The sequence below is a fragment of the Kitasatospora sp. NPDC002551 genome, assembly GCF_040296005.1.
Lineage (GTDB): Bacteria > Actinomycetota > Actinomycetes > Streptomycetales > Streptomycetaceae > Kitasatospora.
In genome coordinates, this window is record NZ_JBEOWI010000002.1 from 287631 (window position 1) to 344086 (window position 56456).

Annotated in this window: 51 protein-coding genes and 1 pseudogene (1 of these 52 only partly in view); 31 read left to right on the forward strand and 21 right to left on the reverse strand. The window is 72.8% G+C overall.

The window, feature by feature from the left end; all coding sequences use genetic code 11:
* Nucleotides 1-986, reverse strand: partial view of a response regulator gene (locus ABT093_RS03650; RefSeq protein ID WP_350560064.1) — the 5' portion only. 202 nt of this gene lie to the left of the window's left edge; only the first 986 of its 1188 coding nucleotides appear in the window; it begins with the start codon at nt 984-986; the stop codon falls past the left edge of the window.
* Between the two features lie 102 nt (nt 987-1088).
* Nucleotides 1089-1304, reverse strand: coding sequence for a hypothetical protein (locus ABT093_RS03655; RefSeq protein WP_350559916.1), 216 nt, complete (start codon nt 1302-1304; stop codon nt 1089-1091).
* 484 nt (nt 1305-1788) lie between these two features.
* On the opposite strand from ABT093_RS03655, the gene ABT093_RS03660 reads away from it, so the two are divergent.
* The 5 genes from ABT093_RS03660 to ABT093_RS03680 all read left to right on the forward strand — a co-directional run bounded on the left by ABT093_RS03660 (nt 1789) and on the right by ABT093_RS03680 (nt 8300).
* Entirely contained in the window at nt 1789-2145 is a 357-nt protein-coding gene (locus ABT093_RS03660; protein ID WP_350559919.1) for a hypothetical protein, read from the forward strand.
* A gap of 359 nt (nt 2146-2504) precedes the next feature.
* The gene (locus tag ABT093_RS03665) at nt 2505-2849 is read left to right on the forward strand and encodes a helix-turn-helix domain-containing protein (protein WP_350559922.1); all 345 of its coding nucleotides are present in this window, start codon (nt 2505-2507) and stop codon (nt 2847-2849) included.
* A gap of 7 nt (nt 2850-2856) precedes the next feature.
* Complete coding sequence (locus ABT093_RS03670; protein WP_350559924.1) at nt 2857-5109, forward strand: hypothetical protein; 2253 nt, start codon at nt 2857-2859, stop codon at nt 5107-5109.
* Nucleotides 5106-5837 carry a helix-turn-helix domain containing protein gene (locus ABT093_RS03675; RefSeq protein WP_350559927.1) on the forward strand — a complete coding sequence of 244 codons (732 nt, stop codon included), beginning with the start codon at nt 5106-5108 and terminating at the stop codon, nt 5835-5837. Before ABT093_RS03670 ends, ABT093_RS03675 begins: the two co-directional genes overlap by 4 nt.
* Nucleotides 5838-5933: 96 nt before the next feature.
* Nucleotides 5934-8300 (forward strand): DEAD/DEAH box helicase, encoded by a 2367-nt coding sequence (locus ABT093_RS03680; RefSeq protein WP_350559930.1) that lies wholly within the window; start codon nt 5934-5936, stop codon nt 8298-8300.
* A gap of 109 nt (nt 8301-8409) precedes the next feature.
* Here ABT093_RS03680 and ABT093_RS03685 read toward each other — a convergent pair whose 3' ends face one another.
* From ABT093_RS03685 to ABT093_RS03695, 3 genes are all read right to left on the reverse strand, one after another.
* The gene (locus tag ABT093_RS03685) at nt 8410-9174 is read right to left on the reverse strand and encodes an aminoglycoside adenylyltransferase domain-containing protein (protein WP_350559933.1); all 765 of its coding nucleotides are present in this window, start codon (nt 9172-9174) and stop codon (nt 8410-8412) included.
* Nucleotides 9175-9506: 332 nt separating this feature from the next.
* Nucleotides 9507-10952: a purine-cytosine permease family protein gene (locus ABT093_RS03690; protein ID WP_350559936.1), complete on the reverse strand. Its 1446-nt coding sequence runs from the start codon at nt 10950-10952 to the stop codon at nt 9507-9509.
* A 186-nt stretch (nt 10953-11138) separates the two neighbouring features.
* The gene (locus tag ABT093_RS03695; RefSeq protein WP_350559939.1) at nt 11139-12485 is read right to left on the reverse strand and encodes a M20 family metallopeptidase; all 1347 of its coding nucleotides are present in this window, start codon (nt 12483-12485) and stop codon (nt 11139-11141) included.
* Nucleotides 12486-12850: 365 nt separating this feature from the next.
* Between ABT093_RS03695 and rocD the strand changes: the two genes are divergently transcribed.
* Both rocD and ABT093_RS03705 read left to right on the forward strand, forming a co-directional pair.
* The gene (gene rocD / locus ABT093_RS03700) at nt 12851-14128 is read left to right on the forward strand and encodes an ornithine--oxo-acid transaminase (protein ID WP_350559942.1); all 1278 of its coding nucleotides are present in this window, start codon (nt 12851-12853) and stop codon (nt 14126-14128) included.
* Between the two features lie 193 nt (nt 14129-14321).
* Nucleotides 14322-15179 (forward strand): MurR/RpiR family transcriptional regulator, encoded by an 858-nt coding sequence (locus ABT093_RS03705; RefSeq protein ID WP_350559945.1) that lies wholly within the window; start codon nt 14322-14324, stop codon nt 15177-15179.
* A 66-nt stretch (nt 15180-15245) separates the two neighbouring features.
* Here ABT093_RS03705 and ABT093_RS03710 read toward each other — a convergent pair whose 3' ends face one another.
* The 3 genes from ABT093_RS03710 to ABT093_RS03720 are packed head-to-tail and all read right to left on the reverse strand — an operon-like array spanning nt 15246 to nt 18904.
* Nucleotides 15246-16442, reverse strand: a complete 1197-nt coding sequence (locus tag ABT093_RS03710; protein WP_350559948.1) for a M20 metallopeptidase family protein — start codon at nt 16440-16442, stop codon at nt 15246-15248.
* Nucleotides 16435-17604, reverse strand: a complete 1170-nt coding sequence (locus tag ABT093_RS03715; RefSeq protein WP_350559951.1) for an amidohydrolase family protein — start codon at nt 17602-17604, stop codon at nt 16435-16437. Before ABT093_RS03715 ends, ABT093_RS03710 begins: the two co-directional genes overlap by 8 nt.
* A 4-nt stretch (nt 17605-17608) precedes the next feature.
* Nucleotides 17609-18904, reverse strand: coding sequence for a type I glutamate--ammonia ligase (locus ABT093_RS03720; protein ID WP_350559954.1), 1296 nt, complete (start codon nt 18902-18904; stop codon nt 17609-17611).
* Nucleotides 18905-19451: 547 nt separating this feature from the next.
* Between ABT093_RS03720 and ABT093_RS03725 the strand changes: the two genes are divergently transcribed.
* A complete protein-coding gene (locus ABT093_RS03725) occupies nt 19452-19610 on the forward strand; it encodes a hypothetical protein (RefSeq protein WP_350559957.1) in 159 nt (52 codons plus the stop codon).
* A 65-nt stretch (nt 19611-19675) separates the two neighbouring features.
* Here the strand turns inward: ABT093_RS03725 and ABT093_RS03730 are convergent, their stop codons facing one another.
* Nucleotides 19676-20833 (reverse strand): methyltransferase domain-containing protein, encoded by a 1158-nt coding sequence (locus ABT093_RS03730; protein WP_350559960.1) that lies wholly within the window; start codon nt 20831-20833, stop codon nt 19676-19678.
* Nucleotides 20834-21536: 703 nt separating this feature from the next.
* On the opposite strand from ABT093_RS03730, the gene ABT093_RS03735 reads away from it, so the two are divergent.
* From ABT093_RS03735 to ABT093_RS03750, 4 genes are all read left to right on the forward strand, one after another.
* Nucleotides 21537-22547, forward strand: a complete 1011-nt coding sequence (locus ABT093_RS03735) for an ArsR/SmtB family transcription factor (protein WP_350559963.1) — start codon at nt 21537-21539, stop codon at nt 22545-22547.
* Nucleotides 22548-22672: 125 nt separating this feature from the next.
* The gene (locus ABT093_RS03740; protein WP_350559966.1) at nt 22673-23056 is read left to right on the forward strand and encodes a hypothetical protein; all 384 of its coding nucleotides are present in this window, start codon (nt 22673-22675) and stop codon (nt 23054-23056) included.
* Nucleotides 23057-23375: 319 nt separating this feature from the next.
* Nucleotides 23376-23981: a dihydrofolate reductase family protein gene (locus tag ABT093_RS03745; protein ID WP_350559969.1), complete on the forward strand. Its 606-nt coding sequence runs from the start codon at nt 23376-23378 to the stop codon at nt 23979-23981.
* Nucleotides 23978-24139, forward strand: a complete 162-nt coding sequence (locus ABT093_RS03750; RefSeq protein ID WP_350559972.1) for a hypothetical protein — start codon at nt 23978-23980, stop codon at nt 24137-24139. The genes ABT093_RS03745 and ABT093_RS03750 overlap by 4 nt, the downstream gene beginning before the upstream one ends.
* Before the next feature lie 271 nt (nt 24140-24410).
* Here ABT093_RS03750 and ABT093_RS03755 read toward each other — a convergent pair whose 3' ends face one another.
* The 3 genes from ABT093_RS03755 to ABT093_RS03765 all read right to left on the reverse strand — a co-directional run bounded on the left by ABT093_RS03755 (nt 24411) and on the right by ABT093_RS03765 (nt 29465).
* Complete coding sequence (locus tag ABT093_RS03755; RefSeq protein ID WP_350559975.1) at nt 24411-25730, reverse strand: MFS transporter; 1320 nt, start codon at nt 25728-25730, stop codon at nt 24411-24413.
* A 166-nt stretch (nt 25731-25896) separates the two neighbouring features.
* Nucleotides 25897-27255 (reverse strand): dihydrolipoamide acetyltransferase family protein, encoded by a 1359-nt coding sequence (locus ABT093_RS03760; protein ID WP_350559978.1) that lies wholly within the window; start codon nt 27253-27255, stop codon nt 25897-25899.
* A gap of 32 nt (nt 27256-27287) precedes the next feature.
* A complete protein-coding gene (locus ABT093_RS03765; protein ID WP_350559981.1) occupies nt 27288-29465 on the reverse strand; it encodes an alpha-ketoacid dehydrogenase subunit alpha/beta in 2178 nt (725 codons plus the stop codon).
* Nucleotides 29466-29602: 137 nt separating this feature from the next.
* On the opposite strand from ABT093_RS03765, the gene ABT093_RS03770 reads away from it, so the two are divergent.
* From ABT093_RS03770 to ABT093_RS03780, 3 genes are read left to right on the forward strand one after another with little or no spacing between them, the layout of a single operon-like run.
* Nucleotides 29603-30169 carry a VOC family protein gene (locus tag ABT093_RS03770; protein ID WP_350559984.1) on the forward strand — a complete coding sequence of 189 codons (567 nt, stop codon included), beginning with the start codon at nt 29603-29605 and terminating at the stop codon, nt 30167-30169.
* A 37-nt stretch (nt 30170-30206) separates the two neighbouring features.
* On the forward strand, nt 30207-30902 hold the full coding sequence (locus ABT093_RS03775) for a GntR family transcriptional regulator (protein WP_350559987.1): 696 nt from the start codon (nt 30207-30209) through the stop codon (nt 30900-30902).
* Entirely contained in the window at nt 30886-31641 is a 756-nt protein-coding gene (locus tag ABT093_RS03780) for an SDR family NAD(P)-dependent oxidoreductase (RefSeq protein WP_350559990.1), read from the forward strand. The genes ABT093_RS03775 and ABT093_RS03780 overlap by 17 nt, the downstream gene beginning before the upstream one ends.
* Nucleotides 31642-32133: 492 nt before the next feature.
* Here ABT093_RS03780 and ABT093_RS03785 read toward each other — a convergent pair whose 3' ends face one another.
* Together ABT093_RS03785 and ABT093_RS03790 are read right to left on the reverse strand one after the other, a co-directional pair.
* Nucleotides 32134-34761 carry an excinuclease ABC subunit UvrA gene (locus ABT093_RS03785; RefSeq protein ID WP_350559993.1) on the reverse strand — a complete coding sequence of 876 codons (2628 nt, stop codon included), beginning with the start codon at nt 34759-34761 and terminating at the stop codon, nt 32134-32136.
* 168 nt (nt 34762-34929) lie between these two features.
* On the reverse strand, nt 34930-35289 hold the full coding sequence (locus ABT093_RS03790) for a winged helix-turn-helix transcriptional regulator (protein ID WP_350560066.1): 360 nt from the start codon (nt 35287-35289) through the stop codon (nt 34930-34932).
* Between ABT093_RS03790 and ABT093_RS03795 the strand changes: the two genes are divergently transcribed.
* Nucleotides 35230-35361, forward strand: coding sequence for a hypothetical protein (locus ABT093_RS03795; protein WP_350560072.1), 132 nt, complete (start codon nt 35230-35232; stop codon nt 35359-35361). The two genes, ABT093_RS03790 and ABT093_RS03795, sit on opposite strands and share 60 nt — an antisense overlap.
* 106 nt (nt 35362-35467) lie before the next feature.
* Nucleotides 35468-35878 (forward strand): RidA family protein, encoded by a 411-nt coding sequence (locus tag ABT093_RS03800; protein ID WP_350559996.1) that lies wholly within the window; start codon nt 35468-35470, stop codon nt 35876-35878.
* A 45-nt stretch (nt 35879-35923) separates the two neighbouring features.
* Here ABT093_RS03800 and ABT093_RS03805 read toward each other — a convergent pair.
* Nucleotides 35924-36690 (reverse strand): annotated as a pseudogene (locus tag ABT093_RS03805) (MmyB family transcriptional regulator); the annotation flags it as partial.
* On the opposite strand from ABT093_RS03805, the gene ABT093_RS03810 reads away from it, so the two are divergent.
* On the forward strand, nt 36640-37791 hold the full coding sequence (locus ABT093_RS03810) for a hypothetical protein (protein ID WP_502884116.1): 1152 nt from the start codon (nt 36640-36642) through the stop codon (nt 37789-37791). The pseudogene ABT093_RS03805 and the gene ABT093_RS03810 sit on opposite strands and share 51 nt — an antisense overlap.
* 265 nt (nt 37792-38056) lie before the next feature.
* Here the strand turns inward: ABT093_RS03810 and ABT093_RS03815 are convergent, their stop codons facing one another.
* Nucleotides 38057-38236, reverse strand: a complete 180-nt coding sequence (locus ABT093_RS03815; RefSeq protein ID WP_350560002.1) for a hypothetical protein — start codon at nt 38234-38236, stop codon at nt 38057-38059.
* A gap of 351 nt (nt 38237-38587) precedes the next feature.
* Between ABT093_RS03815 and ABT093_RS03820 the strand changes: the two genes are divergently transcribed.
* The 4 genes from ABT093_RS03820 (at nt 38588) to ABT093_RS03835 (ending at nt 43025) form a co-directional block, all read left to right on the forward strand.
* Entirely contained in the window at nt 38588-39652 is a 1065-nt protein-coding gene (locus tag ABT093_RS03820) for a D-alanyl-D-alanine carboxypeptidase family protein (protein WP_350560005.1), read from the forward strand.
* A gap of 284 nt (nt 39653-39936) precedes the next feature.
* Nucleotides 39937-40797 (forward strand): endonuclease/exonuclease/phosphatase family protein, encoded by an 861-nt coding sequence (locus ABT093_RS03825; RefSeq protein WP_350560008.1) that lies wholly within the window; start codon nt 39937-39939, stop codon nt 40795-40797.
* A 160-nt stretch (nt 40798-40957) separates the two neighbouring features.
* Complete coding sequence (gene cseB, locus ABT093_RS03830; protein ID WP_350560011.1) at nt 40958-41743, forward strand: two-component system response regulator CseB; 786 nt, start codon at nt 40958-40960, stop codon at nt 41741-41743.
* A gap of 4 nt (nt 41744-41747) precedes the next feature.
* Nucleotides 41748-43025: a sensor histidine kinase gene (locus ABT093_RS03835; RefSeq protein WP_350560014.1), complete on the forward strand. Its 1278-nt coding sequence runs from the start codon at nt 41748-41750 to the stop codon at nt 43023-43025.
* 413 nt (nt 43026-43438) lie between these two features.
* On the opposite strand, the gene ABT093_RS03840 is transcribed toward ABT093_RS03835, so the two are convergent.
* Nucleotides 43439-43786 carry a PRC-barrel domain containing protein gene (locus ABT093_RS03840; protein WP_350560017.1) on the reverse strand — a complete coding sequence of 116 codons (348 nt, stop codon included), beginning with the start codon at nt 43784-43786 and terminating at the stop codon, nt 43439-43441.
* 210 nt (nt 43787-43996) lie between these two features.
* Here ABT093_RS03840 and ABT093_RS03845 point away from each other — a divergent pair, with 210 nt between their 5' ends.
* A complete protein-coding gene (locus tag ABT093_RS03845) occupies nt 43997-44272 on the forward strand; it encodes a GlsB/YeaQ/YmgE family stress response membrane protein (RefSeq protein ID WP_350560020.1) in 276 nt (91 codons plus the stop codon).
* A gap of 1018 nt (nt 44273-45290) precedes the next feature.
* A complete protein-coding gene (locus tag ABT093_RS03850; RefSeq protein WP_350560023.1) occupies nt 45291-45833 on the forward strand; it encodes a GNAT family N-acetyltransferase in 543 nt (180 codons plus the stop codon).
* Here ABT093_RS03850 and ABT093_RS03855 read toward each other — a convergent pair.
* The 3 genes from ABT093_RS03855 to ABT093_RS03865 form a co-directional block, all read right to left on the reverse strand.
* Nucleotides 45803-46384: a VOC family protein gene (locus ABT093_RS03855; protein ID WP_350560068.1), complete on the reverse strand. Its 582-nt coding sequence runs from the start codon at nt 46382-46384 to the stop codon at nt 45803-45805. The genes ABT093_RS03850 and ABT093_RS03855 overlap by 31 nt on opposite strands.
* A 132-nt stretch (nt 46385-46516) precedes the next feature.
* Complete coding sequence (locus tag ABT093_RS03860; RefSeq protein WP_350560026.1) at nt 46517-47545, reverse strand: LLM class flavin-dependent oxidoreductase; 1029 nt, start codon at nt 47543-47545, stop codon at nt 46517-46519.
* Between the two features lie 93 nt (nt 47546-47638).
* Nucleotides 47639-48148 carry a MarR family winged helix-turn-helix transcriptional regulator gene (locus tag ABT093_RS03865; protein WP_350560029.1) on the reverse strand — a complete coding sequence of 170 codons (510 nt, stop codon included), beginning with the start codon at nt 48146-48148 and terminating at the stop codon, nt 47639-47641.
* A gap of 776 nt (nt 48149-48924) precedes the next feature.
* Between ABT093_RS03865 and ABT093_RS03870 the strand changes: the two genes are divergently transcribed.
* From ABT093_RS03870 to ABT093_RS03895, 6 genes are all read left to right on the forward strand, one after another.
* The gene (locus tag ABT093_RS03870) at nt 48925-49134 is read left to right on the forward strand and encodes a hypothetical protein (RefSeq protein WP_350560032.1); all 210 of its coding nucleotides are present in this window, start codon (nt 48925-48927) and stop codon (nt 49132-49134) included.
* A gap of 630 nt (nt 49135-49764) precedes the next feature.
* Nucleotides 49765-49968 (forward strand): cold-shock protein, encoded by a 204-nt coding sequence (locus ABT093_RS03875; protein ID WP_030918248.1) that lies wholly within the window; start codon nt 49765-49767, stop codon nt 49966-49968.
* Nucleotides 49969-50334: 366 nt separating this feature from the next.
* On the forward strand, nt 50335-51876 hold the full coding sequence (locus tag ABT093_RS03880) for a DEAD/DEAH box helicase (RefSeq protein ID WP_350560034.1): 1542 nt from the start codon (nt 50335-50337) through the stop codon (nt 51874-51876).
* 135 nt (nt 51877-52011) lie between these two features.
* Nucleotides 52012-52389: a CBS domain-containing protein gene (locus tag ABT093_RS03885; RefSeq protein WP_350560036.1), complete on the forward strand. Its 378-nt coding sequence runs from the start codon at nt 52012-52014 to the stop codon at nt 52387-52389.
* Between the two features lie 22 nt (nt 52390-52411).
* Complete coding sequence (locus tag ABT093_RS03890; protein WP_350560038.1) at nt 52412-52783, forward strand: hypothetical protein; 372 nt, start codon at nt 52412-52414, stop codon at nt 52781-52783.
* A 218-nt stretch (nt 52784-53001) separates the two neighbouring features.
* Nucleotides 53002-53819, forward strand: a protein-coding gene (locus ABT093_RS03895) for an IS5 family transposase (protein WP_350560040.1) whose coding sequence is annotated in 2 segments (ribosomal slippage) — nt 53002-53359 and nt 53359-53819 — 819 coding nt in all. Because the reading frame shifts where the segments join, the coding sequence is not laid out codon by codon here.
* A 408-nt stretch (nt 53820-54227) separates the two neighbouring features.
* On the opposite strand, the gene ABT093_RS03900 is transcribed toward ABT093_RS03895, so the two are convergent.
* Nucleotides 54228-55250 carry an ArsR/SmtB family transcription factor gene (locus ABT093_RS03900; RefSeq protein WP_350560042.1) on the reverse strand — a complete coding sequence of 341 codons (1023 nt, stop codon included), beginning with the start codon at nt 55248-55250 and terminating at the stop codon, nt 54228-54230.
* A gap of 250 nt (nt 55251-55500) precedes the next feature.
* Between ABT093_RS03900 and ABT093_RS03905 the strand changes: the two genes are divergently transcribed.
* The gene (locus ABT093_RS03905) at nt 55501-55767 is read left to right on the forward strand and encodes a hypothetical protein (protein WP_350560044.1); all 267 of its coding nucleotides are present in this window, start codon (nt 55501-55503) and stop codon (nt 55765-55767) included.
* Nucleotides 55768-56456 lie beyond the last annotated feature (689 nt).

Consider the following 56456-nt stretch of genomic DNA (forward strand, 5'->3'; position numbering starts at 1 on the left):
TTCTCGGGGCCGTCGCCGATCGCGGTGACGAAGATGATCGGGATGTCGCGGGTCTGCGCGCGGTTCTTGATCTGGACGGCGGTCTCGTAGCCGTCCATCCCCGGCATCTGCACGTCCAGGATGATCACGGCGATGTCGCTGTGCTGGAGGAGCGCCTTCAGGGCGTCGGGGCCGGACGCGACGGGCAGCACGTCCCAGTCGGCGGCCGCGAGAACGGCCTCGAGCGCCACCAGGTTCGCCGGCTCGTCGTCGACGACGAGGACCCTGGGCCTGCCGGCGGCGGTCGCGGCGGGGACAGCGGGCTCGATCCGGGGCGGGTCCTCACCGGCCTGCTGCTCGGCCACGACCAGCTGGCGCTCCAGCAGTTCGCAGCGCGCCTCGGCGGCGAGCTGACGGCGAAGCGCCTCCGCCAGCTCGCTCTCGAGGCGGGCGACCTCCTTCTCCAGTGTCCGTCGCTCCCGCAGCAGACCGTCGCGGCCGCCGGCGTACAGGGTGACCTCGTCCGCGCGGGCGCGTTCCCGCGCCCAGTCGCTCTCCAGCTGGTTGAGGCGCAGCTCCAGGTCGGCGATGCGGTGGTTCTTGTCGAGCAGGGCCTCGCCGAGGACGTCGCTGTGGGCGGCGGACCGCCGGGACAGGCGGTCGGCTTCGGCCAGCTGGAACTGCAGCTGCTGCACAGCGTGGCTGACGGAGGCGTTGGTCCGCTGCGCGGCCGCGTGCAGGGAGCGCAGCAGCTCGATCGTCTCGGTGGTCGCGACACTGCCGCGGTCGGCACCGACGTCGGTGAGCAGGTCCTGGACGAACTGCCAGGGCGGGATTCGCTGCCCGGACAGGTAGCGGGAGAGTGCTCCTGGGCTCAGGTGCCGGCGGGCGCTGTAGCGGCGCATCGACACGGCGGGCCGCAGCCCTGCGAACAAGCTGCGCAGGGCCTCGGCGAAGGCGCGGCACTCCTCGTTCAGATCCGGGCTCAACGGCTGGAGGCTTCCCACCCGGTTGCCCTCCGGTGTCTCACGGGTCTCCACAACGTCACCATCCTCGCAGTGTCGGACGGGCGGTGGCCCGGGAACCGCAGGACCCGGGCCGCGCCGGGTTCAGGACGCGGACGTCGTGTCCGTGGGCTCCTTCTCGGGGCCGGCGATGAGCTGGTTGACGACCGGAACGCTGACGCCGAAGGCGCCGACGCCGTACAGGACGCACTGAGCCGGGTGCACTCCTCCTACGGCGGCCAGGATTCCCGCGCCGATACCCGCGAGCAAGCCGATCAGCAGCACCAGAGCTGCCCTGGGCGACAGCAGCGCACGCTGCACCTTGAACCTCCTCGATCGGTGGCGACCTGCGTCGGCCACGACCCGCGCGTCAGCCCGTTCGGTCTGACGGTGCGCCACAGCATCGCGCGCCCGGGTGCCGTTGCGCCGCCGTTTCCGGGCCGGAAACGCCAGATGGCAACAGCGGTTCGACCGCACCCGGTCCGCCTGCACCTTCGGCTCCCGCGCCGGAGCGGGGGGCGGAGCAGTTGGCCGGAGCGCAATCACGGGGCAGCCCGTTCCTCGGCCGTCTCACGGCGTTCCTCCAGCCGTTCCGGCCCACCGGCGCGGGAGTGCGATACGGGCCGGGGCGCGCTGCCGTGATCCCGGCCTGGGCTTCCACCTCCCGCTCGTGGCCGAGTGCTTGTCACCCTGAAGAGTGCGTGTGTGCCCGGGGGCCGTGTGGGGGTGGACGGTTCCGGCCTGGGCCTGAACCGTCCAGGTCCGTCCTCTGCTCGGGAATTGCCCGGTTCGGCACGATCGTTCCATGTACCTGGTTCATGTGTTCCTGGACGCCCCCGCAGGTTGCGACGGGCTGTCCCACGGTGTCCGCGAGCTGTTGCTGGCCGTCGCGGTCGTGGAGGAGGGGGTCGAGCACGTCTGTGTCCATGCGGGTGCCGTGCGGTCTCCCGTGGTGGGGGTGTTCGTGGTGGCGGATCGTCTGGAGGACGCGGAGGAAAGCGCGCTGGCGTTCTGCCGGCGTGCGGTGGCCGCGGTGCCGGAGCTCGCGGGGTGGCGGGTGCGGAGCGGGCGTGTGCCGCTGGTCGGCGCGTTCTACGAGGGGCTGCTGGCCGCTCCGGGCCCTGCCGGCCGGAACGGCCCTGGGACGATTCCGTCCATCTGACTGCTCTGCCGGCCGGCTGAACATCGCGCTGACGTTTCGTGCCGCTGCCGGGCGCCTATGAGGACTCCCAGAAGAAGCGGCCTTCGCGGTGGTCGGGGCTGACGAAGCCGAAGCCGTAGCCGCCCGGCTGCTGGCCGGTTCGCTCTCCTGGCGGCCGGGTCCTCGCCCAGCCGGCAGCGCGAAAGCTCCAGTCAAGATCGTTTGGCAAATGGTCAAGATCACCTGACACGGGACACCTGTCAGAGGACAAGTGCCACCGCGGGTCGAGGACTGTGCTGCTATTGAGGTGCTTGTGCGACTATTTAAGTGGCTCTCAATGAGGCACTCTGTGCTACCTTCCTCGTCGGGAGGTATGTGTGATGTCCGAGATCTTCGCTGCGGTGGACGCGTTGCTGGCCAAGGCCCGGGACGGTGGGGACCTGCCGGAGCCGGCCGAGCGGGAGCGGCTGCGCAAGGCCGCGGGTCTGACCCAGGTCGAGGTGGCCGAGGCCTTGAAGACCCGGCGGGAGACCTTCGCGAAGTGGGAGTCCGGCACCGCCCAGCCCCGCGCGCCGAAGCGCGGCGCTTACGCCTTCCTGCTCGCGGGCCTGGCCGACATTCACGGCACCCGGGGACCGGACGGCTGGCTCGCCCTCGCCCGCCGGGCCCGCCCGCTCGACACCGCCGCCACCGCCGCCACTGCCACCGCCGACGAGGGGGAGTGAGGCCCTGATGGACCGCAAGACGTACACCGCCGAACTCGCCGCCCTGCGCGAGCTGCGCGCCGGGATCACGGCCGCCGAGAAGGCCGTCGCCGCCGCGCAGAAGGAGCTGGACAAGCTGGCCGCCCAGCGTGCGCGCCGGGTGGCGGGGCTCGCGGGGTACGAGGGTGCCCAGGCGCCGGCCATCGCGAAGGCCTCGGGGCTTTCGGTCGGCGACGTGGTGCGGATCGCCCCGCTGCTGGACCCGACCCCGGCCGCCGTCCGCGCCGCCGAGGCCGACGACCGGGCCGACGCTGCGCCCGCCCCGCTGCCGGTGGCCGAGCCCGCGCCGGTCGCCGAGCCCGCCGTCGCGGTGGCCCCGGCGCTGACCCGCCCCGCCGCCGTACCCGAGCAGCCGGTCCCGGCCGTCCCCGTCCCCGCCGTCGAGGTGCCGGCCGCGGCCGAGGACCAGGTCGTCGTCGAGCAGCCCGCCCCCGCCGCTGCCGCGCCGGTCGTCCCGGCGGCTTCGGCCGCTACGGTCGCTGCCGCGCCGCGTCCGGTGGACGAGGCCAGGCCGCGCGAGCTGCCCACCCTTCCCGAAGGCCCGGCCGGCGCGCGGTTCGAGGCCGTCACCACGGGCCTGGTCTCCAAACGCCCGAACTTCACCCAGCAGGCCCGCAGCACGGTGTTCCTGGACGCCGCGACCGGCGAGCTGGCGGTGCGTGACCGCGTGGTGCGCCTCGACCTCGGCGCCCGCACCCCGGGCGACATCCTGGACGCCGTCCTGGCCACCGCCCCGGGCACGGAGCGGATCTACATCACCGCCGGCGCCCCGTGGCACGACGGCGCCGAGCGCTACTCCACCCTCAAGGACGCGGTCGCGGCCTGGCTGAACACCCCCTCCGAGCGGTGGACCACCGCCGTCGGCTCCGGCCGGGACAAGCTCGCCGGGCACTTCGTCCACCAGCGCCAGCCCGTCGGCCGCTACGCCCCCTCGGCCGCACCGGACAGCGGCAGCACCGAGATCCGCTCGATGGGGGAGTGGTTCGACCCCGATGGCGCCGACGTGACGACCTGCCGGCAGGCGTTCACCCTGCTGTGGCAGGCGCTGCGCCGGCACTGGGACGACGCGGTGCTCATGGGCTCCCCGAGCCAGACCGGCCGGGACCTGTGGTCACGCACCATCCCGACCACCGGCAAGTGGGCGGGCGGCTACCCGGTCCTCTCCGAGGACCTGCGCGCCCTGCTCCACGCCACCGGCGGGCAGGGCCGTACCGAGCTGGTCCTGCCGCCGCGGGTACCGGCACAGCTGCCCGCGCTGGTGGAGTACGACCGCACCTTCGCCTACGCCAAGCACCTGTGGAAGAGCCCGGTCGGCACACCGCGCCGCATCACCGCGCGAGCCTTCGCCGCGATGACCGAGCAGGAGCAGACCAAAGCCCTGATGTCCTGCTCGCACTGGAACATCCGCGTCACCGTCCCGCAGGGCTGGCAGCACGTCGGCCTGCTGCCCGCTCCGGTCACCGGTGACCGCGCCTGGATCTACCCCTCCGAGCCCGGCGCGACGTTCACCACCTGGGCGGGCGGCGCGGAGGTCCACCTCGCGCTGGCCAACCACATCGCGCCGTGGCGGATCGAGGTCCTGGGCGGTCTGCTGTGGGAGGACGGCAAGCCGCTGGACGAGTGGGGCAAGCGCCTGAAGGCCGCCTGGGCGGACCTGACCAACCTCTCCCGCATGCACGGCGAGGAGCGCCAGCGGCAGGCCGCCTACCTCGCCTCCCGCGCCGTCCGCTCCGTGCTGCTGTTCGGCCTCGGCGGCTTCGCGCAGCGCCCGCGCCTGGTCTCCGGCACCACGCCGGTCGGCGAGGCGCTCCCCGCCGGCGTCGAGATCCTCGGCCAGGACGGCCAGGTCGTCACGTGGCAGCGGCAGGCCGGGTTCTCCCGCGACCCCTACGCGCACCCGGAGTGGGCGGCCTACGTGTGGTCGGGGGCGCGGGCGGCGCTGCTGGACATGAAGTACCGCCAGGGCAAGGAGGTCATCGGCCACGCCGGCGCCCTGCACGCCAGGCCCGGCACCGTCGTGTACTTCGGCACCGACGGCATCGCCCTGACCGAGCGCCAGCCCTGGCCCTACCGGGGCGAGCCCGGTGACTACTTGCTCAAGGGCCACCTGACCGGGCCCGTCGAGCACCCCGCCGGCCAGGAGCAGTACCTCAAGCTGCGCGGCCTGGGCCGCGCCGAACTCGCCGAACTCGCCGTCGCCGGGAAGGGTGCTGACCAGTGAGCCCGGCCGACCCGAACCAGCCGAACGAGGCGGCGCGCCTGACCCAGCAGCTGATCGACGAGGGCTACACCAAGCGCCAGGTCGCCAGGATGCTCGGCCGCGACGCCTCCCTGGTCTCCCAGTTCTTCACCAAAGGCAAGGGCGCCGCGTTCGTGAACGCGCTGCGCCAGTTGGTGCGGGCGGTGCGCGGCGGCGAACGGGACGAGGAGGCGCTGGTCGGGATCGCGGAGGCGAACACCACCCGCCGCCGCACCAGGACCGGGCAGAAGGCCAGGGTGCGGGGCAAGGACGTGATCGGCACCCCGGGCGGGAGCATGGCCGGCCGAGCCGGGAAGCAGGCCATCAAGTCCGGCGCCGCGCACCTGGCCGGCGTGATCCACGCGGCCGCGGCCGCGGACGGCCGGGTCGCCCTGACGGTGCGCATGCTCTCCCGCTACTTCACCCTGTCGGCCGGCTCCAGGCAGGACTCGCCCGGCATCCGGCGCGGCGTGGTCCCGCGCGCGGACGGCACCGAGGAGCGCACCTATGGCTCCGCCGCCACCGGCGGTTTCCCCGCCGCCGAGTGGTCGCGGCGGGTCGCCGTCTCGCACGGCGACGTCGTCGACGCCGTGAAGACCTGGCTGGTGGAGAGCGGCCGCGCCACCGAGGACGCCGAGATCGTCTACCTGGAGATCCGCACCTGGACCCCCACCGGCCACCAGAGCACCCAGGTCCTCATCAACGAATAGCCCCGGCCCGTACACGCCTCCCCCTCCCTCCCTCCCTCCCTGCAGCTCCGCTCGCCGCGGCCCCGCCGTCTCAGCATCCGAAGGAGAAGTACCGCCGTGGAGAGCACCGCCGCCACCGCCGGGCAGGACGTTGCGGCCGGACCGCGCGCCCAGGCCGCACCGCCGCTCCCGGCGCAGCCGTCCGGCATCACCGCGGTGAACCCGCTGCCGCTGCACTGGTTCCAGAAGGACGCGGTGGCGGCCGCGGTGCGCGAGGTGAAGGACGGCGGCCGGGCCACCGTCGTCGCGGCGACCGGCTCCGGCAAGACCCTCATCGCCGCCGGCTGCGCCCGGCGGATGGCCGCGCGGGGGCGGGTGCTGGTGCTGGTGCCGACGATCGAGCTGCTGGAGCAGACCGCGGAGGCGTGGTCGCTGCGGGGCGGGCGCCGGGGGCCGGCGGTGGCGGCGTGTTCGCGGCAGGAGGCGCTGGAGAGCGCGGAGGCGGGCGGGCACGTCCACGCCCAGGTGACCACTCAGGCGGCCCGGATCGCCGACCTCGTCGGCGCCGCCCCCGAGGACCGGCCGGTGACCGTGTACGCGACCTACGCCTCGCTGGAGCGGATCGTCCAGGCCCACCGCGACTTCGGCCTGCCCGCGTGGGACCTGGTGGTCGTCGACGAGGCCCACCGCACCGCCGGTTCGGCAGGCAAGGCGTGGGCCGCGATCCACGACGACACCCTGGTCCCGGCGAAGCGCCGGCTCTACTTCACCGCCACGCCCAGGATCGCCGACGACCGGCGCGCGAAGGACGGCCTGGCCGACCTCGCCGACGCCGGCACCGACGGCGCCGAGAAGCTGCCCGTCCTCTGCTCCATGGACGACGAGGCGGTCTACGGCAAGACCGTCTTCACCTGGACCCTCGGCCAGGGGATCGAGCACGGCTACCTCGCCGACTACCGGGTGCTCGTGCCGGTGGTCACGGACGAGGACCTGCGCGAGCTCCTCAACCTCCCGGCCGTCGCCGACCTGCGCTCCCAGCGCAGCAACGAGGAACTCCTGCGCCTGGCGCTGCAGATCGCGGTGCTGCGCGCCGTCGCCGACCTCGGCCTGCGCCGCGTCATCACGTTCCACTCCCGGGTGTCCGCGGCGCGGGAGTTCGCGAACACCCTGCCGGACGCCTCCCAGCTGCTGCCCGACGCGGAGCGCCCGGAGCGGATCTGGGCGAAGGCGGTGGCCGGCACCGACCGCCTCAAGGACCGCCGCGCCGCCTTCACCGAGTTCAAGGCCCACACCGGCGAGGACGGCGAGGAGTGCGGCATCCTCGCCAACGCCCGCCTGCTCTCCGAGGGCATCGACGTGAGGGCCGTCGACGCGATCTGCTTCGCGGACCCGAAGTCGAGCGTCATCGACATCGTCCAGGCCGTCGGCCGCGCGCTGCGCCAGTCCTACCGGCAGGGCAAGGTGTCCTGGGTCATCATCCCGGTCTACCTCCCGGCGCCGGAGGTCGGCGACGACACCGCCACCGCGGACCCGGCCGACGTCCACGACGCCGGCGAGGCCGTGAAGGCCGAGGCCGACGCCGAGATCGAGGCCTCCAGCTTCCGCACGATCTGGCGGGTCCTGCGGGCGCTGGCCGCGCACGACGCCCGGGTGGTCGGCCGGATCACCGAGCTCCGCGCCCACCGCTCCCAGGCCGCCGCGCACACCACCACGGCCAAGCCGACCGAGGGCGAGGCCGCCGAGGCCGGCGGCGCGAGGGAGCAGCAGCCGGCCCCGGTCGAGTCGCCGATCGAGTGGCTCAAGATCAACGCCCGTCGGCACGCCGCGCGGATCCTCCGGACCGTCAAGCTCCGTGCGTTCAACCCGCGCGCCGTTGAGTGGCAGCGCATGCACGCGGTCGCCACCGCGTTCCACCTCGAGCACGGCCACCTCGACCCCACCGACCGCGAGAAGCACGTCGAGCTGATCTCCTGGCTCACCCGCCAGCGCCACCTGCACGGCCAGGGCCTGCTGGACGCGGCCCGCGTCTCCGAGCTGGACGCGCTCGGCATGATCTGGTCGAAGAACACCAACGCCTGGGAACGCGGCTACGCCTACGCTGCCGCGTTCCACCGTGGGCACGGCCACCTGGCGATCCCGGCGACCGCCAGGCTGGACGACTACGCGGTGGGCGCGTGGATGCGCCGCCAGCGCAAGGCCACGGGCCTCACCGCCGACCAGACGGCCAAGCTCGACGGCCTGGACGAGCTGTGGCGCCTGGAACCGGACTGGAACCGCTCCTACCGCCGCCTGCTCGCCTACCTCGCCGCCGGCGGCAGCCTGGACGGCCCGGCCAACCGCACCGGCGGCGAGGCGGACCCCACGTTCCGTCCCGGCGCATGGCTGCGCAAGCAGGCGGGGGCCCGCACCGACGGCAAGCTGACCGGCCACCAGACCGCGCTCCTGGACGCGCTCCACCGCCACGCCGAGACCGTCACCGGCTGAACCGACTGCACTCCCAGGCGAAGTACAGGCGAGACCCCGGACGGCGGCGCGCCCGCAGTCTCGCTCCGTCCTCGCCCGCGCCCGGACAGGCCCACCGTCTCATGCCGCATCACCGCTCCCGGCGGCGCAGGTGGTCGATGCGAGCGAGCACCTCGTCCACGTGCGGGCCCACTTGGGACGTCAGTTCGCCGCTCCAGGTCTCGTCCTCGTAGTGGCAGTTGCGGTACAGGTATCCGGCGTGCTCCAGGACGGGGCGGTGTTCCGCGGGCAGGTGGGCGAGGGCCCAGTCCGCGGCGGCGTCCTTGGGCTTGATCTCGCCCGTGGCGAGGGTCGTCCAGATGCGGGCGAGGGTCAGCAGGACGTTGCGGGTGTCGTAGGGCAGGTCGTCGAGGAGTTCGGGGATGCCCAGGACGCTCGCGCGGACGAGGTCGGCGTGCGGCACGGGGGCGAGGAGGCGGCCGGGAGGCGGTCCGGTGAGGGGGTGGTCGCCGGCCAGGACCATGGTGAGCGCGAGGGCCAGGTCCGGCATCGGGCCGGGCTGGGGTGGCCCGCTGTCCCGGAGCTCGTCGCGCAGCCACTCGCCGAACAGGAAGTCCCCGGTCGGCGGGAACCGCCAGGGGCGGACCTCGGACTGGACGACGACGGTGAGTTCCACCGGCCGGACGGCGGGCGAGAGACCGGAGATCTCCAGCAGGCCCTCGGTGAGCGCCCGCCGGCTCCGGTCGTCCAGGCTCTGCCGTGTGACGGCCAGGACGTCCAGGTCGCTGGCCGCCTTGAGGCCGCCGAGCACGGCGGAGCCGTGGAGGTACGTGCCGAGGAGCTCCGAGGACAGGACGTCGCGGACGAGTCCGACGGTCTGCTCGAGTTGATCCATCACCGCATTGTCCCCCGCGGAGCGAACCGCCGGGGCCCGCCGTGGCTCGGGCCCGACCCTGCAGAACGCCGACGTCGAGTAGGCAGCAAGGGGACCGCAGGCCCCGGCCGCCGGTTCCGGTGTCCGGGGCCTGCGGTCCCGTCTCAGGCCCTCCTGTGGCGCGTCGTGTTCCATGGTGATGCCGGGTAGGGCGCCGGACCTCGGGCGTCCGCCACCGCCGGCGCGCCGGCCGGATCCGCTTCTGCCCCGCCGCCGGCCACGAGGACCTGCACCGGACCTGGAGCCCCGGGTCTGAAGCTGCGGTCCGCGGCGAAGCAGGACGCGACGGTCGGTCAGGCGCCGCCCGTGGGCAGCCCGAGTTCGCCGGGCGCGTCCACGCGGGGCGCGGTCCCGGCCTGTCGCGCCGAGAGCGTCCTGGCCGTCAGGGCGTAACCGACGCCGCAGGCGATCGCCACGAGAGGGGTCGGCAGCACCGTGTCGGGCAGGGCGACGAAGGCGAGGGCGCCGAGTGCCGTCCAGGCGAGGGCGAGGACGTTCACGCCGCCGGTGTAGCGGTAGGGCCCGTGGGGGTCGAAGAGGGCCGGCACGTCGATGCGGCCCCGCTTGATGACGAGGTAGTCGGCGAGGATCACGCCGACGAGGGGCGCGAAGACGTTGCCCATCGCCGACATCGAGCCGTTGAACCCGTCGATGAGCGCGGGGAAGGCGGCCAACGCCGTACCCGCGGCGGCGACCACCATGGTCGACCAGAAGCGCCCTAGCCGGGTGGCGAGGTTCGCCAGCGCCAGGCCGCCCGTGTAGACGTTCAGCACGTTGACCGTCCAGTTGTCCAGGAGCAGCACGACCAGGACGAGGACCAGGGTGACCGAGCCGACGCCGAGGCCGGGGATCACCTCGAAGGCGTTCGCCGTCGTCCCGAGGGTCGCGGCGGCGGCGTAGGCGCCGAAGAAGGCGGATCCGGCCGTCCCGAGCAGTGCGGCGGCCATGGTGCCGATCCACATGTCCTTACGGGACCTGGAGTAGCGGCAGTAGTCGGCCGCGTCCGTCACCTGGCTGAACCATGCCGCCGCGACGGCGTTCACCCATACCGCGAACACCGCCCACTGCCAGCCGGCCGAACCGGAGTAGGCGAACACCTCGCTCGGCGCGAATCCCGGCGCCTGGTGGTTGGCGAGCAGCCAGAGGAGGTAGCCGAGAATCACGAGCTTGACCGGGAAGGCCACCTTCGACAGCCACTTGAGGGATCCGTATCCGAAGAGGGCGACGGATGCCTGGAGCACGGCGAAGGCGAGGCTGACGCCGATGAGCGGCGGCTTCACCCCGAGCCACGCTTCGAGTACGGCCAGGATGCCCATGGCGCCGGCCAGGGTCTGGAAGGCGAACCAGAAGGCCGAGCTGACGGCGCGCAGCAGGGAGACCAGCCAGCGGGAGGCCGTGATGCCGAGGAACGCCCGCGTCGACACGATCCCGGGCAGGCCGTAGTCGACGCCGACGGTGGCCATGACGGTGTAGGCGCAGAAGGCGATGAGGATGCCCAGCACCTGGGCGGTGACCGCGGCCCAGAACGAGAGCCCCGAGACCACCGCGAGTCCGCCGATGAGGATCAGGCCGGGGTTGAGCATCACGTTGAAGATGATCTGGAACAGGTCGTACCAGCGCACGGTGCGCTGGTCGTCCGGTACGGGTTCGATGCCGTGCCGCTCCACTCCTTTCGGCTGGCGGTAGGCCTCGGGCGAGCTGTCTTCGGATCTTTGTGTACCGGGAACGTCGGTGCGCATGGGCGGGCCTTTGGTCTGGGGCGCGGGGAGGGGACGGCGAGGCGCGGGGAGCGACACCTCGCGGGTGGGGGGGTTCACCTCGGCGCCCCGGACCGGGGTCCGGGGCGCACGACCGGGGCTCCTCGCGCGGGCGGGGGCGCCGCCCGCGCGAGGAGGAGACCTGTCCGGGTCAGGACACGGGGGAAGTCAGGACACCGGGGAAGGGGCGCCGCACCAGCGGGTGGCGAGGACGGCGTAGGTGCGGGCCGCGAGCCAGACCTCGTCGAGGTCGACGTACTCGTCGTTGCCGTGGGCGACGCGCAGGTCGCCGGGGCCGAAGACGACGGACGGCACGCCGGTCCGGGTGAACACGGTCGCGTCGCACACGCCGTAGAGCCCGGTGTAGGAAGGCTGGTCGGAGAAGGCGGTGCCCTGGGCCGCGGTCCGGTACGCGCCGGCGACGGACTGGCTGATGCTGTCGTCGGGCGAGGTGACGAACGGGTCCCAGTTGAGCTTCCACTCACAGCGCGGGCGGTGGTCGCGGAGCCACGGATCGGCGTCCGCCGCACGGTCGATGACGGCCTGGATCTCGGCCCTCACGTCCTCGGGCGAGCGCTCGGGGTGATACATGACCCCGTACTCGATGGTGGCCGTGTCGGACAGGGCGAACGGGACGGTCAGTTCACCGGGGCCGCCGCGCATGGCACCGGGCAGCAGGGAGAAGTGGCCGTTGTACCAGAGGTCGTGCCGCTGGGTGCGGGCCCATTCGTCCTCCAGCGCGCGCAGCGCGCGGTAGACGAGGAAGACCTTGTCGATGGCGTTCACACCGATCGAGTCGCCGGACTGGGTGGGGTGGACGGTGGCGCCCCGCATGGAGCCGTGCACCTTCTTGCCCTCGACCGTGACCGAGAACCACAGCAGTCCGGGGCTGGCGACCACGATCGACAGCGGTGTGGGCGGCGCGCTCGGCTCCGAGACGACCGCGGCGTCCGCGACGTACCCGCGCTCGACCACCGCGCCCGTGCCGCAGGCGTGGTCACCGGTCTCCTCTCCGACCACGCACTGCAGTTGCAGCTCTCCACCGAGCTCGATCCCGGCCTCGCGCAGGGCGATCGCGGCATAGGCCTGTGCGACGAGCCCGGACTTCTGGTCGGTGGTCCCGCGGCCGTACATCCGGGAACCGATCACCGCGCCGGCGAACGGCGGGGCCTTGGCCCACCCGGCCGGATCTCCGCCGGGGACGACGTCCACATGACCGTTGAAGATCAGCGAGCTTCCCCCGCCCTTGCCGCCGATCCGGCCGACGGCGTTGTCGCGTCCCTCCTCCACGGCGAAGACGTCCACGGACGCCCCGGCGCGGCGGTAGAGGTCGGCGAGCAGCGCGGTCGCCTCACCTTCCCGGCCGACGTGTTCCTTGTACTCGACTCCTGGATATTTCGGGCTCACGGACGGGATCCGGACGAGTTCTTGCAGGCTCGCCGTCATCTCGTCGCGCAGTCCGTCGACGACGGACATCAGGCGGTTCAGCCGGGAAGTTTCTTCGGGGGAGCTCATGACGCCTCCAGTGGCGCGCTCGGGAGATGCGGCGCCCGCGACCGTCTCGGTGCCGGGCCTTGCCGCTTGGCCAGAATGAAACAGGCGGTAGGTTTCGCGTGTCAATAGCCAATTCCGAAACGGATGTTACATTCACGGGCCGTCAAGGACCGTGCGCGCGGCGTCGTTCGGGGTCGGCCCCATGTCTCTGACCATCCGCGATGGCCAAGGGTGTCCTCTCGGTCGCGCTCGGCGCACGACACGCCCACCTGCCACCCCGGCGCGCCCCTTGAATGAAACGAATATTTCATGTTAGCTGCCGTCCATATCGCGTGAATCCACAGTTTCGACCGCTCGCGTATCGGCGGTCGGGAAGGCGAGCCGGGATGAACCAGAACGACGAGGGGCGCGGGAGCATGGGCGACGCGAGGCGGACGGCCGCGCCGGCCCCGTCACGGACGGCGCGGGAACACATCGAGCAGACGGAGCGCTTCGCCGCGCACAACTACCATCCCCTGCCCGTCGTCCTCGCCTCCGGCGACGGCGCGTGGGTGACCGACGTGGACGGGCGCCGCTATCTCGACTGCCTGGCGGGCTACTCCGCCCTGAACTTCGGTCACCGCCCGGAGCGTCTGCTCCGACGCGCCCATGAGCAGCTCGACCGGCTGGCCCTGACCAGCCGCGCCTTCTACAACGACCAGCTCGGCCCGTTCGCCGAGGCGCTCGCCCGGCTCACCGGAAAGGAGCGCGTCCTGCCGATGAACAGCGGCGCCGAGGCGGTGGAGACGGCCGTCAAGGTGAGCCGCAAGTGGGGCTACGTCGTGAAGGGCGTGGAGGCGGACCGGGCCACCGTCATCACGATGAGCGGCAACTTCCACGGGCGGACGACCACGGTCGTCAGCTTCTCCGACGACCCGGTCGCCACCGACCACTACGGGCCGTTCACGCCCGGCTTCGTGCGGGTGCCGTACGGCGACGTCCGGGCGGTCGCCGACGCGATCGACGACACGGTGGTCGCGGTCCTCTTCGAGCCCGTGCAGGGGGAGGGCGGTGTGGTCGTCCCGCCGCCCGGATTCCTGAGGGAACTGCGTGAACTCTGCACGCGGCGCGGCGTGCTGATGGTGGCCGACGAGATCCAGTCCGGCCTGGCCCGCACCGGCCGCACCTTCGCCTGCGACCACGAGGACGTCGTGCCGGACGTCTACGTGCTCGGCAAGGCCCTGGGCGGCGGTCTCTACCCGGTGTCCGCCGTGGCCGCCGACGACGACGTGCTCGGCGTCATCACTCCCGGGACCCACGGCTCGACGTTCGGCGGGAACCCCCTGGCGGCCGCGATCGGCCGCGAGGTGGCCGCCATGCTGTCGACGGGCGAGTACCAGGAGCGCGCCCGGGTCCTGGGCGAGCGGCTGGAATCCCGCCTGCGGGAGCTGGTCGGCGCCGGCGTGCTGGCGGTGCGGGTCAGGGGGCTGTGGGCCGGAGTCGACATCGACCCCGGGCTGATGACCGGCCGCGAGGCGTGCGAGGGCCTCCTGCGGCGCGGCGTCCTGGCCAAGGACACCCACGGATCGACCGTGCGGTTCGCCCCTCCGCTGGTGGCGACCGAGGACGAGATCGATCTGCTCGTGGACGCCCTGGCCGGCGTCCTTGAGGAGGCGCGGAGCTGACGGCGCGTCGACGAGGAGTCCCGCGCGCGGGGCGGTCGTCTCATCGTGGGCCCGGGGGCACGGCAACGCGCCCCGCGGGCCCGCGTCCGTCCCAGGGGGCGTCGCCGTGGGGGCGCCCCGGGCGCCACCCCGGTCCTGGCGCGAGCGGATGTAACGAACGTTTCAGTGCGCCCTTCCTTGGTAGTCTTGAAAGATGGAGACGATACCGGGGGGTCACGCGTCGGTGCGGAAGCTGCTGCTCTCCGCCATGGACGGACTCAGCAACGGCGAACGCAAGGTCGCCCGCGCGGTGCTGGCCCAGTACCCGACGGCCGGCCTCACCACCGTCGCGGACCTGGCCGCCGGTGCCGGCGTGAGTTCGGCGACGGTGGTCCGTTTCGTCACCCGGCTCGGCTTCGCCGGATTCCCGGCCTTCCAGCGCGCCCTGGTCCACGAGCTGAACGGGGAACTGGGCTCCCCGCTGAAGCAGTACGCCGAGAAGGCGTCGGTCTCCGCGAAGGGGGTGCTGCCGGAGACGCACCGGGCCTTCGCGCAGTTGCTGGAGGCCACCTACGCGGAGCTTCCGGAGTCGGAGTTCGCCACCCTCGTCAGGCTTCTCGGCGACCCGGCCCGGAGCGTGCGCGTGACCGGGGGCCGGTTCAGCCGGCTGCTCGCCGAGTACCTGGTCATCCACCTGTGGCAACTGCGCGAGGACGTCGACGTGATCGGCGAGGAGGAGATGGAGCGTCGCAGGGCACTCGCCGACGCCGACGCCAACACGGTTCTCCTCGTCCTCGACTACCGCCGCTACAGCGAGTCCAGCCTCCGTTTCAGCGAGGGAATGGCCGCCCGGGGCGCCACCGTGTGCCTGATGACGGACAACTGGCTCTCCCCCATCGCCAAGCTGGCCAAGGTCGTCCTCCCGGCGCGGGTGGAGTCCGCCTCGCCGTTCGACTCCCTGGTGGCCGCGATGGCACTGAGCGAGAGCCTGGTGGCAGCGGTGACGGACGCCGTGGGCGCGGCGGGCAGGGAACGCATGGAACGGTTCGAGACGGCGATCGAGCACGCCTGAACGGCCCGGGGCCGGGCCGCCTCCGCTGCGGGCGGCCCGGCCCCGGGCCGTAGGACGGGTGGGTCGCTATCCGGCCGCTGCTCCCGGGGCGCCGGCGTGCTCCTCCAGGGTGGCGGCCGTTCCGAGGTACGCCGCCATCAGAGCGGTGGCGAGCGCGTGGACGTCCGCGTCGTCGGGCAGGAAGCGCGAGGAGTGCAGCGGCTCGGACGTCCTGGTGCCGACGAACAGCATGGCCGAGGGCACGCGTTCGCAGAAGTACGAGAAGTCGTCCGAGCCCAGGGAGCGCAGGTTCCCGGCGACCGGGAGCCCCCGGCGGTCCAGTTGGTGCGTGATGCTCCGCACCAGAGCCGGATCGTTGTCGAGCACGGGTTCCCCGTGGGTGATCGTCACCGACGCGGTGCAGGCGTGTGCCCGCGCGACGAATTCGGCGACCTCCGTGATCCGTCGGTGGATCAGTTCCCGGGTCGAGGACGCCAGCGCCCGGACGGTGCCGGTCGCCCGCGCCGTGCCGGCGATCACGTTCGCGGCGTTGCCCGCCGAGAACGACGACACTCCCACGACGGCGGGAGCCATCGGGTCGACGGACCGGCTCACCACGCTCTGGAGCGCGACGACGATCTCGGACATCGCCAGCAGCGCGTCGTTCGTCAGATGGGGATACGCGGCGTGTCCGGGTCTGCCCCGCACGACGATCTCGAACTCGTCGGCCGAACCGTTGACGCCCCCCGCCGTGCACGCCACCTCGCCCCGGGCCAGCAGGGGCTGGACGTGGACGCCCACCATGGCGGCGCACCGCTCGGAGTCGAGCACGCCGCTGGTGGTGATGTCCCGGGCCCCGGACGGGTAGGTCTCCTCGCGCGGCTGCAACACGGCGAGCAGGGGAACCGGAGGCCCGGTCTCGGCCAGGGCGCCCGCCACGGCGACGAGTGCGGCGAGATGGGTGTCATGACCGCACGCGTGCATGACCCCCGGCCGCGCCGACGCCCAGGCGACACCGGTCTCCTCGGTGACGGGCAGCGCGTCCATCTCCCCGCGCACACCGATCGCCGGTCCCGGCCCGCCGATGCGCAGCACGGCGCCGGTCCCGGCCGTCCTCACCGCCGCACCGGCCCCCGGCAGCGCGGCCAGCACCATGTCCCGGGTCGCTGCCTCGTCACCCGACAGATCGGGCTCGCGGTGCAGCCGGCGCCTCAGGTCGAGCGCCGCGGGGAGGTGCCGCTCCAGGGCGGACCACAGGGCTTCGTACGCGTCCGGGTCAGGCATGGGGCAGTCCGTAGAGGCGCTGTGCGTTGGTGCGTCCGATCATCGTCGCGACGCGGACGGCGTCGGCCTCGGACCACTCGCCCTCCTCGACCCAGTCCCCGAGCGCCCGGGACATGCCGCGCCGCCAGAGGACGGAGCCCAGGTGGTGGAGTTCGGGCGGCCCCCAGGCGTCGGAGGAGTACAGCACCTTGGTGAAGGGGGCCAGTTCGAGGCTCTCGGCGACGACGGCGCTGGAGGCGGCGCCCGTGTAGTTCACCCCCAGACCGACATCGAAGTAGACGTGGGGAAACACCTGGGCGAGGAACCCCGCGTTGCGGTGGAACGGGTAGCAGTGCAACAGCACGACATCGGTTCCGGCGCCGTCGATCTCCTTGAGCCAGGGCATCAGCAGCAGCGGGTCGCACCGTCGCAGATCCAGGTCGGGATCGCCGTACCCGGCGTGCAGCTGCAGGGGCAGGCCGGTGTCCACGCCCGTCCACAGGGCCATGCGCAGCAGCACCGGGTCGGCCACCCGGAGGGGGGCGCCCGCATCCAGCTCGCGCAGCCAGGCGCCGGCCGCCCGTTCCACCTCCTGGGCGGTGGGGCGGGCGGGCGCGAAGTCGAAGCCGTAGCGGTAGGCGATGATCGACTTCAGGCCGACCGCCGATGCGGTGGCCCCGGCGAGCGCCGTTCGGAAGTCGTCGGCGAGGCGCGCGGCGCCGCTCGTCGGAGCGACGCCCTCAAGGACGGTCTCCAGGCGCACGATCTCGGAGAACCGGGAGGGCAGGCGCTCGGCGAGCGTGCCGGGCGACAGCAGTTCGTCGCTCTTGAAGCCGGTGTCCAGCAACCAGTCGGAGACGCCGGCCGCGGCGAGGAAGAGGTCCGACAGCTCTTCCGGGGTCCGCTCGGACCGCGCGGCCCAGTACGCGTCCGCCGACGCGTGCGGGGGCAGACCGAGCAGCGGCGCGCAGTGGCGGCGGATCGCGAACCCGATCTGGGAGTCGAACTGGGTGACCCCGGCCGGGATGGGGCGGTCGGATTCGGTGATCAGCGTCTCGAACTGCCCCCGGGTCACCGGCGAGGCGAGCGACGCGTGGACGTGGTGGTCGACCAACGGCAGCGCGGCGATGTGGCGGCGCAGTCCAGCGGACACCGGCTCGGTGGACATCGGCTCAGTAGACATCGGCTCAGTAGACATCGGCGACCCGCCCGCACACGCCCCGCTCGTCCAGGCCCGAGACCGCGGCCAGCTCCGACCGCTTCACGGAGCGGTGGGTCTCCAGCAGTTCGGCGGAGAACCAGCCGGACACCACGTCGTCCTTGTCGAGTTCGAGGAGGGCCTCCTCCAGGCCGCCGGGCAGGCAGGGGACGTCCGCGAGATCCGCTTCCCCGGCCTCCTCGGGCCAGACCCGCGGCTGCGCGTAGTCCGCCTCCACCCCTCTCAGTCCGGCCCGCACCAGTACTCCGAGGACCAGCCACGGGTTGGCGGTCGCGTCCGCGGCCCGGTACTCCAGGTTGAACTGGTCGGCGACGACTCCGCCGCCCAGGCTGCTCGTCGGGCAGATCCGCAGCAGGGCCTCCCGGTTGCGCTCGGCCAGGAACACTCCGGCGGAGCTCCAGCGGTGGGGCGTCAGGCGCAGGTACGAACTGGGGCTGCCCGCCGTGAACGAGAGCAGCGCCCGGGCGTGCCGGAGGATCCCCGCACTGAACCGCCCGCCCAGTTCGGAGAGCCCGCCGGGACGGGAGGCGTCGTACAGGACGGGCCGTCCGGTCGCCGCGTCGCGCAGGGAGAGATGGACGTGCACGCCGTTGCCGCTGCCGTCGGGGTGCAGCAGCGGCGCGAACGTGGCCCGGTGTCCGTGCTGGGACGCCAGGTCGCGGACCACTTCCCGCAAGACGACCGCGCGGTCCGCGGCGGTCATGCCGTCGCAGGGGCGCAGGGTGATCTCGAACTGGTCGGTGCCGAATTCCGGCAGCCACGTCTCCGGTTCGAGTCCCATCCGGTCCAGCAGTGACACCAGTTCACTGCCGAACGGCTCGGCGGACCGGAACCGGGTGAAGGAGAACGGGGCGCCGCTGTCGAGTCCGGGGATCATGAACTCGTGCTCGAAGGTGGCCACCACGTCCAGCCCGGTGGCACGCCGGAAGTCGTCGAGGGCCCTGCGGGCGAAGGTGCGCGGGCAGTTCTCCCACGGGGTGCCGTCCGGCAGCACCTGGTCGGCGAGATACAGGCGGACACCCGGCAGATCGCCACGGGCGGGGATGTCCACGCCGGTGGACTCGGCCGGCAGCAGCTTCAGGTCGCCCGCCGAGCCGAACGGATTCGGCGCGAGCTCCCCGAAGGCCGTCACCGCGAGATCGGCCGGGACCCATCCCAGCCCGCGGCGCAGCACACCGTCGGCCGCGTTGCCCGGTGCGGCACGCCCGCGGGTGAATCCGGACAGGTCGTTGGTCGCCACGAACACCGTGGTTGAAGAACTCATGTCTACCTCTTCGATCGGGCCGCGTCGCCGCGCTGCGGGTCGGGCAGGGGCGCGGGCGGGCCGCGGGAACATCGAGAGTTACAAATATTTCAAGCTTGGTCAAGAGTGCCATCTACGGAATCTTCATTTCATCGGTGCCCGGCGCTCCCGTGCCCAGGACCAGCGGTGCGGCGCGCCTACGGCGCCCCGGGCAGGCCCCCGGGAGCGGATCCGGTTCTTGCCCGGTTCAGGGTGCGTGCGGCTCCGGCCCGCCACCACTCCGGGAGGATCCCGCGCACCTGATCGACCCTCTGATCAGCGCGTCGGCGATGGTCGTCGCCGCGCAGGCTGCCCGCCGCGGCCGGTGCCCGCAGCGCGCAAGGCCATCGAGCTCCAGGACCGTCGTACGGCGCAGCCCCGCACCGCGGGCGAGCCGGACAGCGTCCGACGGGCCGGGTGCGCCTGCGGGGCCTGCGCCCGTCGCCGACTGTCCGGCTGTTGACATGACATCAGCCGCACGGGGCAGGCGCCGGAGGCTGACGCCGTCCCGACGTCCTTGGAGGCACGCGTGATCGTGTTCATGGTGCTCTTGCTCGTTCCGCCGGCGCTCGCGATGGTTCTGGTCGCGACCGGGCCCTCGTTCGTGCGTCCACGCCGCCGGCCGACGGCCGCCGTCATCCGGCCCGACCGGGTCCGGCAGCCGCGTCACGCCCGTGTGCCGCGCTGAACCGACCGGGCACCGGCGGCGCGTGACCGACACCAGGCCGGGACCGGCCCGCAGCACGGCCGCCTTCAGCGCGAAGCGGCGGGCGCCGCCTGGGAGAGGACCCACCGGGGCCCGCCGTCCGGGCTGTTCAGCCACGCGAACTGCCGCTCGGGGGTGACCGTGATGCCGTACTCGTACGGATCCGGCCGGCCGTGCTCCTCCCACCGCTCCCAGGCGAGCATCAGCTCCTCGCCGATCCGCCGCCCGCCGCCCTGGAACAGCACGCTCCCGCCGGTGCCGGTGGCGGAGAACATCGCCCACGCCGCCACGCCGTCATGGACCCACGCGCTGACACCGTCCTCGTCACGGCCGGTGAAGACCACCGCGTCCGGCACCGCCACCCGCAGCGCGAACCTGAGGTCCCAGTCCGATTCGAGCGGGGCGAGGTCACGGCCGACCGGCCTCTGCGCATCCGCCGGCCCCTCGCCGCGCACTGCCCGGTACCCGCCCGCCCCGGCGACCGGCGGCACCGCGGCGGTGCGGTCCGCCATGAACTGCCCCAGACCCTGTACCCAGCCGCTCGCGCTGCGGCCGTCGGCGGCGACGGTGAGGGCGACGTGACCCAGCCGGCCCCACGGGTAGACGATCCGCCCGCCGGGCCCGGCCGCCTCGATCCAGGTCCACGGCACCTGCTCGACCGCGTAGGTGGCGATCACCCGGTCGAACCGCCCGCCACCGGGGGCGGCGGTGGTGGCGTCCGCGGTGAGCGTCTCCACCTCCAGGCCGGCGGCCGCCAGCCGCTCCCGGGCGAACGCCGCGAGGTCCGGGTCGATCTCGGTGGACACCACCCGGCCCGGCCCCGCCCGCCAGGCCGCGAGGGCCGCGTTCCAGCCCTGCCCGCCGCCGACGTCCCACACCCGGTGGCCGGGTTCCAGACGCAGCGAGTCCAGCATGCCCACCACCACGCCCTGCGCGGAGAGGCTGGAGGACGGCAGCCCGCCCGACACCTGGGTGACGGCGGCCGCGTCCGGGCCCGCGTACAGCTCGCCGTTCCAGCCGTCCGGATCGGCCTGCCGGTCGACGGGCACATACGCGTGTCCGTCCCACCGCCAGAGCCTCTCCGGCGCGAACCGGTCCCGGGGCAGCGCGGCCACGGCCTCACGCAGCCACGGCGAGCGCTCCGGCCAGTCCCCGCGCGCCTGCATCGCCGCGTCGAGAGCGGCCCGCCGCTTCAGCAGATCCACGACTCAGCCCTTCGGCTTGCGGTGCTTCCCGTCACTGCCCGGGTCCGGCTTCGGCACCTGCCCGTCGGCGTTCCCGGGCGGCGGATCGCCCTGGCCCGGGTCCGCCGGCGGCCGCTCGTGCGCGCCTCGCTGCGGCTGCGTCATCGCAACACGCCCTCTCGTGCGTACGGACAACAACCCGGACATCCTGGCCAACCGGTCGGAGCGGCGGTAGGGGGTGCAGGGGCGCGTACGGAGCGTGCCCGGGCCCGCGTGCGCCCGCTCCGGCGGAGCAGACGGGCAGCGGCGCGACGGGGTCCGCGCCGTTCGGCGGGCCCGTCCGCGGAGGCCGGCAGGACCGACGCTCCGACACGGGCGAAGGTCTCTCGACGTCATCCTCGTCCCGTGCTCTTCTCCCGGTTCTCGTGGGCAGGCGTTGTGCGGCGGCACGCGGGCCCACGACGAACACGGGCCGCACGGGAACGGGAGGGGGCCCTCCTGGGAAGAGCGCCGCCCCGGGGCACCGCCGCCTGAACCACCCTGCCTCCGGGGTCGGGCACGGAATGTCCGTGCCGTGGAACGATCCGGTCAGAGCCGGGCAACGCCCCACTCTTGCCGTGCCGTCCCGCTTACGGTGGTCGTAAGGCCGCAGAGGGGGGACGGGGACGGGGCCGGGGGGGCTGCGTGCGGTACCCCTGCCGGTGTTCGACGGAGAGGGGCGGAATTGCTGCGGATCCACTTCACCCACGACGACCTGACCAGGGTTCGGATCGCGCGGGCACCCGACCCGCTCGCCGAGTCGATCCTGAGCCTGTCGCTGGTGCAGACCCGCGAGGTTGGCGGCGTGGTGTTGGAGGGGTGGCGCAGTCGGACCCGCGAGAGCATCCGCCCCGAACTGCGGGTGCTGTTCGACCTGGCGACGCCCCTCGGGGCGGCGGAGGCCGCCGAAGCGTTCCTGCATGCCGGCAGCCACACCCTGCCGGAGAGTCTGGAGCAGACCTGGTCACTGCCCGGCCGACGGTGGAGCGCCGACCTGCGGGCCCTCAGCAGGACACGCCCCCGGGCGCCCCGGTGGGTCTACGAACTGCACCGGGGCGACCGTGAGTGGCGCGAACTGGTCGACCGCCGGCTGCGCGAGTACCACGCCTTCGCCGTCGCGCCGTACTGGTCGCAGCTGCTGGCCGCCGCGCACACCGACCGCGCCCGGCGGGCCACCCTCGCCGCCGACCGCGGCCTGGACGGGCTGTTCGGCAGCCTCCACCCCGACATCCGGTGGCAGTCACCGGTGCTGACGCTGCCCTTCCCCGTCGACGCCGACCTGCGGCTGCGCGGCGCCGGCGTCATGCTCGTCCCCACCTTCTTCTGGCCCGACCCGATGGCCCTGACCGACAACCGCGGCCTCGACCACCCGCTCGTCCTGCACTACCCGCTCGCCCCCGACCTCACCACCTACCGCGCCATCTGGTCCCCGGCCGCCGAGGACGGGCCGGACGGCGCGCTCGTCGCCCTGCTCGGCACCACCCGCGCCCGCACCCTGCACGCGGCGGCCGACCCGGCGGGCACCGCCGAACTCGCCCGCCGCACCGGCTGTTCACCCGCCACCGCGAGCCACCACGCCACCGTCCTGCGCGCCGCCGGCCTCCTCACCACCGAACGCACCGGCCCCGGCGTGCGCCACACCCTCACCCCCCTCGGCCAGGCCCTCCTCGACGACCGCGTGACCGACCGCCCATAACCGTCCGCGCCACCGCCGACCGCGAGCTCTGGGCCGAACTCACCGCCCGGGCACCGCACCACTACGACGCGCACTGGCAGGCCCTCCAGTACTGGTGTGCCAAGTGGCACGGCTCCGACCGCGCGATGATGCGCTTCACCCGCCGCGCGATGCGCAACGCGCCCGCGGGCAGCCCGCTGGCCGGCCTGATCCTGCAAGCGCTGTACGAACGGGGGAAGTCCAGCCCCCTGGAGGAACCGGTCAGGGCCCTGTTCGAACGCCGGCGCCTGAAGACCGCCGTGAACGTGCTCGCGCTGGTGCCCGAGCACGACCCCCACCTCCCGCCGCTGCGGCACCTGCTGGCCCATCACCTGGTCCGGGCGAGGATAGCGACAGAGCATGGTCCGGTGACACGCCACTGCGCGGAGGGAGCAGCGTCGCATGACGGACCGGGAGGCAACGTGGACGGGCATTGCCGCAGCTCCGTTCGGTCGACCGCGGGGGAGCGTCACGGGACCGCTCTCCGTTGACCTCCTGACCGCCGGACACCTTGCGGGCCCACCCGCGCCGGAGGAGCAACGGCTCCACCAGCGCTCACTGTTCGTCCGTCAGATCCGACGGATACCCACCCCGACACCGCGCACGACGAGCTCGGATGTCGCCTCCGCAACGGGACACGGCAGATCTCGAACACGGGCTGGGCGTTCAGTCGGCCCCTCGGCGTTTTACTGGGTTCGGCTGAGCGTGACGGTTGGCCCGGGCGGTTCTCCCGTTACTCCACAGCGTGGCCGATGAGTTTGTGACTCCCGGCCGGTCCAAGCTCGTGACACCCCAGGAAAGGACAGCGCCATGTCGGAGCTTCTCGTCGACTTCATCACCTCCCTCGACGGCTACGCATCGGGGGAGGGGTGGCCCGGTTTCTGGGGCATGGAGGGCCCGGAGTACCTCGCATGGCTCGGCGAGCAGCCCAAGGTCACCTACCTGATGGGAGCGAACACCTACCGCCTGATGTCGGGCTTCGCCGCAGGCGAGGTCCCGAACGGCCAGGACGGGTTCCGGCCCGAGGAGGAGGCGTCCGTCGACGAGCTCACGCAAGCTTCCAAGGTGGTGTTCTCCTCCTCTCTCAAGGAGCCACTGACATGGGTCAACTCCACGCTCGTCCGCGACGACGCCGTCGAGGCGGTCCGCGCCATGAAGGCGAGCGGCTCGGGACTCCTCAGCACGATCGGCAGCCTCAGCCTGTGCCGGTCCCTGCTGCGAGCCGGACTCGTCGACCGCTTCCGGGTCGTGATGTTCCCGGTGATCACCGGGGCCACGGGTGAAGAACGCATCTACGACGGCTATCCGGACGTCGCCCTTGAGATGATCGGGCACCGCACCTTCGACGGCCGCATCCAGCTGGTCGAGTACAAGCCCCGCGTGCTCGAACACCCGCCGCTCGGCGCCCCTGCGTGACCGCGCCCCGTCCGCCGGTCCGGACGTCCGCCGGGCCGGCCGACGCCGGCGGGCGGCCCGGCGTCGGCATCCGGAATCCCTCGACGGGGGAGACCCACCTGCGGGTGGACAACGGCACCATCGCCACGCTCCCCTGGGGCCAGCCGCAGCACAGCTGACCCGCGGGGTGGGACCGCGGTTGTCGGACGGCGGCAAGACGGTCGGCCACTCGGCAGGAGCAGGGACGTGCACCCGGAGCCGCCACGAGCACGATCACAGCCAGTGCTCCAGTGCTCCAGTGCCCCAGTGCCGCCAAGCCGACGCCGGCCCGCGCCCTGGGGCCGTAGAGGAACCTCCGGCACCAACCGCTCGACGATACCCACCATGGCCGGCAGCCCACCGAACCAGCCGAAGGGGATGACCTCGGTCGGCCGGCCCAGGACGAACGGGTCAGCTCGCGCCGTCCCGTTCGTCCTGGGCCGAGAACCGCAGACGGGTGGCAGCCGCGGCGCCGAGGGCCAGCAGTACGACGGAGATCCACAGGCCGGCCAGGTGGTTGCCGGTGCTCTCCTCGGCCCAGCCCATGACGTAGGGGCCGACGAAGCCGCCGGTGATGCCGACCGTGTTGAGCAGCGCCAGGCCGCCGGCGAGTGTCCTGCCTTCCAGGCGGGTGCCGGGGAAGTTGAACAGGAGCGGCTGGACGACGAAGAACGCCAGGCCGGTGAAGCAGAAGCCGAGCAGCGCGATCACCGGGCCGGCGACGGTGGCGACGACGAGTCCGACGAACATCATCAGCAGGCCGGTCACCACGAAGTTGCGGGAGCGGCGGGGGGTGGTGGCGCGCGGTGGCACCACGACGGCACCGATCGCGGCCGTCACCCAGGGCAGGCTGGTCAGCAGCCCGATGGTGAACGGTGACAGGTGTCCCCAGCCGCCGATGATGCCGGGCAGGAAGTAGACGACGGAGTAGAGCGCCACCTGATGCGTCCAGTTGGCGAAGATCGCGATGAGCATCTGCTTGTCGCGCAGCACCGTCAGCAGGGAACCGGAGCTTGTCCCGGCGGCCTTGGCGCCCTCCTCCTGCTCGCGGGTCACCGCCTCGCTGACCAGCGCCGCCTCCTTGGCGGTCAGCCACGGGGCCGTGGCCGGGCCGTCCGGGAGGTAGCGGAGGACGACGAAGGCCAGGAGGACGCAGGGAAGGCCCTCGATGACGAACATCCACTGCCAGCCGTGCCAGCCGCCGATCCCGTCCATCTCCAGCAGCAGACCGCCCAGCGGGTTGCCGAGCACGCTGGCGATCGAAGCCCCGAGCAGCAGCAGACCGATGGCCCGGCCCCGGGTGCCGGAGCGGAACCAGTACGTGAAGTAGAGGAGGATGCCCGGCAGCAGACCCGCCTCGGCGGCGCCGAGCAGCAGCCGCATCGCGTAGAAGGACTTCTCTCCCCGGACGAACGCCATGCAGGCCGAGATGACGCCCCAGGTGAGCATGATCCGGGTGATCCACCAGCGGGCGCCCACCCGGTGCATGATCAGGTTGCTGGGTATCTCGGACACCGCGTAGGTGAGGAAGAAGAGTCCCGCTCCGAGCCCGTAGGCGGCGGCGGATATGCCGAGGTCGGCCTCCAGCCGTTCCTTGGCCAGACCGATGTTGGTCCGGTCGAGGAACGACATGATGTAGGCCGCCAGCAGCAGCGGCATCAGCCGGCGGAGGTTGCGTCTGTCCAGCTCGCCGAGGGTGTCACGGGGCGCGAGGGTGGGGGGCGAAGACATCGGTGTCCTTAGGGGAGGGTCCAGGTGGTCGGCGGGGCGCCGTCCGCGGGGCGCTGGATCGCGGCCGGGGGCCGGGCGGCGCGGCAGCCGGAGGGAGAGGCGCGCGCGGCACCGCCCGGCGGGGGAGGGGAAGGGAGGAGAGGGGAGGGGAGGGGAGGGGAAGGGCTCAGACCACGATCCGCATCGGGTCACTGAGCGCGCCGGTGAAGGCGGCGAGCCAGCGGGCGGCGACGGCGCCGTCCACCGGCCGGTGGTCCACGGAGAGGACCACGGTCATCGCCTTGGCCGCCGTGACCGTCCCGCCGCGGACCACGGCCTCGTCCCGTACCGCGCCGACGGCCAGGATGGCGGCCTGTGGCGGGTTGATGATGGCGGAGAACTCCTCGACTCCGTACATCCCGAGGTTCGAGATCGTGAGGGAGCCGCCTTCCAGGTCGGCCTGCCGCAGGGTGCCGGAGCGCGCCTGTTCAACGCGCTCCCGGGTCGCGGTGGCGACCGCCGACAGCGACATGCGTTCGACGCCCCGCAGGACCGGCGTCAGCAGTCCCCGGTCGGCGGCGACGGCGATCGAGACGTCCACGCTCTCGTAGCGGCGTACGGCGTCCGCGTGCCAGGTGGCGTTCATCTCGGGTACGGCCGTGTGCGCGAGCGCGGCGGCCTTGACCAGGATGTCGTTGAGGGAGACCTTGACCGGGCTCGCCGCGTTGATCCGCTGCCGGAAGGCGAGCAGCTCGTCCACCTCGCAGGTCGCGCGGAGGTAGAAGTGCGGGGTGTGCTGCTTGCTCTCGGTCAGCCGCGCGGCGATGGCCCGCCGCATCCGGGTGTGCGGGATGTCCTGGTGGCCGGCGCCCGCCGGGGCGGCCGGGGCCTGCCCCTGCGGGGGTGCGGGGGCCGCGGCCCGGTCCGCCGGCTCCCGGGGCGGGGCGCTCGGCTCCGGCCGGTGCCGGCGGGCGGCGACGGCGGCCTCGACGTCCCGGCGCACGATCCGGCCCCCTGGGCCGGTGCCGGTCAGCCCGGCCGGGTCCAGCCCGGCCTCGCGGGCCAGCCGGCGGGCGAGCGGACTGCTGAACAGCCGCGCGCCGGGCGCGGGTCCGGCTTCGGCCGCCCTGGGGGCGGGGGGCCGCGCTACGGCGTGCGGCGCGGTCCCGGGGTTGGGGCCGGGAGCCGCCGTGGCCGGCGCGGGGGTCTCCGGTACGGTCCGGCGTTCGGGGCGGTGGACGTCCGCCCCGGTGGCGGGGGCAACGCCCAGTTCGGCGAGCAGCGCGTCGAGGTCCCCGACCGGTTCGTCGGGCGCGCCGAGGACCGCGACGGGGGTCCCCACCTCGATCTCGGCGCCGGGCTCGTACAGCGCCTTGAGCAGGACGCCGGGGCGCTCGGCGGGGACGTCGACCTCCGCCTTGTCGGTCTCGACGGAGATCAGCGCGTCGTCCGCCGCGAAGGCGGCGCCCTCCGCCACCTGCCAGGCGGACAGCACCCCCGCCGTGTCGTCGGCGGCCACCGCCGGCATGCGGAACAGTTCAGCCATGGGGAACCCTCCTGGGTCACGTGGGGTCGGGGTCAGTTCTCGGTGACCCGGCGGAGCGCGGCGACGGCCTCCGGGGTCCGCGCGATGGCCGCGCGCTCCAGCACCTTGCTGATGCTGGGTGAGGACTCGCCCGCGGTGAGGCGCTGGACCGGCTGGTCGAGCCAGTCGAAGTAGCGGCGCTGGATCTCGTCGGCCAGCCAGCCGCCGTAGGACGTGCCGAGGGGACCCTGTTCGGCGAGCAGCACGTTGTTGGTCTTGCGGATGCTCGCGCCGAGGGTGTCCCAGTCCAGGCTGGCCCGGTCCAGCCAGCGCAGGTCGATCACCTCGGCGTCCAGCCCGAGCTGTTCGACGGCCTCCAGGACGTGGCCGGTCATCGCGAGGTACGAGACGACGGTGAGGGCCGAGCCGGTGCGGCGCACCGCGGCCTTGCCCACCGGCAGGCAGTAGTCGAGGTCGTCCACCGGGCCGGTGCCGGTGGAGTTGTACAGGTCCACGTGCTCCAGCACCACCACCGGGTCCTTGCAGGCCAGCGCGGAGTTCATCAGGCCGACGTAGTCGAAGGGGGTGGAGGGGGCGACGATCCGCCAGCCGGGTGCCGTGGCGAAGACGCCGGCCGGGTCCATGGAGTGCTGGGAGCCGTAGCCGGTGCCCATGGCGACCTTGCTGCGCAGTACGAGCGGTACGTCGCCGTCGCCGCCGAACATGTGCCGCGCCTTGCCGATCTGGTTGAAGATCTGGTCGGCCGCGACCCACATGAAGTCCGCGTACATGAACTCGACCACCGGTGTGTAGCGGCCGTCCAGCGCGATGCCGCAGCCGAGTCCGGCGAAGGCGTTCTCGCTGATGGGCGTGCCCAGGCAGCGGTCGGGGTGCGCCTCGGCGAGGCCCTTGGTGGCGCCGTTGGTGCCGCCCTTGAGGCGGTGGACGTCCTCGCCCATGACGACGATCGAGTCGTCCTGGGCCATCCGGCGGCGCATCACTTCGGAGACGACGTCGATGAACTTGCGTTCGGCGGTGGCGCCGGTGAAGGTGTCCAGGTCGGCCTGGCGTACGCCGTCGAACTCCGAGAGGTCACCGCGTACGCCCACGTCGCGGAAGGACGGGTCGGGCCACTCGGCGGGCTTGATCCGGCGCTTTCCGGGCTTGCCGTCCGGGTCGGGTTCCAGCAGTTCGTCGCCGATGCCGGCCAGCAGTTCCCTGGCCCGCGCCGTGCACTGCTCGACGGCCGCGGCGTCCAGGATGCCGCGCTCGGTGAGCTGCTCGGCGAGGAGGGCCAGCGGGTCGCGGGCCCGCCACTCCTTCTCCTCGTCCTTGGTGCGGTAGCCGAACGCGCTGCCGGGGAACGGGCCGTTCTGGTGGTAGTAGCGGTAGACGTCGGCCTCCACGATGGCGGGGCCGTTGCCGGCACGCATGTGTGCGACGGCTTCGCGCATGGCGAGGTGGGTGGCGAGGGGGTCCATGCCGTCCACCTGCCAGGCCGGGATGTTGAAGCCCAGGCCGCGTGCGGAGAGCCGGGGTTCGGCGGTGACCTCCTCCACGTGGGTGGAGACGGCGTACCGGTTGTTCTCGATGAAGAAGCAGAGCGGCAGCTTCCAGGCGGCGGCGAGGTTCATCGTCTCCAGTACGGAGCCGATGTTCACCGCGCCGTCGCCGAAGTAGGCGACCGACACCGCGTCGGTGCCGGCCTGCCGTGCCGACCAGGCGAACCCGGCGGACTGCGGGACGCCGCCGCCGACGATGGCGTTGGTGCCGATCGCCCCGGCCTCGCGCCACTGCAGGTGCATGGATCCACCCCGGCCCCGGCAGAAGCCGCGGGCCAGCCCGCAGATCTCGGCGAGGCTGCGGGTGAGGACGGTACGCACGTCGTCGCTCACCGGGACGCGCGGGTCGATGCCGTGCGGGGCGACGTGGCCCAGGGCCTTGGCGAGGAACTGGTGGTGTCCCCGGTGCGAGCCGCCGACGAAGTCCGCGCTGGTCAACGCGTGCACGGAGCCGACCGCGCCCCCCTCCTGGCCGATGCTGGAGTGCGCCGGGCCGTGGACCAGCCCCTGGGACGCGAGGTCGAGGACGTACTCCTCGAAGGTCCTGATCAGCAGGGTCTGGGCGAACATCGAGGTCAGCAGCGCGGGGTCGGCGTTCTGCCAGTCCTTCCGGGTCGCTGTCAGCTGGGTCCAGGGCGATGCCGCGGCCAGTTTCCGGTGTGTAGGCATGTGAACTCCCGTATGTGTTTCGACCAGCACTGTCGCAGCGAATGGATCCATAGCCAACCCTCGTTACCGGAGTGTGATGTTCAGGTTGCGACAAAGACCCTTGACTACGGCACCTTCTGCGGACCAGGGTGATATCCATGCCAGGACAATGGATCCATTCACCGGAGCAGGGCGAGGAAGCCCCGCGGCAGGGGCTGCCGGGACTGACCGGGGTCGAGCACATCGGCTTCACCGTCCCCGACCTCGACGAGGCGACGCGGTTCTTCGTCGAGGTGATCGGCTGCCGGCACGTCTACTCGCTCGGGCCGTTCCGCTCCGACGGCACGTGGATGGCGGAGCACCTGAACGTGCACCCGCGTGCCGTCATGCGCGAGCTGCGCTTCTTCCGCTGCGCCGGCGGCCCCAGCTTCGAGATCTTCGAGTACGAGGCCCCCGGCCGGCGCACGGGCCAGCCCCGCAACAGCGACATCGGCGGCCACCATCTGGCGTTCTACGTCACCGATCTCGACGCCGCCGTCGCCCATCTGCGCCGCCACGGAGTACGGATCCTCGGCGAGCCGACCGCGAGCAGCGGCCCCAGCGAGGGCCAGCGCTGGGTCTACTTCCTCACCCCCTGGGGGATGCAGCTGGAGCTGGTCTCCTATCCGCACGGCAAGAGGTGCGAGGACGGTGCGCCCGCGTCGTTGTGGCAGCCTTCCGACTGAACACCGCCGCCGCACCGGAAAGTGAGCCGTATCCGCCGTGCCCCAGAAACCAGCAACCGGACCCAGTTCCTCCGCCGTCGCCAGCGAGCGGGTCGCCGACCACCTGCGTGCCGCCATCCTGAACGGCGAACTGCCGCCCGGGGCACGGATCATGCAGGAACAGGTCGCCGAACGGCTCGGCGCCAGCCGCCTGCCGGTCCGCGAGGCCCTGAGGATTCTCGCCGCCGAGGGACTGACCGTCGTCAAGTCCAACAGCGGCGCCTGGGTCTCCAAGATGGACATGCGCGAGTGCGAGGGGGTCTACAAGATCCGGGAACGCCTCGAACCGCTCGCGCTGAGCGAGAGCATCCCGCACCTGACCGCGCTCCAGACCGCCGAACTCGCCGACCTCGCCGGGCAGATCGAGGCCACCACCGACGTGGACCGCTTCCTCGTACTGGACCGTCGGCTGCACCTGCTCACCTACGCCGGCTGCCCCGCCGGCCAGCTCACCGAGATGGTGGACCGCTTCTGGAACACCACGCAGCACTACCGCCGCGCGTTCGCCCGGATCACCGACGCCACCGGCTGGGAGCTGATCCACGCCGAACACCGCCTGATCATCGAAGCGATCCGGCGCGGCGACCCCGAGGACGCCGAACGCTTCCTGACCGGACACATCCGCCGCACGCGGCTCCAGCTGGTACAACACCCCGAACTCTTTCTTGAGGACGAGAATGACACCGTCGAGTGACCCCACCCCCTTCCACGGCAAGATCCTGCTGCTCTCCGGCGCGGGCGGCGGCATCGCCCGCGAGGTCGCCCGCCAGTTCCACGCGGCCGGCGCCCACCTGGTGCTGGGCGACCTGGACCCGGCGGCCCTGGAGGAGTTCGCCGCCTCACTCGGGACCGGCGGGGGCCGGGTGCTGATCCGACACCTGGACGCGGCCTCGGCGCAGAGCAACACCGCGTTCGTCGACGCCGCCGTCGAGGAGTTCGGTTCGGTCGACTTCCTGGTGCCCGCCGCCGGGATCTACCCCGAACAGACCGTCGCCGACATGACCGACGAGCAGTGGAGGACCGTCGTCTCCGTCAACCTCGACGGGGTCTTCTACCTCACCCGCGCCGTCCTGCCGCACCTCAACAAGCACGGCGCCATCGTCAACCTCGCCTCCATGGCGGGCCACCGGGGCAGCATCCGGCACGCCCACTACGCCGCGACCAAGGGCGCCCTGCTCGCCTTCTCCCGCAGCCTCGCCTGGGAACTGGGCGGGCACGCCCGGGTCAACACGGTCTCGCCGGGCATCATCGAGACCCCCATGACCCGCGACTACGTCGCCACCCGGGGCGAGGACGCGCTCTCCAGCACGCCCATGGGCCGACTGGGCAGACCCGAGGAAGTCGCCTCCGTCATCACCTTCCTGTGCTCCCCCGCAGCGAGCTTCGTCCACGGCGAGACCATCCAGGTCAATGGCGGCATGCACATGATCTGAGTCCCGGCCCCAACCGCGCAGCCGAACCCTCCGCCACCACCCCGGCGACTGGAGGCTGCGGGCGTGTTCCTCGGGGGTCGGCGTGGGCATGGGGCCCTGCTGGGAGAGGATCGAGACGGTGCCGTCCGCCGGGTCCGCGCCCTGCACCGGCTGCCGGCCGGGCCGCGCGCTGGTGCTGACGTACGCGTCGGCGGTGCCCATCAGGCGGGTACTGCGCTCGTTCGGGGTGGGCTGGGTACTGCGGGCCACGATGTCCGCACCGGTGACGCCCGTGACGGGCGGCGCGATCATCGCGATGATCAGGACGCTGCGGCCCTGGGCCCGCAGCGCGTCACGGGGCCCCGCCGCCCCGCTTCCCGGGAGGACGAGCCGATCCGCCTCGTCCTCAAGCCCTGGTAACCCGACAGTGCTGGTAGGCCAGGTACCGGGTGGAGGCCCCCACGACGGGGCGGCTCGGTCGGCTCCGCCGGTGCCCGGACCGGTCCGCCGGAACTACCCGGGGTCCGCCGCCGTCGGCAGATGCCGGCTCAGGTGCGTGGCGGTCGCCGTCGCGCCCAGCCGGGCGACGTCCGCCGGGCGGCCTTCGGCGACGATGCGGCCCCCGTCCGCACCGGCGCCGGGGCCGAGGTCCACGAGCCAGTCCGCGGCGGCGACGGTGCGCAGGTCGTGCTCCGCCATGACGACCGTGTTGCCCGCGTCCACCAGCCGCTGCAACTGCCCGACGAGGAGGTCGATGTCGGCGGGATGCAGCCCGCCGGTGGGTTCGTCCAGGAGGTAGAGGCTGTGGCCGCGCGGCGCGCGGTGCAGTTCGCTCACCAGCTTGATGCGCTGGGCCTCCCCGCCGGACAGCGTCGTGGCGCTCTGGCCGAGCCCGAGGTAGCCCAGGCCGATGTCGGCGAGCAGGCTCAGGATGCGGGCGGCGGGTTGCACGTCGTGGAGGAAGTCCAGGGCCTCCTCCACGCTCATCGCCAGCACGTCGGCGATGGTCCGGTCGCGGTAGCGCACCATGAGCGTGCCGGGGTTGTAGCGGGCGCCCGCGCAGACCGGGCAGGGGGAGGTCTCCGTCGGCAGGAAGAGGAGCTCGATGCTGACGACTCCGTCACCCAGGCAGTGCGGGCAGCGCCCCTGAGGCAGGTTGAAGGAGAACCGGCTGACGGTGTAGCCGAGTTCCCGGGCCCCCGGCTGGGCGGCGAACAGCTTGCGGACGCTGTCGAAGAGGCCCGTGTAGGTGGCGAGGTTGGAGCGCGGGGTGCGCCCGATGGGCTTCTGATCCACGACCACCAGCCGGTCGACGTGCTGCAGTCCCTCGCTGGACCGCACCGTCACACGGTCCTCCGCAAGATCGCCGGCCGGCGCCCCCGGCTCCTCGTCGTCCGCCCGCTCCGGTGCGGGTTCCCGGGCCCGGTCCTCGTCCGTCTCCTCGCCGTGCAGGTGGCCGCGGACGGTGTCGGCGAGGGCACGCCGAAGGAGCGTCGACTTTCCGGACCCGGAGACGCCGGTGACCGCCGTCAAGGCGCCGAGGGGGAAACTCGCGTCCAGGTCACGGAGGTTGTGGCCGGTGACGCCGAACAGGCGCAGCCATCCCGCGGGACGCCGTGGCTCCTGCGGTCCGGGGACGGCGGGCGCGGTCCGAGCGAGATAGCGGGCCGTCACCGACTCCCGCGCTTCGTCCAGTCGTTGTGCGGGGCCGTTGTAGAGGACGTGTCCGCCGTGCCGGCCCGCTCCCGGCCCCATGTCGACGATCCAGTCGGCCGACGCGAGGACCTGCGCGTTGTGCTCCACCACGAAGACGCTGTTCCCGGCTCCCCTGAGCCGGTCGAGGGCGGTCAGCAGCAGTTCCGTGTCGGCGGCGTGCAGTCCCGCCGAGGGTTCGTCCAGGACGTACAGCACGCCGAACAGGCCGCTGCGGAGCTGGGTGGCCAGGTGCAGGCGCTGCAGTTCGCCGCTGGAGAGGGTGGAGGTCGCGCGGGACGTCGCGAGGTAGCCGAGGCCCAGGTCGACAAGGGTGCCCAGCTGGGCCCGCAGGCCGGAGATCAAGGCGTGCGCCGCCTGCCGCCGCTCGGTGGGCAGGGCGCGGGTGTCGGGGTGGTCGCGCGCCGTCTCCAGGAAGGCCGAGAGCCGCGTCAGGGGCATCGAGGTGGCGACCGAGATGTCCTGCCCGGCGAAGGTCACCTCCAGGGCCTGCGGGTTGAGCCGCTTTCCCCGGCAGGTCGGGCAGACCTCCTCGGTCATGAACGAGGCGGCCTTCGCTCGCAGGTGCGCCGCCTTGGTCGTGGCGAAGGTGTGCAGCACCCACCTGCGCGGGCTCATATAGGTGCCCTGGTAGGAACGCGCGATGCGGTGCGGTTCGCGGACCGGGTGCACGGTGACCGTCGGCTGCTCGTCCGTGGTCAGCAGCCACGCGCGGCGGGCGGCCGGAAGCGCACGGAACGGGACGTCGATGTCCACTCCGAGTTCGGCGAGGATGTCGCGGTAGTTCTTGCCCTGCCAGGCGCCCGGCCACGCGGCGACGGCACCCTCCCGGATGCTCAGCGAATCGTCGCCGACGAGCCTGCTCTCGTCGACCGTGTGCAGGCGGCCCAAGCCCGAGCACGTCGGGCACGCCCCGGCCGGGGTGTTCGGCGAGAAGCTGTCCGAGTCCAGGGGCGCGGCGTCCCGGGGGAACGTCCCGGCCAGGTCGTCCGGGGTACGGCCCACCGGGTAGGTGCCGGCGCGGGAGTACAGCATCCGCAGGACGTTGGAGACCCGGCTCACCGTACCCACCGTCGAACGCGTGCTGCCCCCGCTGTGCTGCTGGCGCAGCGCGACGGCCGGCGGCAGCCCGGTGATCTCGCCCACCCTGGGCGCCGCGCCCTGGTCGATCAGCCTGCGGGCGTACGGCGCGATGGATTCGAGGTAGCGCTGCTGCGCCTCGGCGTAGATGGTGGCGAACGCGAGCGAGGACTTGCCGGACCCCGACACCCCGGTGAAAGCCACTACCTGGTTGCGGGGTACGTCCACGTCAACGTGCCGCAGATTGTGCTCCTCGGCACCCCGTACCTTGATCAGCCCGTCGTCGCCGACGGCATCGTACGGCCCGCTGCGCAGAGGAGCAGAGACCGACCGTGAGCGTTGGGGCATGTACGCAATATAGCCCTGCGATCCGGGTCCGGCTTTCGCGCCGGCGACGAGGCGACCCTCTACCAGGGCGGCGACGAGGGCTGTCCGACCTGTTCGAGCCACCGCCACACGGCCTGAGGCGCCGTCGGCGGAGCGCCGCGTTGGGCGTGCGGGGCGCCCCGGCCATGCTCAGCGCGGCTGGGGCCGGGCCCGGAGCACCGCTTCCTCCGGTTCGTCGGCCTGTTCGTCGAAGGCGAGGCGGGCGCGCTCGATGGCGGGCAGGTGCGCGTCGGCCCAGGCCAGCAGGACGTCCACCGGGTGCCGCAGGGTCTTGCCGAGCGGGGTGATCCGGTAGGTGACCGCCACCGGGCGGGTGGCGGTCACCTCGCGTTCGACCACGCCGTTGCGCTCCAGCCGGCGCAGGGTCGCCGTCAGGGACTTCTGGGTCACGGCGGGAATCGCCCGACGCAACTCATTGAAACGGCACGGGTGTTCGCAAAGCCGCTCCAGGACGGCGAGCGACCACTTGTCCAGCACCTGGTCGAGCAGTTCGCGGTGCGGGGCATCGACGCGGAGTTCTGCGGGGCCGGCGGTATCCACGGCGAAACCTGGTCTCGTTGAAGTGTCTTATGGCGACTACGTATCTTCCGGATACCGGGATGGGGCGTCAAGGGGACGCCCCGGCGGCCCCCGCCGCCGGGAATCCACCCGTGAACAGGAGAGCACCGTGACCGTCCGCCACTTCACCCCGCAGGGCATGCTGCAGCCCGCCCCGTACCACCACGTAGCCGTCGGCACCGGCACACGACACGTCCACGTCAGCGGCCAGGTCGCCCGCCGGGCCGACGGCACGCCGGTGGCGCCCGGCGACCTGGCCGGGCAGGTCGCGCAGGCGCTGCGCAACACCGCCGTCGGGCTGGCCGGCGCCGGGGCATCGTTCGCGGACGTGCTGCGGCTGACCTTCTACGTGACCCGGTGGAGCCCCGAACTGCTCGGCGCGTTCATGGCCGGGGTGGAGGCCGTCGCCGAGGAGGTCGGGCTGCCGCTGCCGATGCCCCCGGCCTCCCTCATCGGCGTCGAGTACCTCTTCGAGCCGGACGTCCTGGTCGAGGTCGAGGCGACCGCCGTCCTCGACTGAGAGCAGCCGGGCCGGGCCGGCCGCACCCCGGGCCGGCGGCTGGCCCGGCCCGGCGGGCGGAAGCGCGGCAGGGCGCCGCAGTCTCCCGTCGCTGTCGCTGTCCCGGCCGGGGGAGTAGACGACGAGGATGACGTCCTCGATGGGGAGCTTGTCGCGGTGCAGGCGCAGTCCGCCGACGGCCGGGTGGTGGAGCGTGGTGGTGGTGCCGCCGAGGTCGCGGACGTCGTGGCGGTCCCACAGGGTGCGGAGCCGCTGGCTGGACGGGGCGAGCTCGCCGACGGGTTCGACGAACCGGGGTTGTCGGTGTCGTCCCCGATGGAGGTGCGGAGGGCCGCGACGACGTCGGTGGTGGCTGTCGCCCGGTCCTGGTGGAAGGCTTGTTCCTCGGGGTCCGGGAGGAGGGAGCGCGGCCGGTTCTCGCCGGGCCGCAGGCGGGGAGCGAGGGCCTAGAAGTTGGCGGCCAGGACATCGAACGCGCGCCCTTCGACGAACGCGGGGATGTCCAGGTGGGCGAGCGGCTCGTGCACGCGTGCCGGCACGTTCTCGGGCCGCTTGCGGCGCGGCCTGGGCGGTGGTGTGACAGGGCGGGCAGCGCCCACCGTCGGGCTAATCGTGGGAGCAACGGCACACATGCTGGTGGCATGGAGGGGCTCCCCGGTTCCGCCTCTCCTCGGAGGTCCATCGTGACGCTCTCCCGTCCCTGGGGCCGTGCGCCCCACCACGTCCTCGCCGCGGCCGTCGCCGCCACGTCGGTGGCCGGCGTGTTCGCCGCCGCGCCGGCGGACTCCCGCACAGTCGACACCGGCCGGCATCCGCACAACCGCGCCGAGACCATCACCGAGAACCGGCTGCCGTTCACCACCCGCTTCCAGGACGAATTCCACGGCTCCATCACGCACATCGGCAACGCCCTGATGACCTGCGACGAGACCAAGCCTCCCGTCGACCCCGCCCAGCCCCCCTGCGAGCAGGCCCGCACCGGCGCCGGCAGCCGCCCCATCAACAACAACTACCCGATGCGGTACATCAACATCGACCCCGGCAGCATCGGCCCGCTCGGCGACGCCATCTACTCCGCCAGCTCCGCTGACCTCGCCCTGCCCCCCGGCGCCACCGTCAAGCACGCCCGCCTCTACTGGGGCGGTACCCGCGGCATCGACGACGTCGTCCTGCCCGAGAGCCAGATCGACGAGATCTACCTGAAGTTCCCCGGCGACACCCAGTACCGCAACATCCCGAACCAGCAGCCCTCCATCGGCTACATCACCACCGACGAGGAGAGCAGCTACCAGGCGTCCGCCGACATCACCGATCTCGTCCGGCAGCACGGCACCGGCACCTACACCGCCGCCAACATGGACTCCGTCGTCAAGCCCCACAGCTGGGGCGGCTGGACCATCGTCATCGCCTACGAGGACCCCTGCGCCCCGCTGCGCCACGTCCACCTGTGGGACGGCTTCCAGCCGGAACTGCCCAACAGCCCCGCCCTGTCGGGGACCCTGACCGGCATCCGTACCCCGGCCGCCGGTCCGGTCACCGGCCACCTCGGCTGGGTCGTCTACGACGGCGACCACAAGTGGACCGGCGACACCATGGACATCAAGTCCACCCACGGCCCCCTGACCCGCTTCACCGACGCGAACCACCCGGCCGACGACGCGTTCAACTCCACCGTCGGCGCGCCCGGATCGCTCGGCACCTTCCCCCGCAACCCGGCCCCGCGCAACAACTTCGGCCACGACACCAACCGCTGGAACGTCTCCGAGTTCCTGCGCAACGACGACACCGACGTGACCGTCACCGTCAACACCCAGGGCGACGGCTACAACCTCGGCGTCTTCTACGCCGACATCGACCTCGACACGGACCAGAAGGGCGCGACCCCCTCCAGCCGCTGGTCGAACGGCCGATAGCCCCACCGCACCCACCTGCCCGCACGCCGATCCGGTTCCCGGTATCGCTGATCGTGCGGTGCCGCCCGAAGGAGCAGCCGACGGGCAGCATCAGGCCGTGGCCCCGCACGATCGGTGCGGGGCCACGCCGCCCGTCGGGTCGCCGGAGCCCGCAGCGGCCCCTACTGCGGGCACGCCCCCGTCGGAGGCACGATGGCCGGGGTTCGGAGCGGGCGGCTGCTCCGTGGGAGCAGCCGATCGGCGGGTGCCCGTGGGTCGGGCGCAGTCAGCCCCGGATCATGTCCTCGGCCCGGTGCTCGGCGGCCGGCTGGGCCTGGACGGCAGTGACCGCCTGGATGGTGGCGTCCGGCTGGACGGTGGCGGCCAGGGCCGCGGCGGCGGGCACCAGGACGGCGAGGGCGAGGGCGGTGACCGCGGCGGCCCTGGCGATGACGGTACGGAACATGACGGTGTCCTCTTCGGATACGACGGAGGTGCGGCGATCCGCCCTCGTCGGCCGGTCCCCCGACGAGGGGAGAGGCGGCCCTGGCCGGCGCTGCCGTCCCCGCGCTCGCGGCGAGAACTCCCGGCCCTGGACTGCGCAGCCTCCAGCCCCGGGCTGACCCCGTGCTCGCGGGGGAGGATGCTTCCGTCCTTGCGTTCCGTGCCACTGGTACGTGGCTGATACACGATCGCGTGCTCGCGGAAGCCGGGTGACGACCCGCTCGAAGCAGCCGTCCCGGAGTCTTTGGACACACCCCGCGTGGCCTCCGTGCCGGCGGGGCTCCGTGTTCCTCTGCTTCGGGAGGCAGTCGCCGTGTCCACCGTGACAAAACGTGAAGACCACGATCCCCACGCCGTTCCGGTCCGTCGCCGGGCGCCCCGCCGCAGGGTGCTGTGGCTGCTGGCCGCGGCGCTGGTCGCGGGCGCCGGCGGCGGCATGGCCGGGGCCCTGCCGGACGGGCCCGCGGCCGGGGGCGCCGGGAAAGGAGGGATCCGGGCCGAGGGGCCACCGACGCTGCCGGCTCCTGCGCCCGTCGTCGACCTCGATCTGCCGTGGCCGCAGGAGGGACAGTCGGCGGTCGCCGTGACGAAGGTCGGCGTCCTGGGGGTGAACGGGCCGCAGCAGCCGGTGCCGATCGCGAGTGTCACCAAGGTGATGACGGCGTACGTCGTTCTGCGGGACCACCCCCTGCGCGACGGCCAGGACGGCCCGACGATCACGGTGGACGCACAGGCGGCGGACGAGTCGGCGTCGACGAGCGAGTCGACGGCTCCCGTGGTCGCGGGCCAGCGGCTCACCCAGCGCAAGCTGCTGGAGGTGATGCTGCTCCCGTCCGCGAACAACGTGGCCCGGCTGCTCGCCCGCTGGGACGCGGGCAGCGAGGAGGCGTTCGTGAAGCGGATGAACGCGGAGGCGGCCCGGCTGGGGATGACCGCGACGACCTACACCGGGGCCAGTGGGATCGAACCCACGACCGTGTCCACGGCCGCCGACCAGCTGGTCCTGGCCCGCGAGGCGATGAAGGACCCGGCGCTGCGCGCCACCGTGGCCCTGCGCAGCACCACACTGCCGGGCCGCGCGGTGCCGTTGCGCAACACCAACACGCTGCTCGACCATCCCGGGGTGGTGGGGCTGAAGACCGGTTCGAGTACGCCGGCGGGAGGCAACCTGATGTGGGCCCTGGAGGTGCCGGAGGGCGGCGACGGAACAGGACGCAGGCTCGTCCTCGGCGTGGTGCTGGGCCAGCGCGCCGGTACGACCCCCACCGAGGGCATGCGGGCGGCGTTGGAGAACAGCGGGCGGCTCGTCGACGCGCTGGGGCAGAAGCTGCCCCAGGTCCTGCCGGCCCTCGACGGCGGCCGCCGGGAGTGGGCGTGAACACGGACACCGACACGGGCACGGCCCCGCCGGCCCCCTCGCCCGGGGACGGGCCGGCGCCGGCCGACGGGACGGGACGCGACGGCGCGGGCACGTCCGCGTCCGGCGCGTCTTCCCGCCACCGTCCCCACCGTCCCCGCCGTCCCCGCCGTCCCCGCCGCTCCCCGAGCCCTTCCCCGGGCCCCGCCCCGCGCCGTGCGGCCCGCCGCGGCACGGGGCGGCGGGGGCGGTACGGGCCGCGCGGGTGGCTGCTCGCCGTGGCCGCGCTGCTCTGCGCCGCTCCCATGGCACTGAGCTCCCACCTGCCGAACGCGGTCGGCAACCTCGGCAGTCTCTGCCAGACGATGCTGCCGTGGTCGGGGCTGGGCGTCGTCCTGCTGCTGTGCTGCGCGGCGGTCCGCCGGTCGGTCCTGGCAGCGGTCGCCGTGCTGGTCCCCGCCCTGCTGTGGACCGCCCTGTTCGGGCCCGCTCTCCTCGACAAGAGGTCCGGCGGCGGGGACTTCACGGTGGTGAGCCACAACGTGAACGAGGACAACCCCGACCCTGGCCGCACGGCCCGCGCGCTGGCGGCCTCGGGCGCCGACGTCCTGGCGGTGGAGGAGCTGGCGAGCCGGGCCCAGGAGACCTTCCGGCGCGAACTGGCGGCCACCCACCCCTACTCCCAGGTACGGGGAGGGGTCGGGGTGTGGAGCAGGTACCCGGTCGAGGAGGTGGAACCGGTGGAGATCATGCCCTGGACCAGGGCGTTGCGCGCCACCGTGCGGACGCCGAAGGGGCCGGTGGCGCTCTACGTGGCGCACCTCGCCTCCGTCCGGGTGAACCCGGCCACCGGCTTCGCCACGACCCGCCGCAACGAGGCGGCGGCCAGGCTGGCCGAGGCCGTCCGGGCGGAGAAGCTCGCACGGATCGTGGTCCTGGGGGACTTCAACGGTTCGGTCGACGACTCCGCGCTGCGCGGGCTCACGGGGTCGCTGCGGTCGGCGCAGCGGGAGGCCGGCGACGGCTTCGGCTTCACCTGGCCCGCGTCGTTCCCGGTGGTCCGGATCGACCAGATCCTGATGGTCGGCCTCACGCCGCGTGCGGCGTGGACACTGCCCGCCACCGGCAGCGACCACCTGCCGGTCGCGGCGTCCCTGCGGCTCTGACCGGGCCGTGTGGCCGTCCCGGGTCCCGTCCGGGGCCCGGCCCCCCGACCCCGACGAAGCCGCAGGGCCCCGGCACGGCCCCCGCCGCCCGGACGGTTACGATCGATCACTCGCGGGCCCGGACGAGTGCCGCTCTCCGGGCGAACACATCGGAGAACCCTTGTCCGTCATTCGTGTGCCCGACCCGGTCGGCGTGCTGCTCGTCGAGGACGACGCGGTCATCCGCCGCTCGGTGCAGCTGGCCCTGGAACGCTACGGCTACGAGGTCGACGTCACCGGGGACGGGCTCGACGGCCTGGAGGCGTTCCGGGCCGGGGCGCACGACGTGCTGATCCTGGACGTGATGCTCCCGGGCCTCGACGGCATCAGCCTGTGCCGACGGGTCCGCGAGGAGAGCCTGACCCCGATCCTGATGATGTCCGCCCGGGGCGACGCCCTCGACGTCGTGGCCGGACTGGAGGCCGGCGCCGACGACTACGTGGTCAAGCCGGTGGACATCCCCGTCCTCGTCGCCCGCATCCGCTCCCTGCTGCGCCGTGCCACCTTCCACCGGGGTCCCGTCCCGGAGCCGGCACCGGACGAACGGGCTACGGGCGTGCCGGCCGCGTCTGCCGGAACGGCGCGGCCCCCGGAACCCCCGACGGCCCCCTCCTCGCCCGACCTCCTCGTCTTCGGCGGCCTGACCGTGGACCTGCGCGGCCTGGAGGTGTGCCTGGACGGGCGGCCCGTCCTGCTGACGCCCACCGAACTGCGCCTGCTGCTGGCCTTCGCGGAGAACCCCGGTGCGGTCCTGGACCGCCGTCGTCTGCTGCGCGACGTCTGGGACTACGGTTGGGAGGGCGACACCCGGGTCGTCGACCTGTGCGTGGTGCGGCTGCGCAAGAAGATCGGGGCGGACCGGATCGAGACCGTCCGGGGCTTCGGCTACAAGCTCGTGCGGGGCTGAGCGGATGGCCACGCGGCTGTTCGACCCGCGGTCCCTGCGATGGAAGGCCGCGGCCCTGGTCGCGCTGGCCTGCTGCGCGGTCGCCGCCGTGATCGGGGTGCTCGTCCACCGGGCGACGGCCCAGAGCGGTGAGCGGGCCGGGCGCGAACTGGCGGCCGCGCAGTTGGCCGCGGCGGAGAAGGAGTTCTCGCTCACCGGCAACCGGCCGGCCTTCGCGGACCTGCGGACCGTGGCCGGTCTGCCGGCACCGTTGGCGAAGTCGGTCGCCGAACTGCGGACGCCCGAGGCGTACGCGCTCTGGTATGACGTCAAGGCGCCGAACTGGCACTGGCTCTGGGCGGCCGCCCCGGTCGGCGACGACCAGGTGATCGTCGTGCGGACCGACATGAGGGCCCAGGTCCGCGGTCTCCAACTGCTGGACCGCAGCATGGTCAAGGCGGCGCTCGCCGCGCTCCTGGTCGTCGTGCCCGCAGCAGCTCTCGTGGCGGAGCGGATGAACCGGCGGCTGCGTCACGGTTCCCGTACCGCCCGGCGGATCGCGGACGGGGATCTCGACGCCCGGATCGGCAGACGGGGCCGCACCCGCGACGAGATCACCGAGATGTCGGCGGCGGTGGACGCGATGGCGGCCGCGCTCCAGGCGCGGCTCGCCGCGGAGAAACGCTTCACCGCCGACGTCGCCCACGAGCTGCGCACTCCGTTGATGGGCCTGGTCACCGCGGCGGGTCTGCTCCCGGAGGAGGACGAGGCGGCGGGCCTGGTCCGCACGCAGGTGCTCGCGCTGCGGGTCCTGGTCGAGGACCTGCTGGAGGTCTCGCGCCTGGACGCCGGTGCCGAGCGGGCACGGATCGACGAGGTTCCCCTCGGCGAGCTCGTCGCCCACGCGGCCGGGCAGGCCGGCGGTGACACCCGGGTGCGGCTGGAGGCTCCCGCCGTCGTCGCGACCGACCCGCGCCGGGTGGAGCGCATCATCACCAACCTCGTGGTCAACGCCCACCGGCACGGCGCGCCGCCCGTCGAGGTCACCGTCACCGGCGCCCGGATCACGGTGCGCGACCACGGGCCGGGCTTCCCCGACGACCTCCTCGCCGACGGGCCCCAGCGCTTTCGCACCGGTGCCGCCGAACGCGGCCGTGGCCACGGCCTGGGACTGACGATCGCCGTCGGCCACGCCGCGGTGCTCGGCGCCGCTCTGACGTTCACGAACGCCCCGGACGGCGGCGCCGTCGCCGTCCTCGACCTCCCGCGTCCACCCGGTTCGACCCGCCCGCAGGGCACCTGAACCCGCCGTCCGACGCCCGGGCGTGGCGTGCTCGCCGAAGGGGTACCCCGGAAGAACCCCGTCGGAGGTACGAACTTCAGGGCCCACGGACCGTTTCTGCGCGGTCGGCGACCGTTTCCCGGGCGCGGGCGGTATCGGGCCCGGATCGGGATCGGCAGGATGGTGTCGCATCGGCTGGTCCACAGCCTCGCGTACCCGGTCACCCGGCAGCTGTCCCGTTCTCCGTGTCGGCGGCGGGCCCGTTCGTTGGCGGTTGTTCAGCGGGTGCTGAGGTCGCGTCACCCGGAAGGGTGAGGTCGCGGTCGCTGTACCGCGCGGTGGGGTGCGAACCGCCTCCCCGGGGCGTTGTCGCCCTTGGCGGGCCACGACCGGGCTGTCGTGGCCCGCCAAGGGGGCCGGGGCACGCGGAGGGGTCAGATGGCTCCGCCGTAGTAGCTGCCGATCGTGCGGTGGTAATCGGGATCCGCGCTGTGCCGGTCCTTGTCGTACTCCGGCGAGTTCTTCACCTCGTCCTTCGTCCGGTTCACCCACACCGTCCGTTCGCCCGTGTCCACGCGCCGGATCGTGCCCGCGGGGAGCAGCACCTCCCGGCCGAAGATCCACGGGCCGGTGTCGACCACGATGTGTGCGGAGTCGACCTCCTCGGTGTGCCGGTCGATCTTTCCGATGTGGCCGTCCGTGGCCTCGACGCGGTAGCCCGTCAGGTCCGTGCCCGGGGCGTATCCCTCGGCGTTGCCGTAGTCCCACATTCCGCTGGTCATAGGAGCCTCCTCGGTTGGTGGTCCGTCGTCGTGGTGCGGCTGCCGACTTCCCCGGGCCGAGCGGAGCATGCACCCCGCCCGCTGGCCTTTTGTCCGGAACGGTGCCTCGGGCTCTTTCCACCGGGCGCCGGACCCTCGCGGGTTTGGAAATGGCGGCACGGTGAAGACGAGCGCTGACACCGGCCGTATTCATCGAGGTAGGAGAAGCGCGTGGGCGTCATCGCCTGGATTCTGATCGGACTGTTCGCGGGCCTCATCGCGAAGGCCCTGATGCCGGGCAAGGACCCGGGAGGCCTCATCGTCACGATCCTTCTCGGGATCGCGGGCGGTCTGCTGGGAGGCTGGCTCGGCAAGGTGATCTTCGGTGTCGATTCCATCGACGGCTTCTTCGATCTCTCCACCTGGATCGCCGCCGTCGTCGGCTCGGTCATCATCCTCGCCGCCTACCGGCTGCTCACCGGAAACAAGCCCCACCGCCACGCCTGAGGGTCGGTGCCCGGCAGGTCCACGGCGGCTCCGCCTGTACCGAGGGCGGAGCCGTTTCGACTGTCCGCCCCCACGGGCTGACCGCGGGGGCGGACATTCGATCACGGGCCGGGTGGCCGTCGGCTTCCAGGTCCGGCCCGGCAGCCGACGGCCGACCGGCCCTCGCCCGCCCGTCCGCGCCGTCCGGCCCCACGGGGTCCGCCGGCCGCGTCATGCCCGTGCGCCGTGCCGATTCGGCCGGGCACCGGCGGCGTGTGACCGCGTGTGACCGATAGGGGGCCAGGGCCGCGCCGGCCCCCGAGGCCCGGGTGCCCCGCCGTGCCGGGCACGAGCGACGCTCCTGCCCGCACCCGCCGTTCGCCGCGGCCGGCTTCACCATGGCCGGGCTGTGCCGAGCGCCCCGCCGCGCCGGTCGGAGCTGTGGCACGACAGTCGTCCCGGAGCACCGGGGGACCGGTCGTGGACCACCCGCCGCGCCGTCGCCGCGGGCTGGCCATCGGCATCGCTGCCCGCTGTCCCCTCACGGGCCGCCGCCTCTGCCGGGCCGTGGCCCCGTTCAGCGTGCTGCTCGCCCGCCGCGCGCCGCGGTGCCGGGCAGGACGACCAACCCGTTCGGGAGCACTTTCCACCGAGGGTCGGTGTGGGATTCGGGCAAGGAGCAGGAGGAGGGCGGTCGGGCCGGTGGCCGTGACGGGGTCGGGTTATGTGCTCGGCACCGACGCGCGGGCCATCACCGCGAGGTACCGCTCACCCGCTGATCCGGCCTGTCGAGGCCTGCCGGGGCCGGACCGCGTAGGCCGTTTCCGGCGGGCAGGAGCGCGGGCCGCTCCAGGGGCTGGACCAGGGCGCGGGTACCACGGTGGTGCTCCGGCGGGATCAGGCCGGCCGCCGTGGCGGGGGAGCCGAGGTGCCGGCGTCTGGCGGACGGCGGCTCAGGTGGCCGGTTCCTGTGCGGTGTCCGGCCGGGCGGGGCGGGGGCGGGGGTGCCGACGGGCGGGGGGCTGCGAGAATCCGGATCGTGACGGTCGACTGGAACAGGGACGGTGTGGTCTTCCGGCGTGCTGCCGGTGAGCACACGCACGAGGTGCTGGGCGTGCTGGACGAGGCCGCGGCCTGGCTCGGTGCGAAGGGTGTCCGGCAGTGGCCGGCGCGGTTCGGCGCGCACTGGGTCGAGGGTGCGATCGCCCGCGGTGAGACCTGGCTGGTGGACGTCGACGGCGAGCCCGCGGGCACGTTCACCCTGGACTGGGCGGACCCGGTGTGGGCGGACATCGGCGGCACCGCCGGGTACGTCCACCGGCTCGCGGTGCGGCGCCGGGTGCCGGGGCTCGGCGCGGTGATCCTGGACCGGGCCCGCGAGGCGGCCCGGGAGAGGGGCGTCGACGCGCTGCGCCTGGACTGCGTGCGGCACAACGGCCGGCTGCGGGCGTACTACGAGGGGCGGGGGTTCGTGCACCGGGGGGACGTGCCGGTGGACGGCCCGCCCGGGTCGCGGGTACAGGACGCCCGTCCGGCGGTCTGGCTCAGCCGTTACGAACTGCAGCTGCCGCCGGGGGCGTGATGGCGCGCCCGCGCGTCAGCGGGGGTCGCTACTGCGCGGGTCTCCTCGGCCTGATGGGGGTGTCGGCTTGTGCCACCGGCCGGACTGTGGCGGTGCCACGGGCGCGGGCACGCCGGCTTCCCCGCACCCTCACCAGGCCCGCGGCACGGTGCGCGCCGGTGCCGGCGGTGGTGGGCGACTGCCTCCGGCGCGGGTGCGGTGGCCGTTCGGTGGACGCGGAACTCGTTGCCGGCCGGGTCCTGAAGGACGGCCCGGGTCGGACCCGGGACGCTGTGCTCGCGGGCGGCGCTCGCCCCCGGACCGGCCAGCCGTTGCACCTGCTGCGCCAGGGTGATGCCGGGTGCGGTGGCGAAGTCGAGGTGCGCACGGTTCCTGCCCTGCCGTTGCTCGGCCGCACGCCGGAACCCGGGCGCCGGTGACTGCCGCGCCGTGACGATGACGAAGTCTCCGTCGTCCTGGGTGATTTCGCCTCCCGGCGCGGTGGCCCACCACCGGGCCGGCTCTTGCGGCCGCGAACAGCCCACCGTGATCATCACTGTGGACGGACTCATGGTCGCCACCCTGGCCACGGCCACCGACAACGGCCCTCATCACCTGTTCGCGGCCGTCCCACCCCACCGCCGGCACGCGCCGCGGTGAGCTCCGCGGACGAGCTCTTGCCCGTGCCTCGTCCCGCCGGGCCGTTACGCGTCGTCCAGCGGGCGGCTGGGCAGTTCGCGGCGGAGTACCGGGGCGATCTCGGTGAAGAACAGTTCCAGTGTGCCGAGGTAGTCCGCGCGGTCCAGGACCTCGCCGTCCACGTGCAGGTGGAGCAGTTCGTGGCCGAAGTGCGCGTGCTGGCCCAGCACTTTCTCGATGATCTGCTGCGGGCTGCCGACCAGTACCGAGCCGTGTTCGATCCAGTCCTCGACGGTGTCGAAGCGGATCGAGCCGCCGTCGAGGGCCCGGTTGACCTTCAGGCGGGCCTCGAAGACCGGGCGGTAGCGCGCCACCGCCTCCTGCGAGGTGCGGGCGCCGAAGTAGCCCGCCGTGCCCGCGCCGACCAGGGCGCGGGCCGGGTCGTGGCCGTAGGCCGCCCAGCGTTCCCGGTAGTGGCGCACGATCGCGGCGTAGGGGCCGATGGCGCCGGCGCCGTTGGGGGTGAACAGCGGGTCGCCGTGGCGGGCGGCGAAGTCGGCGGAGTCCGGGTTGCTCCCGGCGCCGTGCCAGATCCGGATCTCGGGCCGGAAGGGGCGCGGCAGCGCTTCGGCGTCCTCCAGCGAGCGGCCGAGCCGGCCCTGCCAGGTGACCTTCTCCTGCCGCCACAGCCGGCGGAACAGCAGGTAGTTCTCCTGGAGCAGCTCCCACTGGTTCTCCCGGGTGACGCCGAACAGGCGGGAGGAGCGCGGGTAGGCGCCCTTGGCGACGATCAGGTCCAGCCGGCCCCCGGCGAGGTGGTCCAGGGTGGCGTAGTCCTCGTAGGCGCGCAGCGGGTCGAGCATGCCGAGGGTGGTGACGGCGGTGAACAGCCGTATCCGCGTGGTGACGGCGGCGATGTGGGCGAGCAGGACGGGCGGGGAGCTGGAGACGGCGGGGCGGTCGTGCCGCTCGCCGATGCCGTAGGCGTCGAAGCCCAGCTCCTCGGCGAACACGGCGTAGTCGACGAGTTCGCGGAGCTGGTCGTGGTCCGGCTTGGACTGGTCGGGCAGGTGGGGCAGGAGCAGGAAGCGCATGGCGGTCCCCCCGGTGCGGCATAGAGCATCGAGTTGATGTGTCAACTCCAGCATGGGCGTGCCGGGTTGACACGTCAACCGGCTTCGGGGGTTTCAGGGCGCGGGCCGCTCGTCCTTCAATCGTTCCGTCAGGGTGGCGGAAATGCCGACGAGTGCCCGCCGCTGATCCTCCGTCAGGGGATCGGTGAGCCAGCGGCGGATGTGCGCCGCGCGCCGGGGCAGCGCGGCGGCGACGGCGGCCCGGCCCTCCTCCGTGAGGGCCACCACGGCGCCGCGCCCGGTGTCCGGGCAGGGCTCGCGGGTGACCAGGCCGCGCCCGGCCATCCGGGTCAGGTGGTGGTGCAGCCGGCTCTTCTCGAACTGGGTGACGCCGCTCAGCCGGTAGGGCCGCAGCTTCCCGCCGGGGGCGGCCAGCAGGGCCTGGAGGATGGCGAGGTCCGGCTCGGACAGGCCGGTCTCCTGCTGCAACTGCTGGGCGAGGCGGCGCCAGAACAGCACCTGGGTCTCGAAGAAGCCGCTCCAGACCTCGTCCTCCTGCTCGTCCAGCCACCCCGCCCGGTCGGCCTGCCCCGCCTGCCCCGTCCGCTCCGCCCGCTCAGCCATGCGGCCGATGCTATCGACCGCACGGCGTTGCCCGCGTTGCCGGCGCTGTCCCTGCGGGCAGCGCCCCCCGGAGGGGCAGGGCGCCGTCCGCCACCGTTTTGATCCGGCGCCGCCCCCGGGGGCGATGCTCGCCTGACCCGGACGACTCCCGGACCCCGCCGTAGGCGGAACGGGTGATGACCGACCAGGACGGCCCGGCCCGGAGCGTCTCTGCGAAGCCGTCCCCGACATCGGGCGGGCCGGCAACTGAGCCGGCGCCGCGAACGGCCGGTTCGTGGCCGGAAGAGCCCCCGGCCGCCACCGGTCCGCAGGTCTCGTGTCTGCGCCACGGCGGCCCCACCGCAGCACCACCGGGCCGCTGATTTTGCCGGGTCATTTGGGTTCGGGCACGGATTTCGTGAAGCCGATCAGTAGGTTGTCACGGTCTGTGTCGGCGGCTGGCCGCGACGAGGAGGAGTCGTTTCCGGAGCAAGGGCGGCTTCGCTCGACCGAACATGCCGCGCTTGAGGGCCTTGAGGTCGTTGGCGCGGCCCTCGACCGGGCCGGATGACCGGTCGGCGCTCATGCCGCAGACGACGGCGTCGAGGTCGGGGATCAGTCCGGCGGCGAAGCCGGCCGGGCCGCTCCGGCTGTAATCCCCAGTGCATGACGGAGGGCCCAGAGCGCGATACCCGAGGCCCTCCTGCTTCGCTCAGGCCGCACCTTCGAGGTGTGCTGCCCGCCACCCGGCGCACGCCGAGTGGCGAACCCGCTCCAGGGCCAGGAACAGTCGATACATGACACAGACCACATGGACCGAAGCCAGAATCGAGCTCCCCGCCACCGAGGGCGGCCACGCCGCAGACACAGGCTTGGCCCTCATCGGCCCGGACGGCTGGGTGCACGTCAAGCCGGACATTAGCGGCGGCGGGGGCTTCAGGTCCTACCCGCCCCAGACGGTCTCCAAGATCACCTGGAAGACCGATCCGTGGTCCGCGGACCAGTAGCGCACGCGAAAGGGCCCCGGCACCGAAGCGCCGGGGCCCTGCCTGCTGCTACGCCGCGCCGTCCGGATCCTTGGGCTATAGCCGCAGGCATAGGTCCTTCAGGCCCGACCGACATCCCCAAGCGCGGCTGGATCGCGATCCTCAGACGCACCGGCCGCGAGTCCTCGCCGACGAACTGCCGGACCGGGCCGCAGCGCTCACCTGATACGCGGTGCTGGCGATCTTCCCCGCGCTGCTGGTCCTCGTCTCCAAGGCCATGCGCCTGGAGCCGGGCCACGGGGAGGAGACTCCTACCGCGGAAAGGGGCGCCTTGTCGGCAGGGGCGCGCTACGGAGCTGCCGGCTCAACCAGACTTTCCTTCATGCGTGTTGACGGTCGTGGGCGCCCCGCGCCCCGCGGCTCCGGGAAGAGGCCCCGCAGAACCGGGGGTGGAATATCCCCCCGAGGCGGGCCTGGGCCTGCTAGGGTCTCCCTAGTTGCAGTAGTGGTTCCCATGAACTTTGTGTGCGCCTGCTGATGTTTCGCAGGCGCCTTTTTGTTTCCCGGCTCTTCCCCGGGTGGGTGCTCATCGCGGCGACTCGGAGTCCGCACTGTGCGGGCTTCGGACAGCCCCTTGAAGGAGATTTCTTTATGGCTAATGGCACTGTGAAGTGGTTCAACGCGGAAAAGGGCTTCGGCTTCATCGAGCAGGAGGGTGGCGGTCCTGACGTGTTCGCCCACTACTCGAACATCAACGCCAACGGCTTCCGTGAGCTGCTCGAGGGCCAGAAGGTCGAGTTCGACGTCACGCAGGGCCAGAAGGGCCCGCAGGCCGAGAACATTCGTCCGCTGTAGTTTCTGCCACGGCACCCGCCTGGTAGCGAGGGGCCCGCACCGCGTACACGATGCCCGGTGCGGGCCCCTCGGCATTGCGCCGCCATGCGCATTCCCCGGCCGTTCCCGGCCCCTGGCTCCGCCACCGGCGGCCATCCCCACGCGAGACGCGCAGCGCCGCGTCCGGATCGGCGCCCTCCCGTGACACCCACGGTTCGAGGTTCTTCGCTCCCGCCCCGCGGTGAGTGCTGACCTGAGGTGACGTGCCGCACGGTTTCACCGTCCACGCTCCGCACTCCATACTTTCGGCCCGTTCCCTGCGGCCTCCTGCCGGCGCCCCCGCGCTGCGGAGCCGCCTCGCGACGTGCCGCCCCAGGAAGGTTTCCCATGAACCGCTCCAGCCGCTCCCCGCACAAGAGCGCCAACTCCCGCTCCTCGGCCTCCTCCCGCTCCGGCGGCAGCTCCTTCTACGGCGACCGGCCCTCCAGCAGTGGGGGGCACTCGCCCGGACGAACTGGTCGTCAGGGTGTTTCCGTGCAGCGTGAGTTCGCGATGCCGGTGAGCACCACTCCGGCACTGCCGGCCGTCGAGACCTTCGAGGAACTGGACATGCCGAAGGCGTTGCTGTCGGTGCTGACCCGCCAGGGCGTCACCGCGCCGTTCCCGATCCAGGCCGCCACGCTGCCGAACTCGCTCGCCGGCCGCGACGTTCTCGGACGGGGCCGGACCGGCTCCGGCAAGACCATCGCGTTCGGTCTGGCCGTGCTGGCCCGCACCGCGGGCCGGCGCGCCGAACCCCGCCGACCGCTGGCCCTGGTCCTGGTCCCCACCCGCGAACTCGCCCAGCAGGTCACCGACGCCCTCACCCCCTACGCCCATGCGGTGCGCCTGCGCATGGCGACCGTGGTCGGCGGGGTGTCGATCGGCCGCCAGGCCCACGCCCTGGACCGCGGGGCGGAGGTCGTGGTGGCCACGCCCGGCCGGCTCAAGGACCTGATCCGGCGGGGCGACTGCCGGCTGGACGGGGTCGGCATCACGGTGCTCGACGAGGCCGACCAGATGGCGGACATGGGCTTCCTGCCGCAGGTCACCGAGTTGCTCGACCAGGTGGCCGAGGGCTGCCAGACGATGCTGTTCTCCGCGACCCTGGACCGCAACGTCGACCGCCTGGTCCGCCGATTCCTCAAGGACCCGGTCACCCACTCGGTGGACCCGTCCGCGGGAGCGGTCAGCACCATGGAGCACCACGTCCTCCATGTGCAGAACCACGACAAGAACGCCACGATCGCGCACATCGCGTCCCGCGACGGCGGGGTGATCATGTTCATCGACACCAAGCACGGCGCCGACCGCCTGGTGGAGGACCTGCTCGCCAACGGCGTGAAGGCCGCGGCCCTGCACGGCGGCAAGTCCCAGCCGCAGCGCACCCGCACCCTGGAGCTGTTCCGCACCGGCCAGGTCACGGCGCTGATCGCGACCAACGTCGCCGCCCGCGGGATCCATGTCGACGGCCTCGACCTGGTCGTCAACCTCGACCCGCCGAACGACCACAAGGACTACCTGCACCGCGGTGGGCGCACCGCCCGGGCGGGCGAGTCCGGCACCGTCGTCACCCTCGTCCTGCCCAACCAGCGCCGCGAGATGGCCCGGATGATGACCACCGCCGCCATCACCCCCGTCACCACCAGGGTCAGCGCCGGCGACGAGGACCTGGCCCGCATCACCGGCGCCCGCGTGCCCACCGGCATCCCCACCGTGATCGCGGCCCCCGTCGTCGAGCGCCCGCGCCGCAGCCCGTCCACGAGCCGCAACCGCCGCAGCCGCCCCGCCCGCACCGTGGGCGCCACCGGCACGGCCGCTGTGGGCCGGGTCGGCCAGGGTTCCTCCGGCCGCCGCCGGGCACCCCGCCGCGTCGACCTCGCCGCCTAGCAAGCAGCCCGGGCCCGGACCGCCGCCGTGGTCCGGGCCCACCGGACACACCGGCGCCCGCCGCCGGCCGTCCCACCGTCGTCAGCGCCCCGACCACCGCCGGCCCCGGCGGAAGCGACCCAAAGGAGTCCGCCCATGACCCTCACCCTCGAACCCCCCGCCGCCACCGCGGTCCGCGACCTCATGACCCACCCCGAGCTCCAGATCAGCGACGACGTCATGCTTGACGTGGCGATCCACATCCTCCACGGCTCCGGCGCCGACCACCTCCTGGTCCGCGACGACGACGGCCGCTGCGCGGGCCTCCTGACCCGGCGGCACCTCGCCCCGTTCCAGGCCCGCTCCCGGACCACCGCGCGTACCCCGGTACGCGACATCGTCCTCGACCGGGCCCCGTTCGCCACCCCCGACATGCCCGTCGCCACCGCGGCAGCCGCCATGCGCGCCCGGGACCTGGTCGTGTGGCCGGTCGTCGACCACGACGGCCACGCCGTCGGCCTGCTCACCCTCTGAGGGCACCCCTGAACTCGACGAGTTGCAGCGCGCGGGCGTCATCCATCTCCTGCGCGAGGCGTTCGACGCGATCGAGGCCGTCGACGGGGAGGACGGCGAGGTCGTCGAGATCACCGATACCTTCATCGGTGTCCATCCCGAGGGCGCGCTGCTGAAGAAGGCGGAGTACCGGATCCGCTCGTCCCCGCTCGGGCCGTTCTCCGACAGGTCGAACCACACGTGGGACATCTGTCGCCACTCGGTGCGGGCCTGGGCGGTCCCGGCTCCGCCGAGCACGCCCGTGAGGGTCATGCTCAGGCCCCACGCCGGCGAGGAGGACGGAACGGAGCCGTGCGCGGACGGTGGTGCGCTTCTTCAGCTTCTTCTCTCGTGTACTGCCGGAGCCGGGTCCTGACGCCCTATCCGGTTCGCGGAAGCGCTGACAAGGGGGCCGCGGTGTTCTTCCGGGCAGCATCGTGGCGCGACGGCGAATGGCCTGTGCATGCCGGGAACGGGGCGCCGCGAACCCCGAGCAGGGGACAGCCGGACCTCCATGGAGGCGGACGGAGGAGGGGCCGAACGCCTCCCGAGGCTTAGACCGTGTCCTATGTGGTGGTGGCTCGTTGATCGGGCATGGGGCGGGGTACGTGGAGTTGGATTGTTCCGGACGGGTTGTGGGAGATCGCGAGGCCTTTGATCCCACCGGAGCGGGTGCGGCCACAGGGCGGCGGAACAGCTAACACGCCTGATGAGACCCTGTTCGCGGCGATCGTGTACGTGCTGGTCAGCGGATGCGCGTGGCGCGCGCTGCCGCCCTGCTTCGGGGTGTCGAAGTCGACCGCGCACCGCCGTTTCCTGATCTGGTCGAGAGCCGGGGTGTGGGGCGGGCTCCACGAGGCCGTTCTCGAGCGCCTGGAGGATGCGGGCCTGCTGGACCTCTCCCGCACTGTGCTCGACTCCGCCCACGTGAGGGCCAAGAAGGGGGCGGGCTCACCGGTCCGAGCCCCGTGGACCGGGGCAAGCCGGGTTCCAAGATGCACGTCCTGTCGGACACGGGCGGACTGCCCCTCGTCGTGGGTGTCACCGCGGGCAACACCCACGACAGCAAGGCACTGAAGCCCATGGTCGAGGGCCACCTGATGAGACAGCCCACCTGGGGCGACCGCTACCGCAAGCCCGGGCGCCTGCACGCGGACAAAGCGTACGACGTGCCTCATCTGCGGAAATGGCTTCGTGGCAAGCGGATCGGCGTCCGCATCGCCCGCAAGGGCATCGACTCCAGCGAGCGTCTCGGACGCCGCAGGTGGGTCATAGAACGGACGATGTCCTGGCTGAGCGGCTACCGCAGACTCAACCACCGCTACGAACGAGATCCCCGCAACTACCTGGCCTTCCTCGGCCTCGCCGCCACCCTCTGCTGCTACAAGCGCCTGACCCGCCTCACCACATAGGACACGGTCTTAGCCGTTCCCGATCGCCGCCCAGCGCACCGGCCCTGACTGCTGAGTGGGTGCCAGATGGGGGCGGCCGGGCCGCGCTCCGCCGCGGGAAGGGCCCAGGAAGCCGCACGCGGGATCGCTCCGGTACGGCCGCATCTGGTGAAGTTGCCTTCCGGCTTCGGTTGAGAGGGGCCCGGTGGAGCAAGAGGCGCGCCAGGCAAGGCAGTTCGGGTACAGCGTCTCTCCCGTGGCGGCCCGGGAGACCCGGCAGGGCAGCGCCTGCGCGGCCGCCCTGGACGTCGTCGCCGCCGCTGGTTTTCTCGCCCGCGCGGGGTTCGGGCATCTGGAGGCGGGGCCGTACGCGCGCCCTGCGGCTGTGGTCCACCGTCTTCGGAGGGCCGGGACAGTCTTTCTGGGCGGTCAAGTCCGGAAGTGATGGCCGTTGAGCAGGGCGCTGCCGAGGGGGGTGAGTGTGTGCAGGACGGCGCTGCCGTGTCTGGTGGTGGTGATGAGGCCGGCTCTGCGGAGGATGGAGGCCTGTTCGCTCGCGGTGGGCAGTGACGCGCGGAGGCGCTCGGCGAGCTGCCCGGTGGTGCAGGGTCCGTCGCTGATGGCATGGAGGGTGCGGGCCCGGGTGCGGCCCAGGAGCGCGGACAAGGCGCCGTCGATCTCGTGGTGGGACGTCGTCAGCAGTGCGGCGGCGTCGGACACGCCGCGCATCACGGGCAGGAAGAGCAGGACCGGTGCCTGGTCGTCCGCCGGGTTGGTGTAGGAGATCGGCCGGGTCTGGCAGAAGGCGGACGGCACCAAGAGCAGGCCCCGGCCCTCCAGGTTGACGGTGCCGGTGAGAGTGCCCCTGCCGATCTCCAGTGTCGGTGGCTTCCAGCGGAACTCGGGTGGCAGTGCGGCGAGCATCGCCTCGGGTCCGTCCTGGGCGAGCCTGAGCGCGTGCGTGGTCTGTTCGGCCCGCAGCCGGGGCAGGATCCGCTGCCAGTGGGGGGCCACGGCAACACGGTGGACGTCCTGGAGGAACGCGAGCAGTTCCTCACGGTCCTTCCGGTCGTACGCGATGTCGCCCCACGCCACACCGGCCCAGGGGCCCGTGCAGCGTGAGTAGTGGTCCCGAGCCTCGGCGGCCGCCTCGAGTTCGGTGTGCAGGTTCTCCGCCGGCGCGGCACGCAGTGCCTCGATCCCCTCCTCGACGGACGACGCGGCGCCGGTGACGGTGAACAGGTCCAGGACGGTCTCCCGGAAGAGGGACGAGGCCGGATGGACGGGGGCCGGAGACTGGGTGTGGACCTTGTGCCGCCAAGCGCCGAACATCGCCCGGCCGTGCGGCTGCTGCAGGGTTGTCAGCGCGTGCAGCGTCTCGCCGAGCGGGCCCCAGGTCGCCGCTATCCGAGTCCTGGCGAGGTCCTGCGGGGTGAACGTGATGCGTAACACGTGAGGCTACTCCCGGGCTCTGTTCGGACGTCCACCTTCTTTCCGCCGCCCATCGTCTCCGGCCGTGCACAGCTGCTTCAAGTGGGCCTCACCACAGGTGTTTCGGCGACGGCCGAAAGGACTGGGACCGCGCCTACGAGCACCGTCAGGATGGAGCCCGAAGGCGACGGGCCGGGGGAACCGCGAGACACAAGTGGTTCCCCGGGCCGGAAGGTCGCCCGAAATCGAGAACCCATCCAAGGAGGCGTTCATGCGTATCCGCCATGTTCTCGCGGCCACCGCAATCGGTGCCGCGCTCACCGTGGGGGCTGCGGCCGCACCGGCTGTGGCGGCCACGCCGCCGGTTGCGACCCCCAGCTCGGCCGCGCTCTACTGGGTGAACTCGGGCGAAACGTTCAACCGATTCGACCCCTGCAACCAGCGCGGCGCGTGGTACTGGGACAACTACTCGAACGTCTACAGCTGGGACTGCCGCTGGAGCGGCAGCACCTACAAGCTGTGGCTCCAGAAGGGCTGAGCAACCCCTCTGACGGACCTGCCCCTCGTTTCTAGCGGCTTGTCACCCGCCCATGCCCCGGGGGCCTGGGCGGGACGGTGCCGCGAGACGAGAGTCGAGGTCCTGCCACTGCCCCAGGGATCGGGACGCTCCCTGGGGCAGTGGGTCTGTGGGTTGGTCGTGGCGACACCACGGTCTGAGCGGGCCGGAAGCAACGGCCTCTGGTCTCTCCGATAGCTGCCCGACACTGGTGGCCGCCCGCCGCGTGAGCCCTTGCGCGCTGGCGGGCGGCCTCAGAGGCGTTCAGGGCGGGGAAACTGGTCAGCTTGAGAGTCGGTCGACCAGGAGCAGATGGCGTGTATGTCCCCGGAACGCCCGGCTGGCTTTGTTCACGGGTTGCGGAGTCAGTTCGTCACGATTTCGGGAGGCGCCTGCTGAACGGTGGAGCCGATGTTCACGAGAACGGGAGCCACCCGCCGACGTCCGGCAACGGCGCGGTGCTCGCTCCCGCCTGCCCCCGTAGCCAGCGCTTTTGGCCTGAGCCCCAGACGACCGCTACCCGGCGGCCTTCGGTCGCCACCGAGGTGCTGACCGCTGTCGTGAACATCCGGCTTGGGCGCTGACTCCCAAACTGCTGTCGAAACGCTGCTCTGCGATGTGAACAGAGCCACGCGTTCGGTGTGCACGCCTGCACCCGCCCCCGCGTGCAC

Coding starts and splice junctions, on each gene's coding strand:
- ABT093_RS03715 (WP_350559951.1), bottom strand. CDS start 17,604: ATGTCTACTGAGCCGATGTCCACCGAGCCGGTGTCCGCTGGACTGCGC.
- ABT093_RS03755 (WP_350559975.1), bottom strand. CDS start 25,730: ATGTCTTCGCCCCCCACCCTCGCGCCCCGTGACACCCTCGGCGAGCTG.
- ABT093_RS03835 (WP_350560014.1), top strand. CDS start 41,748: ATGGCCACGCGGCTGTTCGACCCGCGGTCCCTGCGATGGAAGGCCGCG.
- ABT093_RS03860 (WP_350560026.1), bottom strand. CDS start 47,545: ATGCGCTTCCTGCTCCTGCCCCACCTGCCCGACCAGTCCAAGCCGGAC.
- ABT093_RS03685 (WP_350559933.1), bottom strand. CDS start 9,174: ATGGATCAACTCGAGCAGACCGTCGGACTCGTCCGCGACGTCCTGTCC.
- ABT093_RS03875 (WP_030918248.1), top strand. CDS start 49,765: ATGGCTAATGGCACTGTGAAGTGGTTCAACGCGGAAAAGGGCTTCGGC.
- ABT093_RS03770 (WP_350559984.1), top strand. CDS start 29,603: ATGCCAGGACAATGGATCCATTCACCGGAGCAGGGCGAGGAAGCCCCG.
- ABT093_RS03695 (WP_350559939.1), bottom strand. CDS start 12,485: ATGAGCTCCCCCGAAGAAACTTCCCGGCTGAACCGCCTGATGTCCGTC.
- ABT093_RS03710 (WP_350559948.1), bottom strand. CDS start 16,442: ATGCCTGACCCGGACGCGTACGAAGCCCTGTGGTCCGCCCTGGAGCGG.
- ABT093_RS03745 (WP_350559969.1), top strand. CDS start 23,376: ATGTCGGAGCTTCTCGTCGACTTCATCACCTCCCTCGACGGCTACGCA.
- ABT093_RS03870 (WP_350560032.1), top strand. CDS start 48,925: ATGACACAGACCACATGGACCGAAGCCAGAATCGAGCTCCCCGCCACC.
- ABT093_RS03865 (WP_350560029.1), bottom strand. CDS start 48,148: ATGGCTGAGCGGGCGGAGCGGACGGGGCAGGCGGGGCAGGCCGACCGG.
- ABT093_RS03905 (WP_350560044.1), top strand. CDS start 55,501: ATGCGTATCCGCCATGTTCTCGCGGCCACCGCAATCGGTGCCGCGCTC.
- ABT093_RS03665 (WP_350559922.1), top strand. CDS start 2,505: ATGTCCGAGATCTTCGCTGCGGTGGACGCGTTGCTGGCCAAGGCCCGG.
- ABT093_RS03690 (WP_350559936.1), bottom strand. CDS start 10,952: ATGCGCACCGACGTTCCCGGTACACAAAGATCCGAAGACAGCTCGCCC.
- ABT093_RS03885 (WP_350560036.1), top strand. CDS start 52,012: ATGACCCTCACCCTCGAACCCCCCGCCGCCACCGCGGTCCGCGACCTC.
- ABT093_RS03785 (WP_350559993.1), bottom strand. CDS start 34,761: ATGCCCCAACGCTCACGGTCGGTCTCTGCTCCTCTGCGCAGCGGGCCG.
- ABT093_RS03880 (WP_350560034.1), top strand. CDS start 50,335: ATGAACCGCTCCAGCCGCTCCCCGCACAAGAGCGCCAACTCCCGCTCC.
- ABT093_RS03760 (WP_350559978.1), bottom strand. CDS start 27,255: ATGGCTGAACTGTTCCGCATGCCGGCGGTGGCCGCCGACGACACGGCG.
- ABT093_RS03855 (WP_350560068.1), bottom strand. CDS start 46,384: ATGAGTCCGTCCACAGTGATGATCACGGTGGGCTGTTCGCGGCCGCAA.
- ABT093_RS03705 (WP_350559945.1), top strand. CDS start 14,322: ATGGAGACGATACCGGGGGGTCACGCGTCGGTGCGGAAGCTGCTGCTC.
- ABT093_RS03670 (WP_350559924.1), top strand. CDS start 2,857: ATGGACCGCAAGACGTACACCGCCGAACTCGCCGCCCTGCGCGAGCTG.
- ABT093_RS03840 (WP_350560017.1), bottom strand. CDS start 43,786: ATGACCAGCGGAATGTGGGACTACGGCAACGCCGAGGGATACGCCCCG.
- rocD (WP_350559942.1), top strand. CDS start 12,851: ATGAACCAGAACGACGAGGGGCGCGGGAGCATGGGCGACGCGAGGCGG.
- ABT093_RS03825 (WP_350560008.1), top strand. CDS start 39,937: ATGGCACTGAGCTCCCACCTGCCGAACGCGGTCGGCAACCTCGGCAGT.
- ABT093_RS03660 (WP_350559919.1), top strand. CDS start 1,789: ATGTACCTGGTTCATGTGTTCCTGGACGCCCCCGCAGGTTGCGACGGG.
- ABT093_RS03720 (WP_350559954.1), bottom strand. CDS start 18,904: ATGAGTTCTTCAACCACGGTGTTCGTGGCGACCAACGACCTGTCCGGA.
- ABT093_RS03740 (WP_350559966.1), top strand. CDS start 22,673: ATGATGCGCTTCACCCGCCGCGCGATGCGCAACGCGCCCGCGGGCAGC.
- ABT093_RS03765 (WP_350559981.1), bottom strand. CDS start 29,465: ATGCCTACACACCGGAAACTGGCCGCGGCATCGCCCTGGACCCAGCTG.
- ABT093_RS03780 (WP_350559990.1), top strand. CDS start 30,886: ATGACACCGTCGAGTGACCCCACCCCCTTCCACGGCAAGATCCTGCTG.
- ABT093_RS03815 (WP_350560002.1), bottom strand. CDS start 38,236: ATGTTCCGTACCGTCATCGCCAGGGCCGCCGCGGTCACCGCCCTCGCC.